Raw genomic sequence first — 57,541 nt, 5'->3', positions numbered from 1 at the left:
GGGGATACCCCAGGGTTGAAGCAGAAAACGCTCAGCTGACGATCACGGGTGGGTCAATTTTATTGACCGCTGGTGGGTCGCTTCTGATGGCCATTGACAGATGGACGCAAGCGGCGACGTGAAGATCTATTACGCGCCGTTCGAGTACATCAACCCCAGTGCGCGGATCGTTCTGGTCGGGATCACCCCGGGCCCCACCCAGATGGTCAATGCCAACAACGAGGCTCGGCGCGCGCTTCAAGCCGGCAAGTCCAGAACGGAGGCGATCCAGGCCGCCAAGAGCGTCGGCGCGTTCAGTGGCGAGCCGTTGCGGAGCAATCTTATCAACCAGCTCAACCATTGGGGCTTTCACAAGTGGCTCGGTCTGGGCGATTCGGCCGACCTGTTCTCCACGTCGCGCCACCTGGTGCAGACCACCTCCCTCCTGCGCTATCCGGTATTCGTCAAGGAAGACGATTACCGTGGCTCGCCCGACATGACCAAGCACCCCTTGCTGAGGAAGTACCTGCTGGAGAACTTCGCGGCGGAGGTCGAGGAACTGAGGGATGCCGTGTTCGTCGGGCTCGGGCCGCAGGTCCAGAAAGTGCTGGATCGTCTGATCCAGGAGCGGGTCCTGAATCCCGACCGGGTGATTGGCGGAATGCTGCACCCCTCCGGAAACTGCACCTACCGGATCAATTACCTCATCGGCGACAGAAGCGCGCCGGTCCCGCACGCCACCAACCCTGTGCCTTACGACCAGGGCCGACGAGCATTTCGGGATCGGTTCGTCACCGCCTGATCGAACGTCGGGTGAGTGCATGCGGACGCGGGTTCAATTCCGCAAATGGGAATCGAACTGGCGGCTGGTTTCGGGCGCGTTGCTGATGCCAACCGCAGGTGGGAGCTGGTACGATTGCCGGCAACAAGGGCTGGATTCCGCACCTTTCCGCAGGAGTTCGCAGCGGTTCTAAGGCGCTGAGTTACATAGGTTTGGCGCCGGCTGCCACCCCACCACCAGCAAAACGAAAAGCCCCTTCCGATTCAGCAGCTTACGGAAGGGGCTTTTTTCGTTCCCACACTCCCTCCCACAATCCTGAAAGTGCTTGTCCTGCCTGTTCACCTCACCAGAACAGGAGTGCCGACCGCGCACCACTGGGCGTGACCGGCCCGGTTTCTGGTAGACTCCTTCGTATGGCATCAATGAGCGTTACAAGGAGAAATGCTGCGACGGTGACGCCAAGGACTGGCTGGAGCAGCTTCGTATTCTGCGCGATGCCCACGGCATCACACCGGACGCCTCCCTTGCCACCGTTCAGCAACAGACCGCCAAATCACCGGTTGCCAACAGCAACTTCCTGAAACAGGCCTTCCTCGAAGGCTGCCAGCGGGTCGGTCTGTTTGATGCTATTGCAAAGGAGGGAGCCGCGCCATGACCTTTGCCTCCGCATTCACCATCACCAACCGCATGACCTCCGCGAGTTCCCGCATCGAAGAGGCAGCCAGGGAGGCAACATGAAATATCAGCCACCCTACACCATCACCCCCGAGATCCTGAACCGGGTCGCCGCGATCAGCGAGGCCATCGGGCGGCTGACCGTGCTCACCGATCAGGCGAGAGCCTTGCGGCTGCGGCGCATCAATCGCATCCGCACCATTCGCGGTTCGCTGGCCATCGAAGGCAACACCCTGAGCGAGGCGCAGATCACCGCGATTCTGGAGGGCAAGCGGGTCATCGCCCCGCCTCGCGAGGTGCAGGAGGTGAAAAACGCCCTGGCCGCCTACGACCGGTTCGACAGCTGGAAGCCAGTGTACGAAAAGGACCTGCTGGAGGCGCACAAGATTCTGATGTCCGGCTTGATCGACGAGACAGGGCTGTATCGGCACGGCGGTGTGGGAGTGATGGCAGGCCAGCAGGTGATTCACATGGCCCCGCCCGCCGACCGGGTTCCCCATCTGATGGACGATCTGTTTCGCTGGCTGGCCGCCACTGATGCCCACCCGCTCATCGCCAGTTCGGTTTTTCACTACGAGTTCGAATTCATCCACCCCTTTGCCGACGGCAACGGTCGCATGGGGCGGCTGTGGCAGAGCCTGATCCTGGCCCGCTGGAATCCCCTGTTCGCCGACATCCCGGTGGAAAGCCTGATCTTCGAGCACCAGGCCGAGTACTACCAGGCTATTCAGGAAAGCACCCAAAAGACCGATTCCGCTCCGTTTATCGCCTTCATGTTGCGGATGATCCTGGATACCGTGACCAGCTCGACCCCGGAAGTAACCCGGGAAGTTACCCCGGAAGTTCGACTGCTCTCAGTTCTTGCCGGAGAGATGACCCGGCAACAACTCAAAGAGGCGCTCGGGCTGAAAGATGATGAGCATTTCCGCAAAGCCTATCTGCTCCCGGCTCTGGATGGCGGTCTGATTGAAATGACCATCCCAGACAAGCCGCGCAGCAGCAAGCAGAAATACCGCCTGACCGACAAGGGTCGTCAGGTGGTGGCCCGGCACGGCGGCGGATAACTTGCGACAGACTCGTGACACGACTTATTGTCAGGACGATGTCCGGACACTTACAATGGGAAGCATCCAAATTCCGGAGGGGCACCATGAGCACCCCGAATCTTTCTAAGACCGAACGCATTGACGTTCGTGCAAGCGCGCCGGTCAAGCAGCTGCTGCAAGAGGCCGCGCGCGCCTGCCACAAGAACGTCAGCGAGTTCCTGCTCGATGCGGGCGTGACGGCTGCCGCACAGACGCTGGCGGATCGTCGCCAGTTCGCGCTGGACGAGGCGCAGTGGCAGGCGTTCCAGGAAGCGCTGGATCGTCCGGTGCAGAGCAAGCCGCGCCTGAAGAAACTGCTGCGTGAGCCCGGGGTTCTGGGTTGACCGGCGACGCAATGACGTCGCCCTATGCACCCGTTCGCAAGCTTGCAGCAACGGATCAGATCGATGCGTTCGACTGCGGTCAGGCCGCGCTGAACCAGTTCCTGCAGCGCTACGCGCTCGTCAGCCAGAAGGCCAACAGCGCGCAGACCTACGTCTGCTGCCAGGGTGACATGGTGCTCGGCTTCTACAGCCTCGCCGTCGGCGGCGTCGATCCGGAAGCCGCCCCAATGAGGGTGATGAAGGGGCTGGCGCATCATCCGGTGCCGGTCATGATCCTGGCCCGGCTCGCGGTGGACAAGGAACATCAGCGCAAAGGCCTGGGCCAGGCATTGCTCAAGGACGCGCTACTGCGCACGGCGCAGGCCGCCGACATCGCCGGTATCCGCTGCCTGCTGGTGCATGCCAAGGACGATGCGGCGCGGCGCTGGTACGAGTCCTGGGAATTCGAGCCCAGCCCGACCGATCCTTATCACCTGTTCCTGATGCTCAAGGATCTCAAGGGTATGTTGAGCTGAGGTGGTGCCTCCACCTCAGAGCCCGACTCTCGCGCGCTGCTCATCCCACAGTGCCGGCGGATCGACCGCCAGGTCGAATAGCTTGATGTGATTCGGCAGAGTGTCGTCGAGGATGGCGGCGACGATGTCGGGTGCCAGCGTGGTCAGGTTGACCTTCCTGGTGCCAGGCTTGGGATTGGCCGACGGCTTCAGGCAGAAGAACAGCGGACCGGACCACGCGCGGTTACTACGGGAGATCGTTCAGCTCGTAGCTGGTACTGCGCCCGCCCGCATTCGATTTCCGCAGCACGCCACGTGCGAGCAGGTCGTTGATGTCGCGCAGCGCCGTGTCCGGCGAACACTTGGCAATGGCCGCCCACTTGCTGCTGGTGAGTTTGCCCTCGAAGCCGTCGAGCGTCGACGTGCCGATCCACCGGGGCCAAGGCACCGATGTCCACGCCGAGCCTGCGGGCGATGAACGAGCGCACGGATTCGACGTTGAGCTGCTCACCCTCGATCTCGCTCGCAACCGCCGCCCCACTCCCGCAACTGCTCGACTATCAGCGGAATCGCCGGTGGTTCCTGATCGGTAAAGGGCATGCGCACCAGCAGGCCCCGATGGGATGCGGGCACGATCACCGGTGCCGGGGCACCCTCGAAGGGCAGCGAGACCACCGGCACGGCGCCGTCTCCCAGGGACTCCCCGGTGGAGGACCACCAATCCTCGACCCGGACCGGCAGGTCCTCGATACCCAGTTCCTCGGACAGGGCATCCAGACTGGCGCGCATCGCCGGGGTGGGTTCGGTCAGCTGGCCACCGATCACGCGCGCCGGGACTTCGGGGGGCCAGGGTCTGCGGTTGAGATCCCGCAGAAATTCACTGTCGGGTCGCAGGTCGATCTTGGCCGCGCCGGTGCCGTCACGCAGACCGGCCCAGAGGGAAAAGCGGCCTTCGGGGATATCCGCCAGCCATTCGCGCACTTCAAGCCAGACCCGCAGTCTGGCCCAGTCGGAGCCCTGGTTGGGTGTCCCCACCAGGATGGCGCCGCCCACGGGAGGACCCTGCATCTCCGCATCGGCCGTCGCCGGGTGTCGCCGGCGGGTCACGAAATCCCGGATGATCAGCCCCCCCATGCTATGCCCGATCAGGATGACCGCTCGCCCGTCGTCCAGCGTTTCCCAGTAATCGGCCAGCAGATCCGCACTATGATCAATGGCCTGATCGTTGGGATAACGGAATTCCCATACCGTCAGGCAGGCCGCCTCCAGCTCGGGCACCAGGTCATCCCAGATTCCACCCGGCTCGTCCAGACCGTGAATCAGGACGACGTCCGGAGCATTCGCCGCCCCACCGTTGCCGCGGGGGATGAACCCGATCAGTTCCGGCGGCAGGGACATGGCCTCCGGAAACCAGGTTTCTAGCCGTTCCTGGACCGTGATACGGAACTCCCGTTCCAGATCGGGATTACGTTCCGTCCAGAACACCCATCCAGTGAACGGTGTGAAGACGACCATCAGCAACAGCAGCAGGATGAACAGCGTTAATCGGCGCATTATCTCCGGCTCCCAAACACTCCTCGGACAGCACCATGTTCGGTATGAAGGTGCCGTGATGCAAGGGGCCGACCCGAACTCAAACCTCCTGGCCCAATAGACGGCGCAACCCTGCCCGATCCTTGAGCAGTAGTGTCTCACCGGATACCTCCACCAGTGCCTGGGCCCTCAGCCGGGCCAGAATCCGTGACAAGGTTTCGGGTTTCATGGACAGACGCGAGGCGATGATCTGCTTGGGGAGATCCAGTCGGACTTCCCCGGCGTCATCCCTGGGCTGCGACAGCAGATACGCCACCAGGCGGTAGGTGGCGTTGTGAAGCGTGAGTTCATCGATGTGGCAGAGCAGACCGTGGACCCGACGACTCAGACTGCCGAGCATCTTCAGGGCTAGATCGGGGGTCTCGGCGAGCAGGGACAGGAAGGTGTCATGATCGAAGATCACGAGCTCCGTGTCCGCCAGGGCCGTGGCATTCACCGGATAACGCCGCTGTTCCATGAACATCACCGCTTCGGCAAACAGCTGACCGGTCTGTATCACCTCCACGACCTTCTCATCCCCGTCGCGGGACAACAGGAACAGCTTGATGGCACCTTGACGCACCAGAAAGAAATGGCGGGCAGCATCGCCCTGTGAGAACAGGGGCTCGCCGGCCAGACAGCGCTTCTCCCGGGCGGCACCGCGGATACGCTCCAGTTGCGCGGTCGTCAACGGCTCGAACAGTGCCAGACGTTGCAGTTCAGCCTCTTGAATCATGGAATTCGCCCCCCCCGGCAGTGATTCACCGAATCCATGTTCAAACCTTCAATGTCTGATAGGCGCCGCGAAAATACAGCAACGGCGGTGCCTCCCTGGGCGTCGACAGCGCCAGCACCTCACCGATGAAAATGACATGGTCGCCGCCTTCATGGGTCGCCACGGTACGGCATTCAAAGCTGGCCAGCATCTCCGGCAGGATCGGCGCCCCCGTGGACCAGACGGCATGCTCGATGCCCGCCCAGCGATCAGGATCACTGGAGGCAAATCGGGCGGATACTTCCATCTGATCATGAGCCAGCACATTGACGGCAAAAGCGCCACTGCCGAGGAATGCCGGCAGGCACTGGGCCTCCCGGCGCAGGCTGAAGAGTACCAGCGGGGGGTCCAGGGATAACGAGCTGAAGGAGTTCGCGGTAAAGCCCTGGGGCTGTCCAGTGCCGGGATCACGACAGGTGATCACGGTAATGCCGGTGGCAAAACGCCCCAGGGCGTCACGAAAGAAGCGGTCATCGGTGACCGGCCTCGGCTCGGGAAAGATCATGCCGGAAGGCTTCATCAGCTTGGGCCTGCGGTGGGAATGTGTCATAAAGATTGCGCCAGAGCACCCGTAAGACGTGCTCAAGCATGGAGTAGCAGACCAAGCGCCTGGACTGATTATGAAGGAAACCCGGTCAGCGGTGAGTTATGATGCCACGGTCCATCCTGTGATGCAGCTCACAACCCTGATAGCCCAGCCAGCCGATGTCCAAAGACGAACGCACTTCGGAACACGCCAGACACATCCGAGAACAGGCCCAGGAGGCGCTGCGCCGGGGTGAGTTCGATCTGGCACAACAGATGCTGGAAAAAGGGGAAACCAACCTCGCCGAGATCACCGAGAAACTGCGGATCTATCAGGCGGAACTAGAGATCCAGAATACCGAACTCAGGGAGGCACAGCTCACCACCCAACGGGCACTGGAACGCTATACCGCCTTCTTTACGGGCATTCCCATCGCCGCAATCGTGGTGGATCGTCACGGCCTGATCCTGGACTCCAACGACCAGGCACACCAGCTGCTGGGTTTGCGAACCAGTCACCTGCGTCGCTATTTCCTGCGTCGCCTGATCCCCAAGGAGGAAGAAGGCCGACTCCATCAAGCCCTGCTTCAGGCTGAAGAAAAGGGCCGGTATATCGTCGAGCACATCAACTTCATCCGGTCCGATGGAGACGCCTTCATGGCCGAACTCCACCTTGCCCGACTCCCCGGCCGGGACGGCAATACCCATGAGTTCGTCTGCGCCGTGGTGGACCTGACGGAGCATATTCGTCACGAAATGGAAATCTCCCTGGCCCATGACGAACTCAGGGAAAGTGAAGCCCGCTACAAGATTCTGGCCGACTACTCTCCAGTGTGGGATTACTGGCTGGGAGCGAACGGCCAGTACCGATATGTGTCTCCGGGGTGTCTTGAGATCAGCGGCCATCAGCCCGAAGCCTTCATGGACAACCCCCGCATGATGGACCAGATCCTGCTCCCCGCCGATCTCTCCCGCTGGATTGCCCATCAGGAAAAACTCCGGCATTGCCGTGCCCAGGAACCCCACTGCAACATGGAATTGCGCATCCTTCATGCCAATGGTGAAGTGCGCTGGATCGAGCACGAATGCCAGCCCGTCATCGGCAAGAATGGTGAGTATCAGGGGCGAAGAGGGGTCAATCGAGACATCACCGAGCGCAAGCGGGCAGAAATGCAGGTGGCACAGATCAGCATGCTCTATGCCACTCTGAGCGCAGTCAATCAGGCCATCGTGCGCATCGAGGATGAACAGCTGCTGCTGGACAACCTGACGCGTATCGCCGTGGACTACGGCCGCTTCAACGCCTGTGTCATCAGCCTTTGCCCCGAACCGGGGATGGACCCAGAGCCCAAGTCATTCAACGGCCTCACGCCGCAGCAATGCCGCTCTATGCCTCTGATGGAAGCTTGGCAAACCATCAACCGCCAGCCGTATATCTATGCCCACCGTGACGCCCCGGATGCCCCGCCCCTGTGGCAGACCTGGGCAAGACGCAACGGCATTCATACCTTCGGGCATTACCCGCTCATGCGGGAATATCGCCTGGTGGGCATGGCCAGCTTCATGTCGGATACGGCGGAAAGCTTCACCCCGCAGATCGATCGCCTGGTACAGGACATCACGGAGGACTTTTCCTATGCCCTCCAGCACCTGGCACTGGAACAGAAGCGACGGGCCACCGAAACCGCCTTGCAGGAAAGCGAATCCCGCTATCGCAGCCTGTTCGAAAACAGTCACTCGGTGATGCTGCTGATCGACCCCGAAGACGGCAGTATCGTGGATGCCAACCCCGGTGCCTGCCAGTTCTACGGCTGGGAACGGATCGCACTGGCACAACGACATTTTTCAGATCTCACCACACACCCCTCCGCGGAAACGGGGATCCTCCCGGATCCGCTGTCCAGGGAAAGGCAGGACCCCATCAGGGACGTCCATCGGTTGGCCAATGGCGAATTGCGACAGGTCGAGATCTATACCGGCATGATCCAGGTCAGGGGCAAGGATCTGCTCCATGCCGTGGTGCATGACATTACCGAGAGAATCCGTGCCGAAGAGGGGCTGCGCCTGGCAGACCGGGTATTTCAGGCAGCGGCGGAAGGGATCATGGTCACGGACGTGCAACGACGCATCGTGGCGGTCAACCCGGCCTTCACCGAGATCACCGGATATTCAGCCCAGGAGGCCATCGGTCAGACACCCGCCCTGCTCAGGTCGGGTAAACACGACGAAAGTTTCTACGAAGTCCTGATGCAGCAACTCCATGACTCCGGCAACTGGCGTGGCGAGGTCTGGAACAAGCGCAAGGACGGCACCCTCTATCCCGAATGGCTGACCATCAGCGTGGTCAGGGATGACCAAGGCGAAATCACGCACTACGTGGGCGTATTCAGCGACATCGGCCAGGTCAAGGAAGCCCAGAGACAACTGGAGCTGATGGCCCATTTCGACCCTCTCACCGGCTTGGCCAACCGGGCTCTGTTCAAGGATCGCCTCAGCCACAGCCTGCGCAAGGTGAAACGGCAAGGTGATACCCTGGCCCTGCTGTTCATCGACCTGGACCGCTTCAAGACCATCAATGACACCCTGGGGCACAATCAGGGCGATCTGCTGTTGCAGACTGTTGCCAGGCGCATGGCGGACAATGTACGTGCCTCGGACACGCTGGCACGACTGGGCGGCGATGAATTCGTGTTACTGCTGGAAAACGATGCCTCCAGCAGTAACATTCAGACTCTGTGCCAGAAGATCCTCGCCGTGCTGTCGGATCCGATCAAACTTAATGAGCATGAAGTGGTGGTCACCGCCAGCATCGGCGTTGCTGTCTACCCGGAGGACGGGCGGGACGCCGAAACCCTGCTCAAGCACGCCGACCTGGCCATGTATCAGGCCAAGAATGACGGTCGCAACGACTATCACTTCTTCGCTCCCGATCTTTCCGCCGGCGTACTGGAAAGACTCAAGCTGGAAGCCGCCCTGTGCGGTGCCTGCTCCCGCAACGAACTGACACTCCATTATCAACCTCAGATCGACCTGAGTACCCGGCACCTTCAGGGAGTGGAAGCCCTGGTGCGGTGGATGCATCCTGACCTGGGTATGATCTCTCCCGCGGACTTCATCCCGCTGGCGGAAGACATCGGCATCATTGGTGAAATCGGCAACTGGGTTCTCAGGGAAGCCTGCCGACAAATGCATCAATGGCGTCGGGATGGTCTGCCTGTGCCGCAAGTGGCCGTCAACCTTTCAGTGCAGCAGTTGGAGCGTGGGAACCTGGTCATTCAGGTACGCCGGGCGCTGAGCGACTTCAACCTCCCCGCCCACTGCCTGGAACTGGAAGTGACGGAATCCCTGATCATGCGTGCCCCAGAAAAGACCCTGAGCACATTGCAGGAACTCAAGTCGCTCGGGGTGCGGCTGGCGGTGGATGACTTCGGCATTGGTTATTCATGCCTGTCCTATCTCAGACGTCTGCCCCTGGACCGGATCAAGGTCGACCAGTCCTTCGTTCGTGACGTGGGAGGGGGCACCAGTGACGAAACCATCGTCCGGGCCATCATCGGGCTGGGCAGAAGCCTGGGACTGGAGACCGTGGCGGAAGGCATCGAGGAGACACGGCAAGTCGAATTCCTGCTCCGGGAGGGGTGTCTGTCGGGCCAGGGCTACCTGTTCAGCAGACCCCTGCCCGCCGAGGATCTAACCGCGCAATGGGGAGAGCGGATCAAGGACCAGAAGCACCGGACACACTGAGCCGTTCCGCGGCTACGACTCCTGGGTTTGGGCTGGTCCCTGACCCTGACTGAGGATCCAGTCGGTAATCTCCAGATGACTGACGATAGCGCCGCCATCCGGATGACACAATTTCCCGGCATGCATCAGGAACCAGCGCTGGTTGTCTGCGGAATGGCAAGGATACTCGAAACTGAAGCCATCCAGATCCCCCTTGAGCAACCTATGCAAACCCTGTAATGCCTTGAGTGCATAGGGTGAATCCAGATTGTCCGGATCCCCCAACTTGCAGGCATCCAGATAGTTGGCACCGACTTCTGAGCCATTGAGCGTTCGGTCGCCGTTTCTTTCCGCAAAGGTGCGCCAGGCCTTGTTCACCATCAGGATGACACCGTCGTTGTCGATCACGGCCACATGGTGATCGAGGGAGTCCAGTACCGCCTGCAAAAGGGCCACATCCCGGATGGAGGTGATATCCACCAAGGTGATCACCGCGCCCCGGGTGGAAGCCCCCTGCAGGGTATAGGGCAGGATGCGTAGCAGATAGTGGCGTCCGGACTCCGAACTGACCTCATGCTCCTGCATCCGGCCTTCACGCAGACTGTGACGCAGATCATGCATGAGATCCGGGTAATCCAGGGAATGGGTGAAATCATCGATGGGACGCCCCACATCCCCATCCCGGATCTTGAAGATCTGCGTGGCCTCCGGCGTGAACCGGGTGATGCGCATCGACTCATCCAAAAACAGGGTGGCGATGGATGCCGCCTTGGCCATGCTGTCCAGGTCGGCATTGAGCCGATTGAGGATCTGGATCTTTTCCTGGTTTTCCGCGTTGACCGTATAGAGTTCCTCGTTGACGGACTGCAACTCCTCGTTGGAGCTTTGCAACTCCTCGTTGGCGGCCATCATTTCTTCGTTGGTGGCCTGAAGCTCCTCATTGGATGCTTCCAGTTCCTCGATGGTGGCCTGAAGACTTTCCCGGGTCGCCGCCAGTTCCTGCTCCAATGACTGGATGCGCTCCATCGCCTCCGCATTCACATCCAGTGGCGGGGCGCCATCCGTCACACCGGCATTGCCGACATCCTGGGGCTCGAAGGACAGCAGCATGAACACGACATTACGATCATCCCCCGCCAGCGGCTGGGCCGAGATGCACAACCGCTGCGAGGATCCGTCAGGCAACCGGAAGGTACTGGCTTCGGAACGGACCAGCTCACGGCTCTTGGCGGCACGCCGCAACAGCGCCTGCGCCACCGGCACGATGCCGTTCGGCAAGAGCTTGGATATCTCTAGCGAAATGCTCCCGGAGGGGAAGTGCAGATAGCGCTGGGCCTGGCCGAAGATATGAACCAGTTCCATGCCTTCCGACAGCAGGATGCTGGGGGGCGCATGGTCACGCAGCAGCAATTGCTGGGCGGCATCGATGGCGGAGGCATCCAGGCTGCGTCCCGGCTGTGCCCCCAGACGTCGTCCCCGACTTGACGCCGGCCCACGTGAACTCAAAAGCGCGGAGCCGGAATGTGGCTCCAGCGGCAGGGTGGTACTGCGCAGCATCTGGAACAGCTTGTGCTTGCTGCTCACCGGGGTGAAGTCCGGACTCAGTCCCGCCAGGGACTCGCTGCTGCCCAAAAAGAGATAGCCCCCCGGCGCCAGGGCATACTGGAGCCGACGCAGGGCTCGTTCCTGGGCGCCGGGCACGAAATAGATCAGGACATTGCGGCAGGTCACCATGTCCATGCGCGTGAACGGCGGATCTTCCAGCAAGTTGTGGCGCGCAAAGACCAGGGTCTGGCGCAGGTCCGGCTTGACCACGAAATGACTACCCCGCTTGATGAAGAAGCGCTCCAGCCGCTCGGGCGACACCTCGGCCATGATGGCCTCGGAAAAGGTGCCGGCGCTGGCGGCATCCACATTCTTCTGCTCCACATCCGTGGCGAAGATCTTGATGTCCGGCCAGCGCCTTGCGCGATCAAAGGCCTCGGCAAACAGGATGGCAATGGAATAGGCCTCCTCACCGGTGGACATGCCCGCCACCCAGACCCGGATGGGATGGGATCCGGAAGCCTGCTGGACGATCTGTTCCACCGCCTTGGAAGCCAGGGTGTCGAAGGCTTCCGGATCACGAAAGAAATTTGTTACCGGAATGAGGATCTCGCGGCGCAGCACCGACACCTCGCCGGCATCATTCTCCAGCAGTTCCAGGTAATGTTCGAAATCCCGCACATGACGCACCTGCATGCGGCGTTCGATACGTCTGAGCACCGTGGCCGACTTGTAGTCCCGGAAATTCACCCCACCGTGGTTGTGCAGCAAGTGAAAGATGCCCTCCAGGGCAGAGCCGATATCCAGGTCCGAGACAGTCCTTGGCGGCGGCCCCACCCGGGTTTCCGGTTTTTGCAGGATATGATCCTTGATCCGTCGCCCCAGGGTCTCCGCCGGCAGGATCTCGTCCACCAGACCGGTGGCGATGACACTGCGGGGCATGCCGTCGAACTTGGCATCCTCGGGATCCTGGGCCAGCAACAGACCACCGGCGTCATTGATGGCCACAGACCCTCGGGTGCCGTCCGATCCGGTACCGGACAGGATCACACCGATGCAACGATCCCGAAACTCCCGCGCCAGGGAAGAGAAGAACAGGTCGATGGGCAGGGAGAGCGCCTTGGGGTTCTTCGGACTCAGCCGTAGCTGGCCCTCGGAAATGGTCATCAGGTTGCCCGGTGGGATCAGGTAGATGGTTTCCGCCTCGATCTCCATGGCGTCGCGCACGGTCACCACCGGCATACTGGTATGGCGTGCCAGCAAGTTGGCCATCAGGCTCTTGTGGTCGGGAGACAGATGCTGGACCACCACGAAAGCGGCCCCCGAGCCTGAAGGCATGGCATCAAAGAGCTGTTCCAAGGCCTCCAGTCCACCGGCCGACGCACCGATACCCACCACATGACCGCAGAAATCGCTACGGATCATTTCCTGATCCATGGCCTCCGCCATACCCGCATCGTCGGCATCATTGTCCGTCCTGGTCGCGGTATCCGGGGCTGGGTCGGGAAAGGCATCTTTTTTTGGGGGCATGGGGTTCCTTTTCAGGATCTGAAGCACTCATCGAGGATTGTAGTGCATAGCAACACCGATTCAGAACCAACGGATGGGCGGAGGGCTAAAGCATGAGGCGCCACCCGGCAAGAGGAGCAAAAAAAACCCGGCAAGGTCGCGATACACGAAAACCTTGCCGGGTGATGGGACTGCTTGATTGATTGGCGGAGAGGGAGGGATTCGAACCCTCGGTACACTTGCGTGTACAACGGTTTTCGAGACCGCCCCGTTCGACCACTCCGGCACCTCTCCAATACGGTCGAAAAGCTACCCACAGGGCACGACCACATCCCGGTGCGGCCCGACGGTAAAGTGGGTTATGATAGCTGATTACAAATTTTTTTTAAGCCCTTGAAACGTCGCCGCCCCCGTTGGACGCTCAACCAGCGCCTGGAAGCGCTTGCCTTTGTGCTGCTGCTGACGCTGGTTCTGCTGTTTGCCTTCATACGGCCGATGACGGAACTGGAGCGGGTGCTCGCGCGCGGCGAGCTGGTGGTGGTCACTCGCATCGGCACCACCACCTACCAGCCGAACTCCGAAGGTTCCGATGGACTGGAATATGACCTGGCCACCGCCTTTGCCGACAGTCTGGGCGTCCGTCTCAGACTGCTCACTCCCGAGCGATTCGACGAGATCCTGCCCATGGTGGCCAACGGCCGGGCGGACATGGCGGCAGCCGGCATCACGGTGACACGCGCCCGTCTTGGCGAAGTCAGGTTCGGCCCTGCCTACCATCAGGTCACGGCACAGGTGGTCCATCGCAACGGCGAAGTTGCTCCCGAATCCCTGAGTGAACTGCAACAGCATCCAGTGGCAGTCATTGCCGGCAGCAGCCATGTAGAAATCCTTCGGACGCTCAGACAGCGATACCCGAACCTCCATTGGGAGGAAGTCACGGACATCACGCCGGCGGAACTGCTCAGGCAGGTCTGGGCAGGTGACAGGACACTGGCCGTCGCCGACTCCATCGAACTGACTTCCCTGCGCCGATTCTACCCGGAGCTGAGGGCGGCCATGGACCTGTCCGAGCCCCACTTCCTGGCCTGGGCCTTCCCCCGCCACAAAGACCAAACCCTGATCCGGGCTGCGGAGCACTTCTTCGAGACATACGCCGCCGATGGCCGGCTGGCCCAGTTGCTGGAGCGGCATTACGGCCACATGGAAGTGCTGGATTACCCCGGCATACTCACTTTCATGAGCCGTGTTCGCGAACGTCTGCCCCGCTACGAACCCCTGTTCCGGGAGGCCGCGGAGCAGTTTGACATGGACTGGCGACTGCTGGCCGCCATCAGCTATCAGGAGTCCCACTGGAACCCCAACGCCGTCTCCAGAACCGGGGTTCGCGGACTGATGATGCTGACCCTGGCGACCGCCGGCCAGCTCGGCGTCCAGGACCGGACCGACCCACGGGAGTCGGTATTCGGCGGTGCTGAATACTTCACCAACCTGCATGAACGACTGCCCGCGGGCATCGAGGAACCGGATCGCACCTGGATGGCCCTGGCGGCCTATAACGTCGGCATGGGCCATCTGCATGACGCCAGGCGCATCACCCGCTCACAGGGCAAGGATCCGGATCGGTGGATCGATGTCATGGAGCATCTGCCTCTGCTGAGTCAGCCCAGCTGGTATCGCAATACCCGCTACGGCTATGCCAGGGGTTGGGAACCGGTTCAGTATGTGCAGAACATCCGGGGCTTCTACGACATCCTCACCTGGTTCACCACCCCAGAGCAGGGCCGCGAGCAGATATCGCCACTGGAACCCGTGCCAATGCCCCAGCCGCCGGACCCACTGGAGATCTTACCCCTGGGATTGTGACTGTCCTGAACCAGTAGCGTCCCCGGACTTGCGGCGAGCGCGAAAGAAAGATCTGAGACGCTCACCGCAGACATCCGCCAACACCCCACCCGTTACCGTCAGGTCATGATTATAAAGCGGCAACTCCAATGCATCGGCGGCACCACCGAGCGCCCCAGTCTTGGGGTCATGGGCACCGAACACCACCCGCTCCACCCGCGCATGCACCATCGCCCCCAGACACATGATGCAGGGTTCCAGGGTCACATAAAGCGTCGTGCCGGGCAGACGGTAATTCCCCGTCGCCAGGGCCGCGGCCCGCAGGGCCTGGATCTCCGCATGAGCAGTGGGATCGCACTGGGTGATCGGACGATTCCGGCCCTCCCCCAGTACATGCCCGTCCCTGACCAGCACGGCACCAACGGGGACCTCTCCCTCGTCGCCGGACCGGTCGGCCAGTGCCAGCGCCCGTGTCATCCAGTATCGATCCTGTTCCTCGCCCATCGTCACCCCGTACGCGCCTGGAGCGCAGTTATGTCATACTGGAAACCCTTGTCACTCTCCCGCCCCTGCCCCACGTGAACAAGCGTCTCGACCCCAAAGAAATCGTTGACGAGTTCATCAGCGACCTGCGCCAGGACCTGCAGAACAACGGCATCCAGATTCCCACCCTGCCGGACATCTCCATCCAGGCACTGTTCACCATCAACCGGGATGACAGCTCCATCGACGAAATCACCGCCGTGGTGGCACGGGATACCGCCATGGCGGCGCGACTGATCCGCTATGCCAACAGCCCCATCTACCGGGGACTGAGTCGCTGCACCACCATCAAGTCGGCCATCACCCGGCTGGGCCTGGAGAAAACCAAGAACGTGGTACTGACCCTGGCCATGCGGGACGTCTTCAACACCGGGCATCGCGGCATTCGCAGCCGCATGGAAGCGCTCTGGAACCACAGCGTGGAAGTGGCCATCCTCAGTTCACTGCTGGCCTGGCAGTACCGGCACCTGGATCAGGAAGTGGCCCTGCTGGCCGGCCTGGTCCACGATGTCGGTGTCATCCCGATCCTGAACAAGGCCAAGAACATCGACGTGATCGTGGAAAACGAAAAGTACCTGGACATGATCATCGCCAGCCTGCACATGAGCGTGGGTCGCGCCATCCTCAAGGCCTGGAACTTTGATCAGCAGATGATCGACGTGGCGGCCGAGCACGACAACCTGAAACGGGACCCCGGCGACGACGCCCCCATCGACTACGTGGACATCGTCCAGGCCGCCAACATCGAAAGCTATCAGTCCACCGGCCATCGCCTGGCCAAGGTGGATCGCCTGAGTGTTCCATCACTCAGGCGCCTGGGCTGCACTCCCGAAGATCCTACCCTGCACTGGGATGCCGATCAGGCAGCCATGGAACAGGTGAGCCGGATCTTCATGTAGAGCCCGGCCCTTCCAGCGGAATCACTCCCACTCAATCGTCGCCGGCGGCTTGCCGGAGATGTCATAGACCACGCGGGAAATGCCCTTCACCTCGTTGATGATGCGCCGCGAGACCTTGTCCAGGAAGTCGTAGGGCAGGTGCGCCCAGCGGGCGGTCATGAAGTCGATGGTCTCGACGGCGCGCAGGGCCACCACATAGTCATAGCGACGACCGTCCCCCATCACGCCGACGGATTTCACCGGCAAAAAGACCGCAAAGGCCTGGGACACCTGGTCATACAGGCCGGCACCACGCAGTTCCTCGATGAAGATGTGATCCGCCTGGCGCAGCAGGTCCGCGTAGGGCTTGGTGACCTCGCCCAGGATGCGCACCCCCAGCCCCGGCCCCGGGAAGGGATGCCGGTAGACCATCTCCGACGGCAGCCCCAGTTCCACGCCGATGCGCCGCACCTCGTCCTTGAACAGTTCCCGCAACGGCTCCACCAGACCCATCTTCATGGTCTCCGGCAGACCGCCCACGTTGTGGTGGGACTTGATCACATGGGCCTTGCCGGTCTTGGAACCGGCGGACTCGATCACATCGGGATAGATGGTGCCCTGGGCCAGCCAGCGGGCATTCTTGAGCTTGGCGGCCTCTTCGTCAAAGACCTCAACGAACAGGCGACCGATGATCTTGCGCTTGGCCTCCGGGTCCGACTCCCTCGCCAGGGCCTCAAGGAAGCGGGCTTCTGCATCCACCCGGATCACCCGCACGCCCATGTGACGGGCAAAGGTGGCCATGACCTGGTCCCCTTCATGGAGACGCAAAAGGCCGGTATCGACGAACACGCAGGTGAGCTGGTCGCCGATGGCCTTGTGCAGCAGGGCACCCACCACGGAGGAATCCACGCCACCGGAGAGGCCCAGGATGACCTCATCGGTCCCCACCTGCTCCCGCACCCGGTGGATCATGTCATCGATGATGTTGCCGGCGGTCCAGAGATTCTCGCAACCGCAGATATCATGGACGAACCGGGACAGGATGCGCTGCCCCTGACGGGTATGGGTCACCTCGGGATGGAACTGGACGCCGTAGAAACGACGCGCCTCGTCGGCCATGCCGGCCATGGGGGCCGAGTCCGTGGAGGCCATCAGGGAGAAACCTTCCGGCAGGGCGCAGACCCGGTCACCATGGGACATCCAGACATCCAGCAGGCCATGGCCTTCGGGGCTGGTGTGGTCTTCGATGTCCGTCAGCAGGCGGGTATGACCGTGGGCCCGGACCTGGGCATAGCCAAACTCCCGATGATCGGAACTCTCGACCCGCCCGCCCAGTTGGGCCGCCATGGTCTGCATGCCGTAGCAGATGCCCAGCACCGGCACCCCCAGTTCGAACACGCACTGGGGAGCGCGGGGCGGATCGCTTTCAATCACGGACTCCGGACCGCCTGAGAGAATGATGCCGCTGGGGTTGAAGTCGCGCACGGCGGCGGCGTCCATATCCCAGGGGTGGATCTCGGAATAGACCCCGGACTCCCGCACCCGCCGGGCGATGAGTTGGGTGTACTGGGAGCCGAAATCGATGATGAGAATGCGATGGGCGTGAATATCCGGGGCAGACAGGGGCATGTTCTTCAATCCATCCGGTAGTTGGGGGCTTCCTTGGTGATGGTCACGTCATGGACGTGACTCTCACGCATCCCCGCCGAGGTGACCCGCACGAAACCGGGACGGGTCCGCATCTCGTCGATGTTGCTGCAGCCCACATAGCCCATGGAGGAACGCAGCCCCCCCACCAGCTGATGGATGATGGCCACGATGGTGCCCTTGTAGGGGACGCGACCCTCGATGCCTTCCGGCACCAGCTTGTCCACCACGCCGCTGCTTTCCTGGAAATAACGGTCCGAGGAGCCCTGCTGCATGGCGCCCAGGGAGCCCATGCCCCGGTAGGATTTGTAGGAACGGCCCTGATAGAGTTCCACTTCACCGGGCGCCTCTTCGGTCCCGGCAAACAGGCTGCCCAACATCACGCTGTGGGCGCCGCCAGCGATGGCCTTGGCAAAATCACCGGAAAAGCGCACGCCACCATCGGCGATCAGAGGCACCCCCGTGCCTTCCAGGGCCTGGCGCACATTGTCGATGGCGGTCATCTGGGGGACACCCACGCCGGCCACGATGCGAGTGGTGCAGATGGAGCCGGGGCCGATGCCCACCTTCACCGCATCCGCCCCCGCCGCCACCAGGGCACGGGCGGCCTCGGCGGTGGCGATGTTGCCGCCGATGACCTGGACCTCCGGATAGGTCTTTTTCACCCAGGCCACCCGGTCGAGCACGCCCTGGGAATGGCCGTGGGCGGTATCCACCACCACCACGTCCACCCCGGCTTCCACCAGCGCGGCGCAGCGTTCCTCGGTGCCGGCGCCCACGCCCAGGGCCGCCCCCACCCGCAGACGACCCCGATCGTCCTTGCAGGCACTGGGGAAGTCGGTGGACTTCTGGATGTCCTTGACGGTGATCATGCCCCGCAGGTGGAACGCATCGTTCACCACCAGTACCTTTTCGATGCGGTGCTTGTGCAGCAAATTCTGGACTTCTTCCTTGCCCGCCCCTTCACGGACGGTGACCAGACGATCCTTGGGCGTCATGATCTCGGACACCGGGGAGTCCATGCGGGTCTCGAAGCGCAGGTCACGACTGGTGACGATACCCACCAGATCGACACCCTTGACCACCGGAACGCCGGAGATGGAATTGGCGCGGGTAATGGCCAGTACGTCACGGATGCTGGTGTCCGGGGTGACGGTGATGGGATCGCTGATGACACCGCTCTCGTACTTCTTGACCAGGCGCACCTGCTGGGCCTGGGCCTCGATGCTCATGTTCTTGTGCACGATGCCGATGCCCCCCTCCTGGGCAATGGCGATGGCCAGACGGGCCTCGGTGACCGTGTCCATGGCAGCGGAGACCAGGGGAATGTTCAGGGTGATGTCGCGGGTGAGGCGAGTGGTGAGGTCCACGTCTCTGGGTAGCACCGCCGAATGGGCGGGGACCAGGAGGACGTCGTCGAAGGTGAGGGCTTCCTGGACGATGCGCATGATATGTCTCGGGGGGAGGTATTGGTGAATCGGACAATTATAGAGAGGCACCCGGACGGGGTAAACCCGACCAGGCCTGTGGGGACTAGATATGATGCCGGTTTACGTGGCATGGTTCCCGGTTATTTTCATCCACCACGGAGCGCCTGCCTTGCCCGAGCCGTCAACGGAAAAAGAGGTCTACAGCGTCTCCCGTCTGAATCAGGCAGTACAGGGGCGCCTGGAGAGTGGTTTCCCCCTGCTGTGGGTGGAAGGGGAACTGTCCAATCTGGCCCGGCCCGCCTCCGGCCACTGGTATTTCTCACTCAAGGACGCAGGGGCCCAGGTGCGCTGCGCCCTGTTCCGCAACCGGGCCCAGGGGGTGCGATTTCGCCCCCGGGACGGCATGCAGGTACTGGCCCGGGCCAGGGTCAGTCTCTATGTACCCCGAGGTGATTATCAGCTCATCATCGAACACCTGGAGGAAGCCGGTGACGGCGCCCTGCGACGGGCCTTTGAGGCCCTGCACCGCAAACTGGAGGCGGAAGGGCTGTTCGATCCCGCCCTCAAGCGCCCCTTGCCCCGGTTTCCCCGCCGCGTGGGGGTGATCACCTCCGCCACCGGCGCGGCGGTCAGGGATATCCTGGCGGTCCTCAAGCGCCGCTTCCCGGCGCTACCGGTGATGATCTACCCGGTGCCCGTGCAAGGGAGCGCGGCAGCGCCTCGCATCGCCGCGGCCCTGGCAGCCGCCTCGGACCGCGGCGACTGTGACGTAGTGATCCTGGCCCGGGGCGGCGGTTCCCTGGAGGACCTTTGGGCCTTCAACGAGGAGATCGTGGCCCGCGCCATCCGCGCCTGCGCCATCCCCGTGGTCAGCGGTATCGGCCATGAAACGGATATCACCATCGCCGATTTTGCCGCCGATCAGCGCGCACCCACCCCGTCGGTGGCGGCCGAACTGGTCAGTCCCGACGGCCGTGAACTGCTGCAGCGGGTGAATCAGCTGGAGCGGCTGCTCTGTGAACGCTTTTCCCGCCGACTGCAGGCACGCAGTCAGCGACTGCAGGCCCTGGAACAACGGTTGTGGCACCAACATCCCGAACGGCGCCTGCAGGCCCGCGCCCAGCGCCTGGATGAACTGGAATCCAGACTGCGCCAGGCCCTGGCCCGGCGGCTCCGGGAGCAACGCATCGAGTTGACCCATCTGTGGACCCGCCTGGGGCAGTGTTCTCCCCGGACCCGCCTGACCGGCATGGTGCATCGGCAACAGGATCTATCCCTGCGCCTGGAGCGGGCCATGGCCCTGCGCCTGGAACGCCTGCACGCCCGGGTATCCCTGCAGGCACGGACCCTGGATGCGGTGAGTCCCCTGGCCACCCTGGGCCGGGGTTACAGCATCCTGCTCAGTGCCGAGGGTCAGGCCATTCGCGCCCCGGAGCAGGTGAAGTCCGGTGAACGACTGGAAGCCCGCCTTGCCCAGGGACGGCTGTGGTGTCGGGTGGAATGATTGGTCAGGGAAGCAGGGCATCCAGATAACGGAGATCGACCACCCCGTTCCCGGGCCCCTGCCCCTGGATGACCCGCCCGGGCGTCTCCGGCTCCCCCAGATGCTCCAGCACCGCGGCGGCCCCGGAAAAATCATCCTCCACCGTATATCCGCTCACCGTGATTACCGTAGCAATCCCCGCTCCCCGCGAGGCCCGCAGCCCCTGGGCGGAATCCTCGATGGCCACACAGTCCCGGGCCGACAGACCCAGGCGCCCCAGCACGTGATGATAGATATCGGGCGCGGGCTTCTTCGCCGGCACCACGTCGCCGGCCCCGATCACCCGGAACCAGTCCAGCGATGCCTCTCCCAGGTTGGCCCGCAGCAGGGACTCCACGTTGGTCAGTGATGTGGTGGTGGCGATCGCCAGCAACAACCCCGCCGAGCGCGCCTCCTCGATCAGCCGCAAAACCCCTGGCCGCAGGGGGATGCCCCCCCGCTCCAGCATGGCCACGAAGTGCCGGGTCTTGCAGGCGTGCAGATCACCGACGAACCGGTCCAGGTCGGCGGGCGGCGTGAATTCGGGCGCGAATGCATCCAGGTAATGGCGGATCCGCTCCTTGCCGCCGGCCACCTGCAGCAGCCGCCCGTAGAGCGGCACGGTCCAGTCCCAGTCCAGTCCCATCTCCCGGAAGGCGGCATTGAAGGCGGGACGGTGGCCATCCCGCTCCGTATCCGCCAGGGTACCGTCCACATCGAATATCAGGGCCTTCAGATCAGACATGCTGCCTCCGGTGGTGATCATCGTTTTCATGGCTCGGCCGGGCAGGCCGTTCGGCCTTTTGCTTGCGCCCGGGACGATTCTCTGGTATCTAGACTCGCCTTTTGACACTCAGGAGTTTGCGAGCGATGGCCTCCAGCAAGAGTACGCCAAACGGTTCCGGCAGTCTTTCCCAGTCAGGTCAGGGTATCACCCCCTACCAGCCGGCCGAGGGCGAGGAGTACATGTGCAAGCCCCAGAAGGATCACTTCCGCACCATTTTGCTGGCCTGGAAGCAGGACCTGATGGAAGAAGTGGACCGCACCGTGGGCCACATGAAGGAAGACGCCGCCAACTTTGCCGACCCGGCGGACCGGGCCACCCAGGAGGAGGAATTCAGCCTGGAACTGCGCACCCGCGACCGGGAACGCAAGCTGATCCGCAAGATCGACGAGGCTCTCAAGGACATCGAAAGCGGCGACTACGGTTACTGTGAGGCCTGCGGCGTGGAAATCGGCATCCGCCGCCTGGAAGCCCGCCCCACCGCCACCCTGTGCATCGACTGCAAGACCCTGCAGGAGATCAAGGAAAAGCAGATGGCCTGATGACACAGCCGGTCAAGGCAACACGGCTGACAACACCCTCCCGTGAGCAGGTACATCCCTGCCATGGGAGGGTCTGATTCGCCGGTCATCCATGACCTACATCGGTCGTTTCGCCCCCTCCCCCACCGGCCCCCTGCATCAGGGTTCCCTGGTCGCCGCCGTTTTCTCCTTTCTGGATGCCCGCGCCCACCAGGGCATCTGGCGGGTCCGCATCGAAGACCTGGACCCACCTCGGGAACAGCCCGGCGCCGCCGATGCCATCCTGCGCACCCTGGAAGCCCATGCCCTGCTCTGGGACGAAGACATCCTCTATCAGAGTTCCCGCCTTGAGGCCTATGCCGAGGCCATGACGGCGCTGCGGCGCCAGGGACAGGCCTACGACTGCGGTTGCACCCGCCGGGAGATCGCCGCCGCCAACCTCACCGGACTGGAAGGTCCGGTCTATCCCGGCACCTGCCGTCGGGGACTCGCCCCCGGACGGGCTCCCCGTGCCCTGAGGGTACGCACCCACGATGATCCCATCGGCTTCCACGATCGCCACCACGGCCTCGTCAGCCAGCGCCTGAGCCGGGAAATCGGTGACTTCGTGATCCGCCGCGCCGACGGACTCACGGCCTATCAGCTGGCGGTGGTGGTGGATGATGCCTTTCAGGGCATCACCCATGTGGTCCGGGGCAGCGACCTGCTGGACTCCACCCCTCGTCAGCTCCACCTGCAGCGATTGCTGACACTGCCCACGCCGGTCTACCTGCACCATCCCCTGGTGCTGAACACCACCGGCGACAAGCTCTCCAAGCAGACCCACGCCCCGGCGGTGAACGACGCCGCACCCCTGGACAACCTGGCCGCCGTGATGGGCTTTCTCCACCTGCCCCTGCCCCGGGACTGGCGGGATGCCACCCCTGCCGCGCTGCTGGATCATGCCCTGGCGCACTGGCCCTTCCGGACCTGATGCTGGCCTGAACCGGCCGGATACTGCATCCTTGCGGGTTTGAAGGATCCACCCCAGGACCCCATCCATGTCATCCCAGGACAAGACACTGCTGCTGTTCCTGCTCGGCGTGCTGCTGTTCGCATCGCCGTTGGTGGCGTGGTGGACCCGTTCGGGTGCCCCCTGGTATCTGCCCTACCTGCTCTGGGGCGGGATCATCGCCCTCGCCTGGGTGGTGCAATGGCGACGGGGCCGCCATGATCTCTGAAATCGGTCTGCTCTACGGGGTCGGGGTCGCCTACCTGGCCCTGCTGTTCTTCATCGCCCATGCGGCGGAAAAGGGCTGGCTGCCCGCCCGGCTGGTGCATCACCCGCTGGTCTACACCCTGTCCCTGGGGGTCTACGCCACCTCCTGGAGCTTCTACGGCAGCGTGGGATTTGCCAACACCGAAGGCTATCAGTTCCTCACCATCTATCTCGGGGTCACCCTCGCCTTCCTGCTGGCACCGTTGCTGCTGGCGCCCCTGCTGCGTCTGGTGCGGGAGTATCAGCTCACATCCCTGGCCGACCTGTTTGCCTTCCGCTATCGCAGCCAGTGGACCGGGGTCATCGTCACCCTGTTCATGCTGGCGGGCATCCTTCCCTACATCGCCCTGCAGATCAAGGCGGTCACCGAATCCGTTTCCGTGCTGACCCGGCAGGACACGCCTCACCTGCTGGCCCTGGGTTTTTGCGCCACCCTGATGCTGTTCGCGATCCTGTTCGGCGCCCGCCACATCACCCCCCGGGAAAAACACGAGGGCCTGGTGGTGGCCATCGCCTTCGAGTCCGCCGTCAAGCTGCTGGCCCTGCTGGCCGTGGGCGGCTTTGCCCTGTTCGGGGTCTTCGGCGGTTTCGGTGAACTGGATGCGTGGCTGACCGCCCACCCGGAGGCCCTGGAGGCCCTCTATGAACCGGTGCGCGAAGGCCCCTGGATGACCCTCATGGTGCTGGCCTTCGCCGCCGCCTTCCTGCTGCCGCGGCAGTTCCACATGACTTTCGTGGAGAACATCAACCCCCGCTCCCTGCAGACGGCCACCTGGGCTTTCCCCCTGTTCCTGCTGCTGCTCAATCTGCCCATTCCCCTGATCCTCTGGGCCGGTCAGGCCACCGGCCTGCAGACCGCGCCGGACTATTACGTGCTGGGGCTGCCGGTGGCGGCGGACCAGGGCTGGCTGGCCCTGTTCACCTTCATCGGCGGGATTTCCGCCGCCAGCGCCATGATGATCGTCACCACCCTGGCCCTGGCCGCCATGTGCCTGAATCACCTGATCCTGCCGGCCCATTACCGCCAGCAGTCCCTGCCCCGGAACAATCTCTACGGCTGGCTGTTGTGGGGCCGGCGGGTCTTGATCCTGCTCATCATCGGCATGGGCTACGGCTTTTACTGGCTGCTGGAATTCAACCAGGGCCTGGCCCAGATCGGCCTCATCTCCTTCGTCGCCGTGGCCCAGTTCCTGCCCGGCATCCTGGGCCTGCTGTTCTGGCCGCGGGCCAACCGGGTGGGCTTCATCGCCGGCCTGATGGGCGGCATCCTGGTGTGGCTACTGGCCCTGATCGTCCCGCTGATTCACGACTCCGGCCTACTCATGGTGGACTTCAACCTGATGCGCTGGATGGGGGCCGAGGAGGAAAACCGCTGGGCTTTTGCCACCTTCTGGTCACTGACCCTCAACAGCCTGCTGTTCGTTGCCGGCTCCCTGCTCACCCGGCCCACCCGGGAGGAACTGGAGGCCTCCCAGAGCTGCCGTCGGGAACAACTCACCCCGAGCCGGTTGCTGGGGGACGGCGAGATTCGCAACGTGGAACAGCTGCGCACCAACCTGTCCCAGGTGATCGGTCCGCAGACCGCCGCCCTGGAGATCCAGCGCGCCCTGGGCGACCTGAAGCTGGACCCCCGGGAACAACGCCCCAACGAACTGCGCAAGCTGCGGGCACGGCTGGAACGCAACCTATCCGGTCTGATGGGGCCTCTACTGGCGCGCATGATCGTGGACAATCGCCTGGAAGTCCCGCCCCAGACCCAGGTCGCCCTGGCGGACAGCCTGCGCTTCGTGGAGGAGCAACTGGAACACTCCACCGTGCGTCTCAAGGGACTGGCGGCGGAGCTGGATACCCTGCGTCGCTATCACCGCCAGGTACTCCACGAGCTGCCGCTGGGAGTCTGTTCCATTGCCTCGGGGGGCGACATCCTGATCTGGAACAACACCATGGCCGCCATCTCCGGCATTTCCTCCTCCTATGCGGTGGGACAGACCCTGGACGGACTCAAGGACCCCTGGGACGGGGTGCTGCGCACCTTCATCAACGGCGATGACCGGCACCTGTACAAGCTGCAGCTCACCGTGGACGGCCGCCAGCGCCGGCTGAACCTGCACAAGGCCGCCATCGAGTCCGCCGGGCTGGGCAGTTCCGTGGCCCATGGCCTGGGGGGGATGGTGGTGCTGGTGGAGGATCTGACGGAACTGCACAATCTGGAAAGCGAGGTGGCCCACAACGACCGCCTGGCCTCCATCGGCCGTCTCGCCGCCGGGGTGGCCCATGAGATCGGCAACCCGCTCACCGGCATTGCCTCCCTGGCCCAGAACCTGCGTTATGAGAAGGACCCCGCGGAGGTGGATCTGACTTCCCGTCAGATCCTGGAACAGACCCGACGCATCAACGACATCGTTCAGTCCCTGATCACCTTCAGCCATAGCGGCGAGGTGCCCCGGATGCGGCCCGCACCGGTGAACATGCGGGCCTGCGTGGATGAGGCGATTCATCTGGTACAGTTGAGCGACAGCGGTCGGGACATGCGCTGTTTCAACGAAGTGCCCGACACCCTCATCGCCCGGGGCAACGCCCAGCGCCTGTTGCAGGTCTTCGTCAACCTGATCAACAACGCCCTGCAGGCCGGCCGTCCCGGCGACCGCATCGTCATTCGCGGCGAGTACGTCCTGGGCAGCGTGGAGATCCAGGTGGAGGACGAGGGCAGCGGCATTCCGGAATCCGTGCTCGACCGGATCTTTGAACCCTTCTTCACCACCAAGCCCCCGGGCGAAGGGACCGGTCTGGGGCTGTCGGTGGTATACAGCATCATTCAGGACCACGGCGGCATGGTCTACGCGGACAACCTGCCCGAGGGCGGAACCCGCTTCCATATCCGGCTGCCGGCCGTCGAAGAGGAGACCCTGGCTTGAACCGAATCCTGATCCTGGAAGACGAAGCGGTGATCCGCCGTGCCCTGCGGCGTCTCCTTGAACACGAAGGCTATCGCATCGAAGAGGCGGCCTGCATCGCCGACGCCCGCCGGCTGTGCGAGGCCTCCCGCTTCGACCTGCTGATCTGCGATCTGCGCCTGCCCGACGGCGAAGGCATCGAGATGCTCGGCCACTGCGGCGACACCCCGGTGCTCATCATGACCAGCTATGCCAGCGTCCGCTCCGCCGTCGACGCCATGAAACAGGGGGCCACGGACTATATTGCCAAGCCCTTCGACCATGACGAGATGCTGTTGTGCGTGGCCCGCATCCTCAAGCAGCGGCAGCTGGAGCGGGAAAATGCCCAGCTCCAGTCCCAGCTCGGCCAGGTCTATCCGGTGGAGGGCATGGTGGGCGAGTCGCCCGCCATGCAGCAGGTATGCAGGACCCTGGACAAAGTGGCGCCCACCGATGCCACGGTCCTGATCCGGGGTGAATCCGGCACCGGCAAGGAACTGGTGGCACGGGCCATTCACAAGAAGAGCCGCCGCGCCCAAGCCCCCCTGGTCTCGGTCAACTGCGCCGCCATTCCCGAAGGACTGCTGGAATCGGAGCTGTTCGGTCATGAAAAGGGGGCCTTCACCGGGGCCGCCCAAAGTCGCCAGGGACTGGCGGAAGCCGCCGACGGCGGCACTTTGTTCCTGGACGAGATCGGTGAACTCACCCCGGCGGCACAGTCCCGGCTGCTACGGGTGCTGCAGGACGGCGAGATTCGCCGGGTCGGTGCCAACAGCAGTCGCAAGGTGGACATTCGCCTGCTGGCGGCCACCCACCGGGATCTGGAGCTGATGGTGCGGGAAGGGGACTTTCGCGAGGACCTCTACTACCGGCTCAAGGTCATGGAAATCGGCCTGCCGCCTCTGCGTGAACGGCTGGAAGACCTGCCCCGGCTGGCGGATTTTCTGCTGGAAAAGGCCTGTCGACGTCTCAAGCAGGCGCCGGCACGACTGGCACCGTCGGCCCTGGCGGCCATGCAGGCCCACCGCTGGCCCGGCAACGTGCGGGAGTTGGAAAACGCCCTGGAACGGGCGGTGATCCTGGCCGACGGCGACTGCATCGCCGCCGAGCACCTGGGCCTGACTCCCGGACCGAGCCAGGAAGCGGCCCCGGACACCAGCCTGGAAGACTACTTCCGCCGCTTCGTGCTGGAAAACCAGGCCCGGATGACCGAAACGGAACTGGCCCGGCGGCTGGGCATCAGCCGCAAGGCCCTCTGGGAACGGCGCAACCGCATGGGCATCCCCCGTCCCAAAGCCTGAGCCTGCCTGTTACCTTGGGTAACATCTGTTACCCAAGGTAACAGGCAGGCCGCACACACTCGTCACAAGTCCTTGTTTCCACAGGGAACAAAAACCTGGCACGCCTTCTGCATTAGTAGCCGTCAAGACCACGGCCATCCATGGATACCATGCAGACAGATCCAGGCAACAGCGCAGACCGGCAACGGGGCGTCCTCATCCCCGTGATGGAATTCCTGGGGCGCCACGAGCCCTTTGCCCGAATGGATCCGGTCCATCTGGAATTCCTTGCCAAGCGCCTGCGTCTGGTCTTCTACACCCGTGACGAGCAGATCCTGAACCCCAAGTCCGGACCCGCAGACCGATTCTTCATCGTCAAGCAGGGTCGGGTACTGGGAGAGTCCCTGGACCCCAACGGCAATCCCGTCAGCACCGCCTGGGTGCTGGCGCCGGGGGAATGCTTTCCCATTGGTGCCCTGCTGGCCCGCCGGCCGGTGAAGACCCGCTACCGGGCCGCCGAGGACACCTTCTGCTTCGAGATGGACCGGGACGATTTCAATCATCTGCTCAAGATGTGCCCCGAGTTCCACGATTTCTGTACTCGCCGCCTGGCCAGCCTGCTGGACACGGTGCAACGTCACGTGCAGTTCAGCACCGCCTCGGGGCTGGGCGGGGACACCTCCCTCAACACCACCGTCGGCGAACGCCTCCAGCGCGAACCCGTCACCTTCCGGCCGGACGCCCCCATTCGCCGGGCCCTGCAGGCCATGCAGGATGAACGCATCGGCAGCGTCATCATCACCGATGACGAGCAAAGGCCCCTGGGCGTCTTCACCCTGCACGACCTGCTCAAGCGGGTGGCCTTGCCCGAGATCGGCCTGGATCAGCCCATCAGCGCGGTGATGACCCCCGATCCGGTCACCCTGCCTTCCAGCGCCTTCGCCTTCGAGGCCGCCATGCTGATGGCCAGCCACGGCTTCCATCACCTGTGCATCGTCGACCGGGGCCGGCTGCGGGGGGTGATCTCCGAGGGCGACCTATTCTCCCTGCAGCGGGTCAGCCTGGCCAACCTGAGCCGCTCCATGAGCCAGGCCGAGGACGTCAATGCCCTGGCCCGCCTGGGCACCGACGTGCACTTGCTGATCGGCCAGATGATTGCCCAGGGCGTTCGGGTGGACCAGATCACCCAGATCATCGCCATGCTCAATGATCAGCTCACCCGCCGCATCATCACTCTCTGCCTGCATGAAACCGGCGGCGACATCCCTGAGTTCGACTGGCTCTCCTTCGGCAGCGAGGGCCGTCAGGAACAGACCCTCAAGACCGACCAGGACAACGGCATGCTGTTCCTGCCCCAGGACGGCATGACTGCGGACCAGATCCGAGCCCGGCTGCTGCCTCTGGCGGAACGGATCAACGAGGCCCTGCGGATCTGCGGCTTCCCCCTGTGTCGGGGGCGGGTCATGGCCAACAACCCGGAATGCTGCCTGAGCCTGGAGGAATGGCGCACCCGTTTCTCCCGCTGGATCGACCAGGGCACGCCCGAGCACCTGCTCAAGGCCAATATCTATTTCGATTTCCGGGTGCTCTACGGCGGCGAGCAGCCGGGTGCCGAACTCAGGGCCTGGTTCCTGGAAAAGACCTCCAAGAACAGCCGCTTCCGCCGTCAGATGGCGGAAAACGCCCTGCGTCTGCGTCCCCCGCTGGGGCTGTTCGGCGACTTCAAGGTCAGTTCCAGCGGCGGACGTCATCCGCGCAGCCTGGATCTCAAGGTCAACGGCACCACGCCTTTCGTGGACGTGGCCCGGATCTTCGCCCTGGCGCTGGAGATGCCCGACAGCAATACCACCCGCCGTTTCGAGGCCTGTGCCGAGGCCGGGGTGATGAAGCGGGAAGACGTGGCGGCCTGGCTCAATGCCTACCACTACATCCTGCTGCTGCGCATGCGCAATCACCATGAGCAGGCCCAGGCCGGCCAGCCCCTGAGCAATTTCATCAACCCCGAGCGCCTGGACGAACTGGAGCAGCGGATCCTCAAGGAATCCTTCCGGCAGATCCGCAAGCTGCAGTCGCGTCTGGCGCTGGAATATCAGCTGTAAGGACATCAGGGCAGAACCTGGGCCCAAGGGAATACAGAGCCCATCACCCGCAACAGGACAAGGAACCCAACCCCTTGATTCACGCATTCAAGATGGAGGCAAGACCACATGCAGTCCGACCCTAACCCGGCATACCGAATGTATCGGAGGAGTCCATTATGAGTGAAAAAATGAGAGATCTTCTCAAAAAGATCCTGGCGGAAGAAACCAGCATCAGCGCCAAGACACGGGAGCAGATTCAACAGACCCTGGCTTCCGCCGGAAGCCTCACGGAGCAGAGAAGCGCCTACTGGAAGGCCAACCTGAACATCCTCGGCTGGTGCCTTGGGGTGTGGTTCATCGCCGGCTACCTGCTACCCATCTTCATGGTGGATGTGCTCAACACCATGTCCATCGGCGGCTACCCGCTGGGCTTCTGGATGGCGCAGCAAGGCTCCATCTACACCTTCCTGGTGCTGATCTTCTTCTATGCCTGGTGGATGAACCGCCTGGACAAGAAGTTCGACGTCCACGAAGAATGATAACGACTGGGGGATAATCCTATGGATCTTAAATTAATGATCTACCTGGTGGTCGGTGCCACCTTCGTGCTTTACATAGGCATCGCCATCTGGGCCCGGGCAGGCAGCACCGGGGAATTCTACGTGGCGGGCAAGGGCGTCAACCCGATTGCCAACGGCATGGCCACGGCGGCCGACTGGATGTCTGCGGCCTCGTTCATTTCCATGGCGGGCCTGATCGCCTTTTTGGGCTACAGCGGCTCGGTCTACCTGATGGGATGGACCGGTGGCTACGTGCTGATGGCCCTGCTGCTGGCACCGTACCTGCGCAAGTTCGGCAAGTTCACGGTGCCCCAGTTCGTGGGGGATCGCTTCTACTCCAACGGCGCGCGCATCGTGGCGGTGATCTGCCTGCTCATCATCTCCATCACCTACGTGATCGGGCAGATGCGCGGCGTGGGTATCGCCTTCTCGCGCTTCCTGGAAGTAGATATCCTCTGGGGTCTGATCGCCGGCATGAGCATCGTGTTCGTGTACGCCGTGCTCGGCGGCATGAAGGGCATCACCTACACCCAGATCGCCCAGTACGTGGTACTGATCTTTGCCTATACCGTGCCCGCGGTGTTCATCTCCATCCAGCTCACGGGTCACTTCCTGCCCCAGACCGGCCTGGGCGCCACCCTCTCCGGTGACGACAGCCGTTACCTGCTCGACGCCCTGGACGGCATGATGGTGGATCTGGGCTTTGCCGAGTACACCACCAACGCCAGCTTCAGTACCCTCAACATGTTCCTGCTGACCATGGCGCTGATGATCGGTACCGCCGGCCTGCCCCACGTCATCATCCGTTTCTTCACCGTCCCCCGCGTGCGTGACGCCCGCAAGTCCGCCGGCTGGGCCCTGATCTTCATCGCCCTGCTCTACACCACCGCTCCGGCCGTGGGTGCCATGGCCATGTACAACCTGGTGAACACCCTCTACCCCGGCGGTGTGGGCAACACCAGCGAAGCCATGGTCTACGACGAGCGTCCGGACTGGATGCGCACCTGGGAAAACACCGGCCTGCTGCAGTTTGAAGACAAGAACGAAGACGGCCGTATCCAGTACTACAACCAGAACAACCCGCCGGCCTTCGCGGTCGAGAACGACCTGCAGGGCAATGAACTGGTGCGTCTGGACCGCGACATCATGGTGCTTGCCAACCCGGAAATCGCCAGCCTGCCCAACTGGGTGATCGCGCTGGTGGCGGCCGGTGGTATCGCGGCGGCCCTGTCCACCGCGGCGGGTCTGTTGCTGGCCATCTCCTCGGCCATCTCCCATGACCTGCTCAAGGGGGTGTTCATGCCCAAGATCTCGGAAAAGAACGAGCTCATGGCAGGACGTATCTCCATGGCGGCGGCCATCCTCCTGGCCGGTTATCTGGGGCTCAATCCACCGGGCTTTGCGGCCGAGGTGGTGGCACTGGCATTCGGTCTGGCGGCATCCTCCCTGTTCCCCGTGCTGATGCTGGGCATCTTCTACAAGCGGATGAACAAGGAAGGCGCCATCGCCGGCATGCTCACCGGTCTGTTCACCACCCTGATCTACATCTTCCTGTACAAGGGCTGGTTCTTCATTCCGGGCACCAACCTGCTGGCCGACAACGCCAGCGGCTGGATCCTGGGCATCTCGCCCCAGGGCTTCGGTACCATCGGTGCAGTGCTCAACGTCACCGTGGCGCTGATCGTCTGCAAGCTGACGGCCCCGCCGCCGAAGGAAATCCAGGCCCTGGTGGAAAGCGTGCGCGTGCCGCGCGCCGACACCGCCTGATCTTCCACCCAACCGGGGGACCCGCGTCGCGGGTCCCCTTCCCACGAACCGGATCAAGATGTCTGTGCCGGCGCCATCCCCAAGAGCGTGACGCCCACACAGACTACTTGTTCAGAACCTGGTCGGAGCGATGGCCAGAATGACGTCGGATGGGCATGATATGGGGCTTCCCCGCACCAGCCCGGAAGACGAAACGGATGGATGTAAAGACGCTGATCAGTCAGGTGAAGGAGGCTGAGGCACGACACGACCTTGAGCAACTGGGGCACCGGCTCCCGGCACTGCAGATCCGGCTGATCCGCGACGGCGCGAACGCTGGCACACTGGGGCATGCCATCTCGGACCTGGCGGATGCCTTTACGGGACGCTTCATCCAACTGGCGGAAGCCTCCCTCGGCCCACCACCCATGCCCTACGCCTGGGTAGCCTGCGGATCACAGGGACGACGGGAGCAGACCGTGCACACAGATCAGGACAATGCCCTGATCCTGTCCGGGGCCGCGGATCGGGAGGCCTCAAGGTATTTCGGCGAACTGGCGGAACAGGTCGCCACGGGGCTGGATGCCTGCGGCTTCGTGCTCTGCTCGGGAGAAGTGATGGCCCGCAACCCGGAATGGCGTCAGCCACTGGAACGGTGGGAACGCAACTTCAGGGGATGGATCGAACAACCGGAGCGAAAATCAGTGATGTTGACGCAAAACTTCCTCGATCTTCACTGTATTCACGGAAAAACCGATCTTCTTGAGCAGTTGCGCCACCGCATCCTGACCATGATCCGGCACAACGCGGGATTCATGGCGGCGCTGGCCATGGAAGCCCTGCATGACCGGCCACCGAGATGGCTGCCCGGGGGGCGGATGTCTCGGCTGATCCGGCAATCGCCGGTGCTGAACATCAAGCGGGCCGGCATCATGCCCGTCGTCGGCCTGGCCCGTCTACTGGCCCTGGCGGACGGCGTGATGGTGCTGGAAACACGAGAACGTATCCGTGCGGCAGTCGCCACCGGGCGATTGAGCGAGTCCGGCGGAAGGGATCTGACAGCCGCCTGGGATTGCATCACCTTGATGCGCGCCCGACATCAGGTGCATCGCCTGGAACAGGGCGGGAAGGCGGACAACCGGCTTGATGCCGGCAACCTGTCGCAACCGGAGCGGCGACAGTTGCGGGAGGCGTTCAGGGTGGTGCGACTCATCCAGAACACGACGGGGCGACGCGTTGCCGGTTTTTTGCTCCAATAAGGTGCGGATTTGCACAGGAATGTGGCAGCAATAATAAGCCCGGGTTATTCTGGAATAAGTCCGGTCATTGCCGGCCATGACAGGAACCAGGCATCCAGGTCCAGCACACGGCGACAGGACACAGACAGCGTAGTCCGTAGAGATCCGGGAACAGGATTTCTGCCGACCCGTTGGTGGTTGGCCACGTTTCAAATGTCTTTTTGAGGAGGAACCCATGTCGGAAGTGAAGATTCACGAAGTACCGAAAGACTTTGCCGCCAATGCCCATGTCAACCTGGAGCAGTACGAGTCCATGTACCGGCAGTCGGTGCAGGCCCCCGATGCCTTCTGGGCCGAACAGGCCAAGACCTACCTGGACTGGTTCCAGCCCTGGGATTCCGTGCTGGAAGGCAACTTCGAGGGCGAAGCCCGGGTCACCTGGTTCAAGGGCGGCAAGCTGAACGTGGCCCACAACTGCCTGGACCGCCACCTGGATACCCGGGGTGACCAGGCCGCCATCATCTGGGAAGGCGACGACCCTTCCGAAGATCGCACCATCACCTACCGTGAACTGCATGCCGAGGTCTGCAAGTTCGCCAACGTGCTCAAGGCCAAGGGCGTGAGCAAGGGTGATCGAGTCTCCATCTACCTGCCCATGATCCCCGAAGCCGCCGTGGCCATGCTGGCCTGCGCCCGCATCGGTGCCGTGCACTCCATCGTCTTCGGTGGCTTCTCTCCGGATGCCCTGCGCGACCGGATCCAGGACGCCGAAGCCAAGGTGGTCATCACCTCCGACCAGAGCCTGCGCGGCGGCCGCAAGGTGCCCCTGAAGGCCAACGCAGACAAGGCCGTTGCCCAGTGCCCCAGTATCACCACCATGGTCGTGGTCAAGCGCGGCGGCGAACCGGTGGAATGGAAGGAAGGCCGTGACGTGTGGTACCACGAGGAAGTGGCCGCCGCCGCCGCCGACTGCCCCGCCGAGCCGATGGACGCCGAAGATCCGCTGTTCATCCTCTACACCTCCGGCTCCACCGGCAAGCCCAAGGGCGTCATGCACACCACCGGCGGCTATCTGCTGCAGGCGGCCATGACCCACAAGCTGGTGTTCGACTACAAGGACGGCGAAGTCTACTGGTGCACCGCCGACGTGGGCTGGGTCACCGGTCACAGCTACATCATCTACGGCCCGCTGGCCAACGGCGCCAAGAGCCTGATGTTCGAAGGCGTGCCCAACTATCCGGACAACGGCCGTTTCTGGCAGGTGTGCGACAAGCACAACGTCTCCACCTTCTACACCGCCCCCACCGCCATTCGCATGCTGATGGGTGCCGGCGACGAATTCGTCACCAAGCACAAGCGCTCCACCCTGCGCCTGCTGGGCACCGTGGGCGAGCCCATCAACCCGGAGGCCTGGGAGTGGTATCACCGGGTCGTGGGTGACGGTCGCTGCCCCATCGTCGATACCTGGTGGCAGACCGAGACCGGCGCCCACATGATCGTCAACCTGCCGGGTGCCGTGGACATGAAGCCCGGCTCCGCCACCAAGCCCTTCTTCGGCGTGGAGCCCCTGCTGGTGGACGACCAGGGCAACGAGATCACCGAGACCCCGGCGGAAGGCAACCTGTGCATCAGAAATCCCTGGCCGAGCATGATGCGCAGCCTGTGGGGTGATCACAAGCGTTTCGTCGAGACCTACTTCAAGATGTACCCGGGTCTGTACTTCACCGGTGACGGCGCCCGTCGTGACGAAGACGGTGACTACTGGATCACCGGTCGCGTGGACGATGTGCTCAACGTCTCCGGTCACCGCCTGGGCACCGCCGAGATCGAATCCGCCCTGGTGCTGCATCCCAAGGTGGCCGAGGCCGCGGTGGTGGGCTATCCCCACGACATCACCGGTCAGGGTATCTACGCCTACGTCACCCTGATGGCGGGCGAGGAAGGCGACAAGGCCCTGGCCGATGAACTGGTGAAGCTGGTGCGCACCGAGATCGGGCCGATTGCCAAGATCAACCTGATCCAGTTCGCTCCCAGCCTGCCCAAGACCCGTTCGGGCAAGATCATGCGCCGCATCCTGCGCAAGATCGCCGCCAACGAACTGGAGAACCTGGGTGATACCTCCACCCTGGCCGATCCGGAAGTGGTGAACGTCCTGATCGACAACCGCCTGAATAAGTAAGCCAGGTCGGGCACAACAAGGATGGTTGCGACGGGGGCACGGCATGCCGTGCCCCCGTTCAATTTATCCGCCCCACCGCTCCCTGAGGCCATCCCGATTCAAGCGCAGCCACTGCAGGGCAATGATGGTCATGGCCGTATCCACCTGCATCCGGTCCAGGCGGTCAAAGGCCTCCTCCGCGGGCAGCACATGCACCCGGATCTCTTCTCCCTCGTCGGCCAGGCCATGGATGCCTCCGGCCTCCCCCAGATCCGCGCGCGCCACGAACAGGGAAATCCGTTCCGAGGAACTGCCGGGCGTGGAATAGTAGTCATGGATGTGCACCAGTTCATCCAGCCGGCAGTCCGCCTCTTCCAGCGCCTCCCGGCGTGCCACGGATTCCGCCCGCTCTCCCGCGTCCATGAGGCCGGCGATGATCTCCATCAGCCAGGGACCGTGGGGCGACTCGATGGCGCCTACACGGAACTGCTCCACCAGTAGCACGACATCGCGTACCGGATCATAGGGCAGCACGCCGGCCGCATGACCACGGTCCAGGAGCTCCCGCTCAATGACCATCGGCTCTCCGCCTTCAAACCGGCCATGGGACAGACGCAACCGCCGCAGATGGAAGAACCCCCGGTACAGGTCTTCGAGCTTGAGTATTTCCCATTTCATGCAATCATCACCTATGAACGGCAAGGGTATCGGCACGCCCATCACACCATGACGCCGTGCTACCCCTCGGGCAAGCCCCAGACATCGAGTATACTGACAGCCATGAAAGACCTGCTCAAACTACTGGAATCCCTGATCGGCCGCGAGGCCACCGTGGACGGCATTCACTGCGAGGTGATCGAGATCCTGGAGGCCGGCCCCCGGGTGGTGGTGGGCCAGATGGATGGTGAACATGTGATCCAGCCGGACCAGCATGGCGAACCCCACCGGCGGGTACTGCAGACCTTCACCCTGCCGGTACTCAATGACGAGGCCACCGACATTCACCCCGTGATCATGACCATGGCGGGCGAACCCCTGTCGAGCCGGATCCGCGAGGCCCTGCTGGAACAGCATCGGCTACCCTGATCCATCAACCGCTACGGCTCCACCCTGCCCCGCAGGGCCTTGACCCTGCCCCGCTGAATCTTGCTCTCCAGACGCCGTTTTCGGGAAGCCAGGGTGGGACGGGTGGCCTTGCGCACCTTGACCGGCTTCATGGCCTCCAGGATCAGATCCTTCAGGCGGGCGAGCGCGTCCTCCCGGTTCTGTTCCAGGGTGCGAAAGCGTTGCGCCTTGATGATCACCACGCCCTCCTTGCTGATCCGCTGATCGGCCCGTTGCAGCAGTCGTTCCTTGTACACCCTCGGCAGGCTGGACCTGGGAATGTCAAAGCGAAGGTGTACTGCGGAAGACACCTTGTTCACGTTCTGCCCACCCGCCCCCTGGGCCCGGATCTGGGTCAGTTCGATTTCCCAGTCAGCCAGTGTCAAGCTATTGGAAATGATCAGCACGATGCCTTCCCGGGTCTTTTCCGATCGAGCCCTCAAGTCTGCGGCAAATCCGCCGATAGACTGATTGAGGGGCCTTGCAGGCGCCTCGGACACTCACGCAAAACCCAAAGGTTTTCATTATGGACGTCAACGCAATCGCCGCCCTGGCTACCCAGATGTCCCAGCAACAACTCGCGCAGGATGTCGGTACGGCGGTACTCAAGAAGGCCATCGACACCCAGGCCCAGGGTGCCCTGGCCCTGGTGGAGGCCCTGCCGGATGTGAGCAGTGCCGCACTCCCCCCCAACGTGGGCACCATCATCAATACCACGGCCTAAGCCGCATGTCAGGCCCCGCGGAGATCCGTCATGGGTCCCCGCGGGGTTAGCCACACACGCTTTCCCCCTATACCGAGAACATCGCCTCCAGGTCATGCCTGGAGTAGGCCTTGAAGGCCAGCAGGGTATTGGTCTTCTCCAGTCCCTCGATGGTCAGCAGATGGTGGGTCACCAGCTCGGCCAGATCATCGTTGCGCGGGACGCGGACGATGGCGATGAGGTCGTAATTGCCGCTCACCGAGAACACCTCGGATATCTCCTTCATGTCCGCCAGACGATCCGCGACCGCGTTGATCCGGCTGCGTTCCACATTCATGAGGATGATCGCTGTAACCATACTGACTGGCTCCTGCTGGCTTGTTTGGTCATCGGGAGCAGGCTAACCCGAACCGCCCCGCGGGTCCATGCCCCCGTGATGATTTAGGAGTAGCGGCTTCCGCTTATCCAGCTTGACGCCATGCGACTTCAGGACACAAGTTGGTTAACATGCGGCCATGTGTTGATAATCCCACCGAGGCGCGGATGTTCTTTCCCAAACTTCGCAGCATAGCCACCCCGCGGGTCATTACCTTGCCGGCCGACGCCACCCTGGCCCAGGCCGCGCAGCGTATGTATCACCACAACATCCGCGCCATCGTGGTCACCCATGGAAAGGGCTATCGACTCTTGCTCTCCAGTCTGCTGCTGCGGCTACAGATTCAAAATGTGCCCCTGACCACGCCCCTGAATCAACTGGATCTGCCGGAACCGGCCATCCTGCCTCCGGAGGAAAGTGTGCTGGAGGGCTTCAAGGCCATCCGCAACGAAGCCGAGCATATCTGCCTGGTCAACGGGGAAGGCAACCTGGAAGGCATCGTCAGCTACAGCGATCTGGCCGGCAGCCTGGACCCGGAACTGCTGGCCGAAAGTCAGAGCCTGGGACAACTGATTCAGGGCATGCAGCCCCTCACCGCGCCGGAAAACCAGTCCGTGCGGGAGGTGATGCAACGGATGGACCAGGGACGCTTCAGCGCCACCATCGTGCTCCGGGAAGACATCCCCGTGGGCATCCTCACCCAGCGGGATGTCATCCATCTGATCGATGCCAATGCCGATCTGAACCAGCCCGTCAGCCACTGCATGACGGCCCCCCTGAAAACCCTCGGCCAGGACACCACCATCTTCCAGGCCCTGCGCTTTTGCCGCCGGCATCGCATCAAGCGGGTGGTGGTGGTGGACGCCAACGATCGCTTCATCGGTCTGGTGGGACAACGGGACCTGGTCAGCCTGTATTACAACCGCTGGTTCAACCTGCTCAAGGAACATCAGCAACAACTGGATCGGCTCAATCAGGCACTGCGCCAGGCCAACCGAACCCTGTCCGGCCTCACCGATGAAGTGCCGGCAGGCCTGATGATCATCGACAATGACGGTATCGTCACCCGCATCAACCAGGCATTCACCGACATGCTCGGTTATACCCACACCGACGTGGTGGGGCATCAGGCACTGGACCTGTTCGGCTGTGCTCACGACCATGGTGGCCAGGATGGCCAACGCCACTGTGACCATGAACGACGCTGGATTCCGACGGCACATTGCCATGTACTCAAGGCCCTGAAGGAAGGTCAGCCCCATGAGGGGCGTGAGGTCATGATCCATCGGGAGGGCGGGCCGGTGGTGGTGGACCTCAAGGCCAAGCCCCTGGCGTCACAGGGTGGTTTTTTTCTGTTCCTGCAGACCGTCAACGAGACGGACCTCCATGTCCACCAGTTAAAGCAGGAACTGGATCTGTTCACCCAAGGGCCGGTCATGGCCTGTATCTGGTTACCAGAACCCCATTGGCCACTCCGGTACATCTCCCCCAATGTGACCGACATTCTGGGATATACCCCGCAAGAACTGCTGGCCGACCCATCCGGTTTCAAGGCACTGACCCATCCCGAAGATGTCGACCGGCTTGATCGGGAAGTCAAGGACTACCTGGCCCACCGGGCCACGGTGCTGGAACACCAGTATCGTTTGAAGAAGAAGGATGGTGAATACCGGCGCTTCTATGACTACAGCTTTGCCGATTATGACGCCCAGGGTCACCTCACGAGTCTGCGGGGCTATCTGGTGGACCAGACGGAGCAGCTGGAAATCCGCCACGCCCTGGAACAACAGGAAAAGCGGTTCCGGACCCTGTTCGAACTCTACCCCGATGCCACGCTCCTGATTGATCCGGACGACGGTAGCACACTGGCGTTCAACGCCATGGCGCACCGGCAATTGGGCTATACCGCCGAGGAATTCGCCCGGCTGCGCATCATCGACTACGAGGCACAGGAAACCCCCGCCGAGGTGGCCCGGCATGTGGAAAAAATCATGAGCCAGGGACGGGATGATTTTGAAACCCGACATCGACGCAAGGATGGTACCCTCATCGACGTCCAGGTCAGCGTCACCCTGCTCTCCTTTGCCGAGCAACCCTGCATGCTGGCGGTGTTTCGTGACGTCACCCGGCAAAAACTGGCGGAAAGCCGTCTGCAGGACAATCAATATCGTTTGCAACTGGCCACGGAAGCCGCCGGACTGGGTATCTGGGATTACGACATCAAGCACGACTGCCTGCTCTGGGATCCGCGCATGTACCACCTCTACGGCGTCGATCCTGAGACATTCAAGGGTAGGTTTGCCGACTGGGAGACCCTGGTCCTGCCCGAGGCCCTGCCGACGATCCAGACCGCCTTCCAGGATCTGGTCCAACGGGACACCCCGTTTGATGCACAGGTACAGATCCGCCGCCCGTCCGACGGTGCGATTCGCACCCTACGGGGCATGGCCCGGGTGATCCGTGACGCCCAGGGCCGGGCCGTGCGCGTGGTGGGCGTCAATGAGGACATCACCGACCGCATTCTGGCCCAACGCAAGCTTGCCGCAGAAGAAATCAAGTTCCGCACCCTGTTTGAACTGTCACCGGTGGGGATTGCCATGAACGACTTCCACACCGGGGAATTTCTGGAATTCAATCGGGCCGTCAATGAACCGGCCCACTATACCCCCGAAGAATTTCGCCAGCTCAGTTACTGGGAACTGACACCGGAGAAATATCTGCCCGACGAGCAGCGGATGCTGGAGTCCATGAACACGACCGGGCGCTACGGCCCCTTCGAAAAGGAATACATCCGCAAGGACGGCAGTCGCTATCCGGTGCTGCTCAACGGTTTCAAGACCACCACACCCGAGGGCAGGGAGGTCATCTGGTCCATCATCCAGGACATCTCACCCATCAAGCAGGCCCAGCAGGAGATCAGGGATCGGGAGGAACGTCTTCGGCAACTGGCCGCCCAGAGCCGCAGCGTCACCTGGGAAGTGGATGCGCAAGGCCTGTACGTCTATGTGAGCCCGGTGGCAGAGACCGTCTGGGGCTATGCCCCGGAAGAACTGATGGGACGGGTCTACTTTTACGACCTGCATCCGGAACCGGTCCGGGAAGCTTTCAAGGCGGAATCGTTTCAAGCCCTCAGCCGCCGTGAAATATTCCGAGGATACCTCAATCCCGTGGTCCACAAGCAGGGACATACCCTGTGGATGTCCACCCATGCATTCCCCCTCGTGGATGAAAACGGCGCCCTTCTGGGTTACCGGGGCAGTGACATGGACGTCACCGAGGCCACCCATGCCAGACAGGCCCTGGAACACGAGCGGGAGCGCTTCAGGGGCATCTTCGAACAAACCGGCAATGGCGTCGCCGTGTTTGAGCCGACCGATAATGGACAGGATTTCATCTTCACCGATTACAATCCCACCGCCGAGCGAATGGATCAGACCCGGCGGGAAGATGTCATCGGTCGCCGGGTCACGGCATGTTTTCCCGGTGTTGAAGACATGGGATTGCTGGAAGCCCTGCGCCAGGTGGCCCGCACCGGAGACAGCGCCTACCTGCCGATTTCCTTCTATAGCGACGGCGAACTCACGGCCTGGCGCGAGAACACCCTGTTCAAGCTCTCCTCCGGCGAAGTGGTCGCCGTCTACAACGATCTTACCCACATCAAACAGGCCCAGGAAACCGCCGAGCGGGCCAATCAGGCCAAGAGCCAGTTCCTGGCCAACATGAGCCACGAGATTCGCACCCCCATGAATGCGGTGATCGGCCTGAGTGAACTGCTGCTGGACACCCCTCTGAGCGAAAAGCAACGGGATTATCTGGGCAAGATCCGGGACTCCTCCCGCATGCTCCTTGGCATCATCAACGACATTCTGGATTTTTCCAAGATCGAGGCCGACAAGCTGGAACTGGAGCGCCATGGCTTTCGCATCGAGGATCTGCTGGAGCAGATGCGGACCCTGTTTGCGTCGGTGGCCGACAACGCGGGCATCGAACTGGTATTCGAGCTGGAGATCCGGGAACCGGTCACGGTTGAGGGAGACGCCCTGCGTCTGGGACAGATACTCACCAATCTGCTCAGCAATGCCATCAAGTTTACGGAGCAGGGTCAGGTAGTGCTGTCCATCCGCCAACTGGGCTGCACCGACGACCATCTGCGCCTGCACTTCCAGGTGAGTGACACGGGCATCGGGATCACTGCCGAACAACAGTCCCGACTGTTCCAGCCCTTCTCCCAGGCCGATACCTCCACCACTCGCAAATATGGCGGTACCGGGCTGGGGCTGGTCATCTGCCGCAAGCTGCTGGAGAAAATGGGCGCCGATCTGAAGCTGGAATCCATACCCGACACCGGTAGCACCTTCCATTTCGAGTTGACCCTGCCCCTGGCGCCGGATCAGCACCCGTCAGCTGTCCATGACCTCCTCCAGCCCGGCGCCCGGGTCCTGGTGGTGGATGATCATGAAGCGGCCCGCACCGTGCTCGTCAACATGCTCGAAAACCACGGCTTCCAGACCCGGCAGGCCGATAGCGGCGAGGCAGCCATCGATGCGGTCAAGGCCGCGGAACAGGCCGGCACCCCCTTTGAGCTGGTCCTGATGGACTGGAAGATGCCTGGTGGTCTGGATGGGGTGGAAGCCCTGGACCAGATGGACAGGCTGCGCAAGCAGGGGGCACTGAACCCCATGCCGGTGCCGGCACTGATCGTCAGCGCCTATAGCCAGGAGGATCTGGCCCCCCATGCGGATCGCTTCAGCGCCTTTTTGAGCAAGCCGGTCACGCCGAGAACCCTGCTTGAGGCCATGGGACGGGCCGTGGCGGAACAGGCGGACACGGCGCCGGCAAAAAATACCACCCACCACACGCTCCCCTGCTTTGAGGGGCGCACCGTCCTGCTGGTGGAGGACAATGCCCTGAATCAGGAAGTGGCCAGGGGCATCCTCAACAAGACCGGGATTCGGGTGCTCCTGGCCAATGATGGCCGTGAGGCATTGGCACAGGTGACCCAATATCCGGTGGATCTGGTGCTGATGGACCTGCAGATGCCGGTCATGGACGGGTTCGAGGCAGCCAGCCGGATGCGCCAGCAGTTTCCTGACCTGCCCATCATTGCCCTGTCGGCGGCGGTGATGGAAGACGACCGGCATCGGGCCAGGGCCGCCGGCATGAACGATCACCTGGCCAAGCCCATCGACAGCCGGGCGCTGCTGAGTACAATGGAACGGTGGCTGCAAAGCGACGGCGGCCGCACCGAAACCCGGGCAGAGGAAGCACCGGACTGGCCGGTGCGGCTGGATGGCTTCGACATGATCACGGGGCTCAAGCGGTTCGATGGGGACAAGGCCCTGTATCTGCGTACCCTGGGCCGCTTTGCCGGACAGCTTGATACGGAACTGGCCGAACTGAGCCAGGTGGACCGGTCGCAAGATCCTGCATTGGGGCGTATGCTGCATACCCTCAAGGGGCTGGCGGCCATGGTCGGCGCCCATGCACTGGCCGGAGAAACCGAACAGCTGGAACAGATTCTCAAAGCCGGCCAGCCCTTTTCCCAGGCCAATACCCGGCGTTTCCTCGGGGTGCTCAGGCAGGTTCGGGAACAGCTGGCCACCCTGCCCAAAGAGGAACAGACGCCGGTCACCTGCCCCGCGGCCGATCCACAGACCTCAGACCCACAGACCCTGGCCAACGACGTACAATCCCTGCGTCAATCCCTGGCCTCGGGTGAACTGGTGGATGAGGACCAACTGGCCCGGGTTGTCCGGTACCTGGGACAGCACATTGCCCCCCAGGCGGCCCAGGAACTGCTAGAGCGGGTGGATCGTTTCGACCATGATGGTGCGATGGAATGGCTTGAAAGGCTGGCCAGGCAGGCCGGCATCGAATTTTCATGAGGTTTGGCTGTGCCGGAAAAAAAAGCAACCGTGCTGATCGTGGACGATCAGCCCACCAACATCCACACCCTGGCTTCCCTGCTCAAGGCGGATTACCGCATCCTGACCGCCACCAGTGGCAAGAAGGCACTGGCAATGGCCCAGGGTGACGCGCCCCCGGACCTCATCCTGCTGGATATCGTCATGCCCGACATGGATGGCTACGACACCTGCCGCCAACTCAAGGACAACGAGGCTACCCGGTCCATTCCGGTGATTTTCGTCAGCGCCCTGGACCATGTGGATGACGAGGAACGGGGGTTGAATCTGGGCGCCGCGGATTACATTTCCAAGCCCTTCAGTCCGGCCATCGTGCGCGCCAGAGTCCGCAATCAGGTGGCCCTCAAGCTCAAGACCGACATGCTGGAGAAAATCTCTCTTCAGGATGGTCTGACGGAAATCCCCAATCGGCGCAGTTTTGATCAGAAATTCGCCGAGGAATGGGGTCGGGCACGGCGGGATGGTCAGCCCCTGTCATTGCTGATGATCGATATCGACCAGTTCAAGCCCTATAACGACCATTACGGCCACGGCGCCGGAGATGACTGCCTCAAGCGGGTGGCCCAGGCGATGACCGGAGCATTGTCCAGAACCCCCGACCTGCTGGCTCGCTATGGGGGCGAGGAATTCGTGGCCCTGTTACCGGGCACCGATGAAATGGGTTGCCGGCATGTGGCCAAACATCTGCTTGAGGCAGCAAGATCCCTGAACATTCCCCACGCACATTCCGATGCAGCCCCTCACGTCACCATCAGCATCGGCGGCGCCACCCATGGGGGGCAGACCGCCAAACCCGACCCGGAAACCCTGAAAAAAGCCGCCGACGACGCCCTTTACCGGGCCAAGCAGGCCGGACGCAATCGGTATCAATGGGAATGCGAAGACCACTCGCCTATTGACTGATCCCATGCTCCCGGGTGGCGCTGAAGGTGATCTCCGGCCACTTCTCCATGGCCATCTGCAGATTCACCCGGGTCGGTGCGATGTACACCAGATCACCCCCGTGGTCGATGGCCAGATTGCTCGCCGCCTTGTCCTTGAACTGTTCCAGCTTGCGTTCATCGTCACAGGTCACCCAGCGGGCGGTCTGCACCGACACATTCTCGAAGGCCGCATCCACGTTGTACTCGGACTTCAGCCGGTGGGCCACCACGTCGAACTGCAATACCCCGACCGCTCCCAGGATCAGGTCATTGTTGGTGATCGGCCGATACAGCTGGGTCGCCCCTTCCTCGCAAAGCTGCTGCAACCCCTTGGCCAGCTGCTTCATCTTCAACGGATCCCGCAGCTGGGCACGGCGAAACAGTTCCGGTGCGAAGTTGGGAATCCCGGTGAAGGACAAGGCTTCTCCCTGGGTGAAGGTATCCCCGATGCGGATGGTGCCGTGGTTGTGCAGACCGATGATGTCCCCCGGATAAGCCTCTTCCAGATGTTCCCGATCCGAGGCCAGGAACGTCAGGGCATCGGAGATGCGCACATCCCGCTTGATCCGGACATGATTGAGCTTCATGCCCTTGGTGAAGGTACCGGAACAGATGCGCATGAAGGCAATGCGATCCCGGTGCTGGGGGTCCATGTTCGCCTGGATCTTGAAGACAAAACCGGAAAATGTTTCTTCCTCGGGTGACACTTTCCGCACATCGGTGGGGCGAGGCTGAGGGGCGGGGGCGAATGCCACGAAGTCGTCCAACAGCTCCTGAATACCGAAATTATTGATGGCAGAACCAAAAAACACGGGGGTCTGACGCCCGGCCAGGTATTCATCCTTGTCGAACTCATGGGAAGCGCCCATGACCAGTTCCAGCTCCTCCCGCAGCTCCGTCGCCTGGCTGCCCAGTACCTCGTCCAGACGCGGGTTGTCCAGGCCCTGAATGATCTCGCCCTGCTGGATCTTGCCGCCGTGGGTGGGCGAAAAAAGGTGCACGGCATCCCGCTTGAGGTGGTAGACCCCCTTGAAGCGCTTGCCCATGCCGATGGGCCAGGTCACCGGAGCACACTGAATCTTCAGCACATCTTCCACTTCATCCAGCAGTTCGATGGGGTCGCGCCCTTCCCGGTCCAGCTTGTTGATGAAGGTCATGATGGGGGTATCCCGCAGACGACAGACCTCCATCAGCTTGATGGTGCGCTCCTCCACCCCCTTGGCCACATCGATGACCATCAGGGCCGAGTCCACCGCGGTGAGGGTGCGATAGGTGTCCTCGGAGAAGTCCTGGTGGCCGGGGGTATCCAGCAGGTTGACGATGCGGTCCTTGTAAGGGAACTGCATCACCGAGGATGTCACGGAAATACCGCGCTGCTTTTCCAGTTCCATCCAGTCGGAGGTGGCGTGTCGGGCGGCCTTGCGGCCTTTCACGGTCCCTGCCTGCTGGATCGCACCGCCGAACAACAACAGCTTTTCGGTCACCGTGGTCTTGCCGGCGTCCGGGTGCGAAATGATGGCGAAGGTGCGGCGACGGGCGGTTTCAGTAGTGTAGCTGGAGGGCATGAGCGGCACGGCCTGTGGGTAAAACCGGGTATTTTACGCCAGATAGGGGGATGGCCCAAGGATTGCGGGGCAGATTCAGTCCTCGGACACTCGGCCCCGCTCCCGGATCGCCCGCCGCTCCTCCGGACTCATCTGCAACCAGCGCTCCCGCAGGTGCTCACGCTCCTCCGGCGACAGGCGTTGGAAGTGTTCCAGCCGCTCCCGATGCAATCGACGCTCATCCTCGGGCAGGGCCTCAAGCCGATGACGCTGGTCACGCAGTTGCCGGCGCTCCTCGGGCGACAAAGACTCAAGGCGCCGCAGATCACTACTGAAACGGTCCCGCTGTTCCGGGTTCATGTCCTGCCAGCGATCGGCGACACGCAGCAGGTGCAGGCGCCGTCGCGGGGGCAGATCATCCCATCGCTCCGCCAACGGCGCCAATACGGCGCGTTCGGCGCGGCTCAGTGCCGACCACTCCGGCGCGGATTCGGCCACCGGCACCATCATGCGCTCGCCGCGCCCGGGATCTCCCGGCCCCCGTTCAGGAAAAGGCCCCTGGCCTCGCTCGGGCGGCGCCCCCGGGGCCACGCCCGGCAGACACAACAACAACACCACCATCAATCCAGGCAGATACCGACTCATCCCGTCTCCTCCATCACCCATTGCAGAAACGCCGGATCATTCATCCAGAAACCCTCATCCAGCTCCAGCACCCATTCGATGTCATCCAACTCTGCCAGGACCACCGGCAAGAGCGGGTGCTGCATGGTCTCCAGATTGAACACCACCACCACCGCCAGCATCACCGAAGCCGCCGCCGCAAGGCCTCCCAACGGCATCCACCCGGGCCTCTTTCCACGCCCCGACACCGGCCGGGGCGGTGCCGCGGCGCCCGCCTTTGCAAAGGCTTCCCGGCGGGCACTTTGCAGACGCATCGCCTCCTGCAGGGACAGGCCGGTCTGCCGGTCAAGGGTCCGGCGGGCCTGGGCCAACCACGGTTCCATCTCGCGATCTTCGGGACTCATCGGTAGGCCTCCAGGTGCTGTCGAAGGGTTTGCAGGGCGCGGTGCAGATGGGTCTTCACACTGCCCTCGCTGACGCCCAGTGCCGCCGCCGTGGCGGCGGTATCCAGCCCCTCCCAGTGACGCAACAAAAAGGCCTGCTGCTGTCGAAGGGGCAGTTGTCTCAGAGCCGACTCCAGATCCACGGCAAAACGGCCATCCTCCAGGGACTGGTCCGGGCCGGGGGTGAAGGTGTCCGGCAGCGTCAGCATGGGATCTTCCTGGGCGTCATCCCCCAGCCCCAGCACGGCCATCACCCGCTACCGCACCCGGCGACGCCGGTAAACATCCCGGATGCGGGTCTGCAGGATGCGCCAGAACAGGGGTTCCCAAGCCTCCGGGGGCCGGTCGCGATAACGAACGATCAGCGCGGTCATGGCGTCCTGCACCACGTCCAATGCCGCCTCCCGGTCCCCCAGGGCCAGGGCCGCCATCCGGACCCCGCGACCCTGAACCTGCTCCAGGAACCGGTCCAGGGTCGCTGGCGATACCCTTTCGGCAGGCGTGTCGACATGCACACCGGCATCATCCACGGACACCTCCGTCTCCAGGGCGAGACCATGCATCACAGTGACTCCGGATCGGCATCAAGGCTCCTCATCATCGGCTTCAGTTGCGCATCTTTTCACGCATGCCTTGCATATTATCCCGCATCGACCGGCGTTCTTCCGGGCTCATGGCCTCCCAGGCCGCGCGCCTCTCCTCATGCCGGGCACGCAGCGCCTGCCGCTCCTCATCGGTCATCCGGGGGCGCTCCCCCCTGTCCTTCATGCGGTCGGACCTACGCTCATCGCGCCAGGTGCGCTCCATGGGACGACCCTCGGCCTCGGCCAGGCGCTGTTCACGCCGCTCGGCACGGGTGGCCTGCATGCCTTCACGACAGGCGCTCCAGGCCTCACCGCTCAGATCCCGACATACCTACCGGGGCATATCCCGATCCGCGGCACCGGGACCACCGGGAGCGGCCACCGCGCCCAGGGACAGGCTCAGGGCCATGGCGCCCACCGCCATAGCGGCACCGAGGGCACGACGGGGAAAAATCTTCGGGGATGGTTTCATGACGGCTCTCCTGTTGGTTGTGTCGGCCCGATCTCCGGCCTTCAACCAGCAATACGCATGGGCCCGGCATCGGTTGACCGGACCGATGCCCATGCCGGGACAATTCCATCAGCACGGCACGGCCTGTGTTGATAGAATCCAATCTCGTTTCCCGCTGGTTTCACCCCTGAAGAAGGCGCCATGCCTGAAGACAACTCCCCTCAATCAGATGCACGCACGCACGCGACCAGGGCCATCAGGGAGGGAGACATCGATCAGTTACGCAGGCTCATGGAGGCAGGCCATCTTGATCTGACCGAACTGCTGGAAACCCTGCGGATCTGTCAGAGCGAACTGGAACTGCAGAACCGGGAACTTGATGAGGCAAGGCGCATCGCCTACGCCCGGCTGCGTGAACAGGAAACCTGCTACCGCATTGCCGCCGACCATTCTCCGGACTGGGATTACTGGTACCACCCGGAAGGCCGGTATGTCTATGTCTCCCCTGGATGTCAGGATATCAGCGGATTTCCACCCCAGGCCTTCAAGGATGACCCGCAGCTGATGGAACGCCTGCTCATCCCCGAGCATGTCGAACGCTGGCAACGGCACCTGAAGGAAGTCCATGAAGGCTGCGAAAGCCCCCATGTATCCATGGAGTTCAGCATCCGCCGTGCCGATGGAGAACTGCGACACATCGAGCATCAGTGTCAGGGCATCGTGGACAAGGACGGCACCTACCTGGGCCGGCGCGGGGTCAACCGCGACATCACCGCCCGCAAGAAGGCCGAGGCCCAGGTCACCCAGCTGACTCGGCTCTACAGCACCCGCGCAGCCGTCAATCAGGCCATCACCCGACTGGAAGACGAAATCCGTCTGCTCAAGACCACCGCCCGCATCGCCGTGGAACAGGGCGGCTTCAGTGCCTGCGTCTTCACCGCTCGCGCACGACCGGGGCAAACACCCAGGATCTGGGCCTCCCACGGCCTGACGGCGACGCAGCTGGCGGACATTCCCCTGGAAACCCTATGGGAGTCGATCCGAAAGCAGCCCTGGCATTTCATCAACGAACAGCCCCTGATCTGCAGCGATTGTAAGGAACATGCTCCCCATGTTCCCGACCGCTGGCGGTCGTGGGCGATTGGGCGGCGGATTCACAGCTGCGGGCACTTTCCCGTCTTTGTCGGTGACGAGTTGCTCGCCGTGGCCAGTTTCCTCGCCGGTGAACCCGAACATTTCACCCCCCAGATCACCGACCTGCTCAAGGGCGTGGTGGAAGATCTGTCCCATGCCCTGCGGCAAATGGCCCGGGAGCGGCAACGCAAGGCCAAGGAGGCGGAATTCCAGAAGCAGGAGAGCGAGGCCCGGGCCTTTGCCCAGGGTATCATCGACTCACTCAGCGCCAATATCTGCGTACTGGACATGTCGGGAACCATCGTCGCGGTCAATCGTTCCTGGCGCGAATACGGGCGCAAGGGGCAGGCACCGGAAGAGCGGATCTCCCAGGGCATCAACTATCTTGACGTGTGTGACCGGGCCGCCGCCCGGGGCATTGCGGATGCGGCCCGTATCGCGGCGGGCATCCGCGGCGTCATCGCCGGGGATCTTGAGGTCTACGAAGATGAATATCGCATTGATCCGCAGACTCACAGGATTCGGGTGACCCCCCCTGAAAGCCTTCGCGGAGCAACAAAGGCGGCACCTGGTGATCAGCCATTTGGATATCACCGATATCAAGCGCAACGAGACCGCCCTGGTGGAAGCCAAGGAGGAAGCCGAACGGGCCAGTCGGGCCAAGTCCGAATTCCTGTCCAGCATGAGTCACGAGCTGCGCACGCCCATGAATGCGGTGCTGGGATTTGCCCAACTCCTGGAAATCGATCCCGGACTCAACCTCGAACAGCAGGAACAGGTGCAGGAAATACTTCGGGGCGGACGGCACCTGCTGCAACTGATCAACCAGGTACTGGATCTGGCCATCGTGGAGGCCGGTCGCATCGAACTGTCGCTGGAAAATGTCCCCCTGCGGGAACTGATGGACGAATGCATCATGCTGGTAGGCCCCCTGGCCCAGGAACATCAGATCCGCATCCAGAGCCGTTGCCCATCCCATTGCGTTGCCTTCGCCGACCGGATGCGTTTCAAGCAGATCCTGATCAACCTGCTCTCCAACGGCATCAAGTACAACCGCCATGCCGGGTTGCTGGAAATTTGCGGCGAGGAACACCCGCGGGACGGCACCATCATCGTCAGTGTCACGGATACCGGTCGCGGCATCCCGCCGGATCGTCTGGCGGAATTGTTTGAACCCTTCAACCGGCTGGACGCGAACGCGCTGGAAACCGAAGGGACGGGCATCGGACTGGCCATTTCCCGACGTCTGGCCGAAGTGATGGGCGGCAATATCGAGGTGGACAGCCGACCGGACAAGGGCAGCACTTTTCGGGTGCGCCTGCCACGGGGGGAATGGAACGATGACGGCGACGGGTCATCACCGGACACGCGGCCGCGCCAGATTCCGGATCGACAGCATGCACCGCGCACCATCCTGCATATCGACGACAATCCGGCCAATATCCGGCTGGTCGCACAGATCCTGCGTCGTCATGGTCATCTGCGGCTACTCAACTCGCCCAACCCCAGATTCGGCCTGGAGTTGGCCGGCGCTCACCAGCCGGACCTGATCCTGCTGGACATCAACATGCCCGACCTGGACGGCTACCAGGTTCTCCGGAGGCTGCGAAATACCCCTGCCACGGCCGGCATCCCGGTCATGGCATTGACCGCCTTTGCCACCCCAAGAGACGTGGAACGGGGACACTCGGAAGGCTTTGATGCCTATCTCACCAAACCGTTGGACGTACCCCGATTCCTGCAGACCCTGGAAAGACTGCTGGATCAGTCAGAGGACGGAGGCACCTTCCCGCCACTACCCCGGCACTGACCGAAAGCCGACAGCACCTCATCCAGAACCTCCAATCTGAAAGGTTTCTCGATATAGGTGCAAAATCCCCGCTCGAGAGCCTCCGTGACCCGCAATTCCCCGGCATCGGCGCTAACGGCCACCACGGGAATGCCCGCCGTGGCCCTGTCCGCCCGCAATTGCCGCAATACCTCGAAGCCATGGATATCGGGCAGCCCCAGATCCAGCAGGATCAGGGCCGGCAGTTCGGCGCGCGCCAGCGCCAGACCGGACTGCCCATCCCCGGCCTCCAGCAATTGCACCCCGGGGCGGTGGGCCAACATGCGCCGAACCAGGCGCATATTGGCCCGATTGTCCTCCACGTAGAGTACTTTGAGTGCCCGCATACAGCCGGCGGCAACCGGTTTTTCCCGCAGACCTGTCTGCCTCTCATCCGTCGCGGCTTCGGAAGCGGCTTCCTCCGACTCGGAACCGGTGGTCACCCACTGCAGATCCAGGGTGAAGACGCTGCCTTGGTCCGGCACGCTCTCCACACGGATGTCCCCCCCCATCATCTGCATCAGCCGCTGGGACAGGGACAGCCCGATGCCGATACCGTCCTCGGAGCAGATCTCACGGCTCATGCGCACGAACGGCCGGAACAGGTTGGCGATCTGTTCCGGGGTCATGCCGAGGCCATCGTCCTCGACCCGGATCCATGCACGATCCCCGTGCCGGGTGGCGGACACCTTCACCGTGCCGTTCGGGTGGTTGTACTTGATGGCATTGGACAGCAGATTGATCAGTACCTGACGCAACCGGGTCGGGTCGGCGCGCACCAGCAACGCCTCACCCGGAACGACCGTCACCGTGATTTCCTTGGCCTGCGCGGCCTGCCGCAGGGTTGCCACGCACTCCTGAACGATGGCATCCGCGCTGACGGAATCCGCCTGCACATGCAGGCGCCCACTTTCCAGCATGGAGAGGTCAAGAATGTCGTTGATCAAGGCCAGCAGATGCCAGCCCGCCCGGAGGATCTCACGGATCGGCTCGCTCAGGGCGGGCTCTTCGGCATACTCATGTTCCAGGATCTGGCTGAACCCCAGAATGGCATTGAGCGGGGTTCGCAACTCATGGCTCATGTGGGACAAGAATTCATTCTTGGCCCGGTTGGCCCGCTCCGCCTCGTCCCGCGCCCTGGCAAGACGGTATTCATCCCGCTTGCGCTGGGTGATATCCAGTGCCTGCATGCAGGCCGCATAGGCCAGTCCCTTTTCATCCCGCAGGGCAAAATGCTGCGCCAGCAGGATCACCTCCCCCGTCTCCAGATGCAGATGGTGCTCCCGTTCCAGCACATCATCCCGGCACATGGCCTCATGATCCGCTTGCCGGAACAATCGGGCCACCGCCTCGGGCAGGCATTGTTCGTCCACGTGCCCGACCACCTGTTTCAGCGTCACGCCCAGACCGGCCAGAAAGCAATGGTTGACCATCTGATAGGAACCGGCTCGATCCTTGACGTAGGCCCACAGGGGGGATTTGTCCATGATCTGCCGTAACCGGGACTCGCTCTCCCGCAGGGCCCGATGGGCGCTGAGCATGTCGGCGTTATCCCAAAAGGTCACCACGGCACCGCTGTGCCGGCCGCTCCTGTCCGTGAAGGGCTGAACCCGTACCAGATGCTCCGAAGGCAGACTGATCTGGGCCTGTGCCGGTGCCCCGGTTTCCATGACCTGCTGTACCAGGGTCACCAGTTCCGGCAGGCGCCGAAGGCGTTCCACCGCCGTGAAGGGGCGGGTCAGATCCGCCTCCGTCACGCCAAAGAGTTCCGTGGCCCTGGGATTCACCAGAGCAATGCAGAGATTGCGATCCACCACCAGAAGAGCGTAGGGCAGGCTGTCCTTGACGTTGCGCAGGGTGGTGTTCAGGGCGGCCAGTTCCTCGGTCTTGCCCTGCAATTCCTGGTTGACCGTGAACAGCTCCTCATTGGTGGCCTGCAACTCTTCGTTGGAGGTTTCCAGCTCCTCGTTGGCCGACTGCAATTCCTCGTTGGTGGACTGCAGCTCCTCATTGGCCGACTGCAGCTCCTCGTTGGTGGTTTCCAGTTCCTCCACCACGGTCTGCAGATGTTCGCGGGTGGCCGTGAGTTCATGTTCCAGGGCATTCACCGCGTCCGTTTCCGGTGGGCCGCCCGGCATCATTTCCTCGGCTCCTGTCTGCCCATCCCTGCCGATGCGCTCGAACATCACCAGGTAGAGGTCTTCATCATCGTCGGCCAACAGGGGGCGCACCACCAGCCGCAAGGGCTCGGACTCGTTGTCCCCCGGCAAACGCATCCGATGCCCGGGAGCCACGACACCGGTACGCTTGGCCCGGGACACCAGGGCACGCAGATCCAGCGCCAGGGGCCGGGGCAACAGTTCCTGGGCGTTGAGACTGGTCTGGCCGGCGCCATGACTCAGAAAGTCGCCCGCGTTGCCGAAGACCCGCCGGATATCGAGCTGCACATCCACCAACAGGCCCGGCGGCACGTAGGCTTCCAGCAGTGCGTCCAGAATGCGCTGGATCTCGCGGCCGGAGCCGGCTCCGCGGCCACGGCCCGACGGGACGGCGCCATCGCCGATACCGCTGCGCCCGGTGGCGATATAACGGGAGGTCCCGGGTTCACGCTGATACAGACGCGCCGGCTTGGATACCGGACTGAACAGATGTGAACGACCGCCAGGGGTCTCGGAACGCCCCAGGAACAGCAGACCGCCCACTTTCAAGGCATAGTGAAAACTTTCGAAGACCCGATCCTGCATGGGGCTCTTGAGATAGATGAGCAGATTACGGCAACTGATCAGGTCCAGGTGCAGAAAGGGCGGATCCTTCATCAGGTCGTGACGGGCGAACACGATGGAGTCACGCAGCACCTGACTGACGCGAAACTGCTCCCGACTGCGGGTGAAATAGCGTTGCAGCCAGACCGGCTCCAGCACCTCCAGGGCACCGGCGGAGTAAAGCCCCCGGCGCGCCTGGGCCAGGGCATCCAGATCCACGTCGGTGGCATAGATCTGCAGCTTGAGATCACGGCCGCTGTTGCGCAGGGCCTCGTGCATCAGGATGCCGATGGAATAGGCCTCCTCGCCGGTGGCGCAGCCCGGGATCCAGACCCGCAGGGCCTCTCCGGCGTTTTTCTTCTTCATCAGTGCATCGATGGCCCGCTGCAAGCCCTTGAATGCCGATTCATCCCGGAAAAAGCTGGTGACCAGGATATGCAACTCCCGCACCAGAGCCTCGGGTTCATCCGGATGATCATGCAGGTACTCCAGATACTGGAACAGGGAGTTGGCCCCGGTACTGGCCAGGCGACGCTGCAGACGACGCAGCATGGTGGCTTCCTTGTACTGGCCGATATCCACGCCGGTACGACTCCTGACCAGTCGCAGGATACGTTCGAGTTCGCCGGGATCCCCCAGATCCTCGGGACGGGGAGCATGTCCCGCGGGAAGCTGGCATGCCGTCCGTGACAGGGCATCGGCGATCTCTTCCGGTGTCAGGACGGCATCCGCCATTCCGGTGGCTACCGCCGCCTGGGGCATCCCGGGATATTTGGCGGTCTGTTCGTCCTGCACGAATACCCTGCCGCCGGCCTGCTTGATGGCGGTGACGCCATCGGCCCCATCGGAACCGGTGCCGGATAGGATGACCCCCACAGCATGATCGCCCAGTTCGATGGCCAGGGAGCGGAACAGCAGATCCACGGAAGGCTTCGGGATGCCGCGGGTACTGGTTTCACGCAACCGCAATCGACCATCCTGAAACAATACATTGGAAGCCGCCGGGGTGATGTACAGAGTATCGGGACGAGGCGCCGTGCCATCAGACAGGGACAGCACCTTCAGGCGGGTCTCCCGGCCCAGTATCTCCGTCAGCATGCTCTGATAATCCGGCGACAGATGCTGGGCCACCACGTAGGACAGCCCGGAATGCTCCGGCAAGGTCCGTACCAGACGGCTGAGTGCCTCGATCCCGCCGGCCGAGGCACCGATTCCCACCAGGGTCAGCACGGACGGGGCGTCATCACCCTTCCCCCCGGAGGAATCGGACGCCGTTTCCACGGCCGGCCCGGTCACACCCGCGGGGACGGGCTCGGGCGGCGCCGACATCACTGGATGATCATCACTTTCCATGGAAGATGGAGAAACCCTTTCAACAGTGAACGCTGATGCTATCGGCTTGAGTCCGGGTTTCCAAGCCGCCTGCACGGATATTGGATGGCATCAAAGCTGCAGCGCCAGGACCAGGGCATCCTCCCGTCCCCGGTCAGCAGGATAGTAGCGCTTGCGAAGGCCCACTTCATTGAATCCCAGGGAACGATACAGACCGACTGCCGGTGCATTGGACGGACGCACCTCCAGAAAGACCGTTTCCGCATGGCGATCACGGGCGATATCCAGCAACGTCCCGAGCAGATAGCGCCCGAACCCCTGCCCCTGGCGTTCCGGACGAACGGTGAGATTGAGCACATGACACTCACCCACCGCCAGGGACATGACCCCGTAACCGATCAGTTCACCCGTGGAGCGACTGGTCAGGACCCAGCAGGAATAGCCCACCCGCAGGCAATCCCGGAAGATCCCTTCCGACCAGTAATAGGTGTACGCCCTGGGCTCTATCTCCATGATGGCCCGAAGATCACCGGCACGCATGGGGCGAAGCTGCAATGGGGTCACGGTCACGGCATTCATGGAGATGATGATCGGTGCGGGGGGGCGGCCTGGTCGGCGGCACGGGTCATCAAGCGCCGCGCCAGGCACAGATCATCCCAGGCCTTGCGCTTGTCCAGGGGTCTTCTCAGCAGATAAGCGGGATGGTAGGTGACCACCACGGGAATGCCCTGGTAATTCAGCGGCTGCCCGCGCAGGGCGCCCAGGGCCGCGTCCGTCGCCAGCAGGTTCTGCGCCGCAACCCGCCCCAGGGCAACGATGACCCGGGGTCGGATCAGGGCAACCTGACCATCCAGAAAGGCCCGACAGGCATCGGCCTCTTCCGGCTTCGGGTCACGGTTGCCGGGCGGACGACACTTGAGGATGTTGGCAATGTAGACGCCCTCCCCCCGGGCCAGACCCAGGGCGGCCAGCATGCTGTCCAGCAGCTTGCCGGCCCGACCCACGAAGGGCTCGCCACGGCGGTCTTCTTCCGCCCCCGGGGCCTCGCCGATGAACAACCAGGGGGCCTGTCGATCACCCACCCCGAACACGGTCCGGGTGCGGCTTGACGCCAGTTCTGCGCAGCGGGTGCAGGTTTCGACCTGTCGTGACAGGGTTTCCCAGTCAGGCACCCTGTCGCCGGGAGAATCGGCCTGCCGGGGAACAGGTACTGGTTCCGCTACCGAGGGCTGCTCCCACGAGGGTGCTTCCACACAGGGGGCACGGGGCACCCATTGCTGGATGCCCATGACCTCAAGATAACGACGCCGAAGCCCCCCTTCCATGTCGAATCACACGTCGCCGCGCTGGGGATGGGCACGGCGATCCGGCATCACCAGACGGTTCAGGGCATTGAGATAGGCCTTGGCCGAGGCAATCACGATATCCGTGTCCGCGCCCTGGCCGTTGACGATGCGCCCCGCCTTTTCCAGCCGGACCGTCACCTCGCCCTGGGCATCGGTACCGCTGGTGATGTTGTTCACCGAGTAGAGCAGCAACTGGGTGCCGCTGGGCACGATGGTCTCGATGGCCTTGAAGGCCGCATCCACCGGACCGCTGCCCTCGGCCTGGCCGCTGCGCTCGGCGCCGTCCACGCTGAGGGTGACATTGGCCAGCGGCGTCTCCCCCGTCTCGGAACAGACCCGCATGGACACCAGCTTGAGCTGTTCGCTGTCCATGGCCATGGTCGCCTCCGACACCAGGGCCTGAAGGTCCTCGTCGAAGATCTCGTGCTTCTTGTCCGCCAGTTCCTTGAAGCGGGAAAAGGCCTCGTTCAGTTCCTCCTCGGCGGTGAACTCGATGCCCAGGTCCTTGAGGCGGGTGCGGAAGGCATTGCGACCGGAGTGCTTGCCCAGCACGATGCGGTTTTCCGACCAGCCCACGTCCTGGGCCCGCATGATCTCGTAGGTATCCCGATGCTTGAGCACCCCGTCCTGATGGATGCCGGATTCATGGGCAAAGGCATTGGCACCCACGATCGCCTTGTTGGGCTGCACCGGAAAGCCGGTGATGCTGGACACCAGGCGGGAACAGGGCACGATCTGGGTGGTGTCCAGGGTGGTGTCGCAGGGGAAGACATCCTGCCGAGTCCGCACCGCCATGACGATCTCTTCCAGGGCGGCGTTACCGGCCCGCTCCCCCAGACCGTTGATGGTGCACTCCACCTGACGGGCACCGTGGAGCACGGCGGCCAGGGAATTGGCCACGGCCACGCCCAGGTCGTTGTGGCAATGGACCGAGAATACGGCCTTGTCCGAGTTGGGTACCCGTTCGATCAGGTTCCTCATCAGCTCGCCGAACTGCTGGGGGATGTTGTAACCCACGGTGTCGGGGATGTTGAT

General features: G+C 62.8%; 43 protein-coding genes, 1 tRNA gene and 3 pseudogenes (1 of these 47 running past the window's edge). 24 read left to right on the top strand and 23 right to left on the bottom strand.

Features of this window, described 5'->3' with window-relative positions; all coding sequences use genetic code 11:
* Window positions 1–100 precede the first annotated feature (100 nt).
* The 4 genes from ECTPHS_RS00765 (at window position 101) to ECTPHS_RS00750 (ending at window position 3,379) form a co-directional block, all read left to right on the top strand.
* On the top strand, window positions 101–781 hold the full coding sequence (locus ECTPHS_RS00765) for a hypothetical protein (RefSeq protein ID WP_008930754.1): 681 nt from the start codon (window positions 101–103) through the stop codon (window positions 779–781).
* A gap of 713 nt (window positions 782–1,494) precedes the next feature.
* Complete coding sequence (locus tag ECTPHS_RS00760) at window positions 1,495–2,499, top strand: Fic family protein (RefSeq protein ID WP_008930753.1); 1,005 nt, start codon at window positions 1,495–1,497, stop codon at window positions 2,497–2,499.
* A gap of 86 nt (window positions 2,500–2,585) precedes the next feature.
* On the top strand, window positions 2,586–2,864 hold the full coding sequence (locus ECTPHS_RS00755) for a DUF1778 domain-containing protein (RefSeq protein WP_008930752.1): 279 nt from the start codon (window positions 2,586–2,588) through the stop codon (window positions 2,862–2,864).
* Between the two features lie 11 nt (window positions 2,865–2,875).
* Window positions 2,876–3,379, top strand: coding sequence for a GNAT family N-acetyltransferase (locus ECTPHS_RS00750; protein WP_008930751.1), 504 nt, complete (start codon window positions 2,876–2,878; stop codon window positions 3,377–3,379).
* A 226-nt stretch (window positions 3,380–3,605) separates the two neighbouring features.
* On the opposite strand, the pseudogene ECTPHS_RS14915 reads toward ECTPHS_RS00750, so the two are convergent.
* The 4 genes and pseudogenes from ECTPHS_RS14915 to ECTPHS_RS00730 all read right to left on the bottom strand — a co-directional run.
* Window positions 3,606–3,773, bottom strand: a pseudogene (locus ECTPHS_RS14915) (cell filamentation protein Fic); the annotation flags it as partial.
* Window positions 3,774–3,865: 92 nt separating this feature from the next.
* A complete protein-coding gene (locus tag ECTPHS_RS00740; RefSeq protein ID WP_008930749.1) occupies window positions 3,866–4,912 on the bottom strand; it encodes a triacylglycerol lipase in 1,047 nt (348 codons plus the stop codon).
* Between the two features lie 79 nt (window positions 4,913–4,991).
* A complete protein-coding gene (locus tag ECTPHS_RS00735; RefSeq protein WP_008930748.1) occupies window positions 4,992–5,666 on the bottom strand; it encodes a Crp/Fnr family transcriptional regulator in 675 nt (224 codons plus the stop codon).
* A gap of 40 nt (window positions 5,667–5,706) precedes the next feature.
* Complete coding sequence (locus tag ECTPHS_RS00730) at window positions 5,707–6,255, bottom strand: flavin reductase family protein (protein WP_210386875.1); 549 nt, start codon at window positions 6,253–6,255, stop codon at window positions 5,707–5,709.
* Window positions 6,256–6,410: 155 nt separating this feature from the next.
* Here ECTPHS_RS00730 and ECTPHS_RS13820 point away from each other — a divergent pair, with 155 nt between their 5' ends.
* The gene (locus ECTPHS_RS13820; RefSeq protein ID WP_008930746.1) at window positions 6,411–9,974 is read left to right on the top strand and encodes an EAL domain-containing protein; all 3,564 of its coding nucleotides are present in this window, start codon (window positions 6,411–6,413) and stop codon (window positions 9,972–9,974) included.
* A 12-nt stretch (window positions 9,975–9,986) separates the two neighbouring features.
* Here ECTPHS_RS13820 and ECTPHS_RS00720 read toward each other — a convergent pair whose 3' ends face one another.
* A complete protein-coding gene (locus ECTPHS_RS00720; protein ID WP_008930745.1) occupies window positions 9,987–13,028 on the bottom strand; it encodes a chemotaxis protein CheB in 3,042 nt (1,013 codons plus the stop codon).
* 183 nt (window positions 13,029–13,211) lie between these two features.
* Window positions 13,212–13,301, bottom strand: a tRNA-Ser gene (locus ECTPHS_RS00715).
* 99 nt (window positions 13,302–13,400) lie between these two features.
* Between ECTPHS_RS00715 and mltF the strand changes: the two genes are divergently transcribed.
* The gene (gene mltF / locus ECTPHS_RS00710) at window positions 13,401–14,870 is read left to right on the top strand and encodes a membrane-bound lytic murein transglycosylase MltF (protein ID WP_246828284.1); all 1,470 of its coding nucleotides are present in this window, start codon (window positions 13,401–13,403) and stop codon (window positions 14,868–14,870) included.
* Here the strand turns inward: mltF and tadA are convergent.
* On the bottom strand, window positions 14,853–15,353 hold the full coding sequence (gene tadA, locus ECTPHS_RS00705) for a tRNA adenosine(34) deaminase TadA (protein ID WP_050814176.1): 501 nt from the start codon (window positions 15,351–15,353) through the stop codon (window positions 14,853–14,855). The two genes, mltF and tadA, sit on opposite strands and share 18 nt — an antisense overlap.
* 74 nt (window positions 15,354–15,427) lie before the next feature.
* On the opposite strand from tadA, the gene ECTPHS_RS00700 reads away from it, so the two are divergent.
* Window positions 15,428–16,291: an HDOD domain-containing protein gene (locus ECTPHS_RS00700; protein ID WP_008930742.1), complete on the top strand. Its 864-nt coding sequence runs from the start codon at window positions 15,428–15,430 to the stop codon at window positions 16,289–16,291.
* A gap of 21 nt (window positions 16,292–16,312) precedes the next feature.
* On the opposite strand, the gene guaA is transcribed toward ECTPHS_RS00700, so the two are convergent.
* Window positions 16,313–17,899, bottom strand: a complete 1,587-nt coding sequence (gene guaA, locus ECTPHS_RS00695) for a glutamine-hydrolyzing GMP synthase (RefSeq protein ID WP_040404658.1) — start codon at window positions 17,897–17,899, stop codon at window positions 16,313–16,315.
* 5 nt (window positions 17,900–17,904) lie between these two features.
* The gene (gene guaB, locus ECTPHS_RS00690; RefSeq protein WP_008930740.1) at window positions 17,905–19,365 is read right to left on the bottom strand and encodes an IMP dehydrogenase; all 1,461 of its coding nucleotides are present in this window, start codon (window positions 19,363–19,365) and stop codon (window positions 17,905–17,907) included.
* Window positions 19,366–19,516: 151 nt separating this feature from the next.
* Between guaB and xseA the strand changes: the two genes are divergently transcribed.
* Window positions 19,517–20,851 (top strand): exodeoxyribonuclease VII large subunit, encoded by a 1,335-nt coding sequence (gene xseA, locus ECTPHS_RS00685; RefSeq protein ID WP_008930739.1) that lies wholly within the window; start codon window positions 19,517–19,519, stop codon window positions 20,849–20,851.
* Window positions 20,852–20,855: 4 nt separating this feature from the next.
* On the opposite strand, the gene ECTPHS_RS00680 is transcribed toward xseA, so the two are convergent.
* A complete protein-coding gene (locus ECTPHS_RS00680; protein WP_141565207.1) occupies window positions 20,856–21,614 on the bottom strand; it encodes an HAD family hydrolase in 759 nt (252 codons plus the stop codon).
* A 125-nt stretch (window positions 21,615–21,739) separates the two neighbouring features.
* Between ECTPHS_RS00680 and dksA the strand changes: the two genes are divergently transcribed.
* The 10 genes from dksA to acs all read left to right on the top strand — a co-directional run bounded on the left by dksA (window position 21,740) and on the right by acs (window position 35,449).
* Entirely contained in the window at window positions 21,740–22,195 is a 456-nt protein-coding gene (gene dksA, locus ECTPHS_RS00675; protein ID WP_008930737.1) for an RNA polymerase-binding protein DksA, read from the top strand.
* Between the two features lie 91 nt (window positions 22,196–22,286).
* Complete coding sequence (gluQRS, locus tag ECTPHS_RS00670; protein WP_008930736.1) at window positions 22,287–23,147, top strand: tRNA glutamyl-Q(34) synthetase GluQRS; 861 nt, start codon at window positions 22,287–22,289, stop codon at window positions 23,145–23,147.
* A 67-nt stretch (window positions 23,148–23,214) separates the two neighbouring features.
* Entirely contained in the window at window positions 23,215–23,394 is a 180-nt protein-coding gene (locus tag ECTPHS_RS00665; RefSeq protein WP_008930735.1) for a hypothetical protein, read from the top strand.
* On the top strand, window positions 23,384–26,347 hold the full coding sequence (locus tag ECTPHS_RS00660; RefSeq protein ID WP_008930734.1) for a sensor histidine kinase: 2,964 nt from the start codon (window positions 23,384–23,386) through the stop codon (window positions 26,345–26,347). The genes ECTPHS_RS00665 and ECTPHS_RS00660 overlap by 11 nt, the downstream gene beginning before the upstream one ends.
* Window positions 26,344–27,666: a sigma-54 dependent transcriptional regulator gene (locus ECTPHS_RS00655; protein ID WP_008930733.1), complete on the top strand. Its 1,323-nt coding sequence runs from the start codon at window positions 26,344–26,346 to the stop codon at window positions 27,664–27,666. Before ECTPHS_RS00660 ends, ECTPHS_RS00655 begins: the two co-directional genes overlap by 4 nt.
* A 149-nt stretch (window positions 27,667–27,815) precedes the next feature.
* The gene (locus ECTPHS_RS00650; protein WP_210386874.1) at window positions 27,816–29,744 is read left to right on the top strand and encodes a putative nucleotidyltransferase substrate binding domain-containing protein; all 1,929 of its coding nucleotides are present in this window, start codon (window positions 27,816–27,818) and stop codon (window positions 29,742–29,744) included.
* 248 nt (window positions 29,745–29,992) lie between these two features.
* Window positions 29,993–30,265 (top strand): DUF4212 domain-containing protein, encoded by a 273-nt coding sequence (locus ECTPHS_RS00645; RefSeq protein ID WP_040404655.1) that lies wholly within the window; start codon window positions 29,993–29,995, stop codon window positions 30,263–30,265.
* 21 nt (window positions 30,266–30,286) lie between these two features.
* Window positions 30,287–32,053 carry a sodium:solute symporter family protein gene (locus tag ECTPHS_RS00640; protein WP_040404610.1) on the top strand — a complete coding sequence of 589 codons (1,767 nt, stop codon included), beginning with the start codon at window positions 30,287–30,289 and terminating at the stop codon, window positions 32,051–32,053.
* 197 nt (window positions 32,054–32,250) lie between these two features.
* A complete protein-coding gene (locus ECTPHS_RS00635; protein ID WP_008930729.1) occupies window positions 32,251–33,291 on the top strand; it encodes a DUF294 nucleotidyltransferase-like domain-containing protein in 1,041 nt (346 codons plus the stop codon).
* A gap of 214 nt (window positions 33,292–33,505) precedes the next feature.
* The gene (gene acs, locus ECTPHS_RS00630) at window positions 33,506–35,449 is read left to right on the top strand and encodes an acetate--CoA ligase (protein WP_008930728.1); all 1,944 of its coding nucleotides are present in this window, start codon (window positions 33,506–33,508) and stop codon (window positions 35,447–35,449) included.
* Between the two features lie 63 nt (window positions 35,450–35,512).
* Here acs and ECTPHS_RS00625 read toward each other — a convergent pair whose 3' ends face one another.
* The gene (locus ECTPHS_RS00625; protein WP_008930727.1) at window positions 35,513–36,106 is read right to left on the bottom strand and encodes an NUDIX domain-containing protein; all 594 of its coding nucleotides are present in this window, start codon (window positions 36,104–36,106) and stop codon (window positions 35,513–35,515) included.
* Window positions 36,107–36,208: 102 nt separating this feature from the next.
* Between ECTPHS_RS00625 and ECTPHS_RS00620 the strand changes: the two genes are divergently transcribed.
* On the top strand, window positions 36,209–36,514 hold the full coding sequence (locus tag ECTPHS_RS00620; protein WP_008930726.1) for a hypothetical protein: 306 nt from the start codon (window positions 36,209–36,211) through the stop codon (window positions 36,512–36,514).
* Window positions 36,515–36,525: 11 nt separating this feature from the next.
* On the opposite strand, the gene arfB is transcribed toward ECTPHS_RS00620, so the two are convergent.
* Complete coding sequence (gene arfB / locus ECTPHS_RS00615) at window positions 36,526–36,942, bottom strand: alternative ribosome rescue aminoacyl-tRNA hydrolase ArfB (RefSeq protein ID WP_040404651.1); 417 nt, start codon at window positions 36,940–36,942, stop codon at window positions 36,526–36,528.
* Between the two features lie 116 nt (window positions 36,943–37,058).
* Here arfB and ECTPHS_RS00610 point away from each other — a divergent pair, with 116 nt between their 5' ends.
* Window positions 37,059–37,256: a YjfB family protein gene (locus ECTPHS_RS00610; protein ID WP_008930724.1), complete on the top strand. Its 198-nt coding sequence runs from the start codon at window positions 37,059–37,061 to the stop codon at window positions 37,254–37,256.
* A 67-nt stretch (window positions 37,257–37,323) separates the two neighbouring features.
* Here ECTPHS_RS00610 and ECTPHS_RS00605 read toward each other — a convergent pair whose 3' ends face one another.
* Window positions 37,324–37,593, bottom strand: coding sequence for an Lrp/AsnC family transcriptional regulator (locus ECTPHS_RS00605; protein ID WP_008930723.1), 270 nt, complete (start codon window positions 37,591–37,593; stop codon window positions 37,324–37,326).
* 185 nt (window positions 37,594–37,778) lie between these two features.
* Between ECTPHS_RS00605 and ECTPHS_RS00600 the strand changes: the two genes are divergently transcribed.
* Both ECTPHS_RS00600 and ECTPHS_RS00595 read left to right on the top strand, forming a co-directional pair.
* Complete coding sequence (locus tag ECTPHS_RS00600; RefSeq protein ID WP_008930722.1) at window positions 37,779–43,496, top strand: PAS domain S-box protein; 5,718 nt, start codon at window positions 37,779–37,781, stop codon at window positions 43,494–43,496.
* A 9-nt stretch (window positions 43,497–43,505) separates the two neighbouring features.
* Window positions 43,506–44,438 (top strand): diguanylate cyclase, encoded by a 933-nt coding sequence (locus tag ECTPHS_RS00595; RefSeq protein ID WP_008930721.1) that lies wholly within the window; start codon window positions 43,506–43,508, stop codon window positions 44,436–44,438.
* On the opposite strand, the gene ECTPHS_RS00590 is transcribed toward ECTPHS_RS00595, so the two are convergent.
* The 6 genes and pseudogenes from ECTPHS_RS00590 to ECTPHS_RS14735 all read right to left on the bottom strand — a co-directional run bounded on the left by ECTPHS_RS00590 (window position 44,428) and on the right by ECTPHS_RS14735 (window position 48,125).
* Window positions 44,428–46,023: a peptide chain release factor 3 gene (locus ECTPHS_RS00590; RefSeq protein ID WP_008930720.1), complete on the bottom strand. Its 1,596-nt coding sequence runs from the start codon at window positions 46,021–46,023 to the stop codon at window positions 44,428–44,430. The genes ECTPHS_RS00595 and ECTPHS_RS00590 overlap by 11 nt on opposite strands.
* A 75-nt stretch (window positions 46,024–46,098) precedes the next feature.
* Window positions 46,099–46,647, bottom strand: a complete 549-nt coding sequence (locus tag ECTPHS_RS00585; RefSeq protein ID WP_141565206.1) for a DUF3106 domain-containing protein — start codon at window positions 46,645–46,647, stop codon at window positions 46,099–46,101.
* Complete coding sequence (locus tag ECTPHS_RS00580; RefSeq protein WP_008930718.1) at window positions 46,644–47,030, bottom strand: hypothetical protein; 387 nt, start codon at window positions 47,028–47,030, stop codon at window positions 46,644–46,646. Before ECTPHS_RS00580 ends, ECTPHS_RS00585 begins: the two co-directional genes overlap by 4 nt.
* A pseudogene (locus tag ECTPHS_RS15390) lies at window positions 47,027–47,500 on the bottom strand (RNA polymerase sigma factor). Before ECTPHS_RS15390 ends, ECTPHS_RS00580 begins: the two are co-directional and overlap by 4 nt.
* 175 nt (window positions 47,501–47,675) lie before the next feature.
* Window positions 47,676–47,936 carry a hypothetical protein gene (locus ECTPHS_RS00570; protein ID WP_008930715.1) on the bottom strand — a complete coding sequence of 87 codons (261 nt, stop codon included), beginning with the start codon at window positions 47,934–47,936 and terminating at the stop codon, window positions 47,676–47,678.
* Between the two features lie 48 nt (window positions 47,937–47,984).
* Window positions 47,985–48,125, bottom strand: coding sequence for a hypothetical protein (locus ECTPHS_RS14735; protein ID WP_008930714.1), 141 nt, complete (start codon window positions 48,123–48,125; stop codon window positions 47,985–47,987).
* Between the two features lie 180 nt (window positions 48,126–48,305).
* Between ECTPHS_RS14735 and ECTPHS_RS15385 the strand changes: the two are divergent.
* A pseudogene (locus ECTPHS_RS15385) lies at window positions 48,306–49,340 on the top strand (PAS domain S-box protein); the annotation flags it as partial.
* A 469-nt stretch (window positions 49,341–49,809) separates the two neighbouring features.
* Window positions 49,810–51,048 (top strand): ATP-binding protein, encoded by a 1,239-nt coding sequence (locus tag ECTPHS_RS00545; RefSeq protein WP_008930712.1) that lies wholly within the window; start codon window positions 49,810–49,812, stop codon window positions 51,046–51,048.
* Here ECTPHS_RS00545 and ECTPHS_RS00540 read toward each other — a convergent pair.
* The 4 genes from ECTPHS_RS00540 to ECTPHS_RS00525 all read right to left on the bottom strand — a co-directional run.
* Window positions 51,003–55,181 carry a chemotaxis protein CheB gene (locus ECTPHS_RS00540; RefSeq protein WP_083838724.1) on the bottom strand — a complete coding sequence of 1,393 codons (4,179 nt, stop codon included), beginning with the start codon at window positions 55,179–55,181 and terminating at the stop codon, window positions 51,003–51,005. The two genes, ECTPHS_RS00545 and ECTPHS_RS00540, sit on opposite strands and share 46 nt — an antisense overlap.
* Window positions 55,182–55,271: 90 nt before the next feature.
* Complete coding sequence (gene rimI / locus ECTPHS_RS00535; protein WP_008930710.1) at window positions 55,272–55,739, bottom strand: ribosomal protein S18-alanine N-acetyltransferase; 468 nt, start codon at window positions 55,737–55,739, stop codon at window positions 55,272–55,274.
* Complete coding sequence (locus tag ECTPHS_RS00530; protein ID WP_050814175.1) at window positions 55,736–56,485, bottom strand: uracil-DNA glycosylase family protein; 750 nt, start codon at window positions 56,483–56,485, stop codon at window positions 55,736–55,738. The genes rimI and ECTPHS_RS00530 overlap by 4 nt, the downstream gene beginning before the upstream one ends.
* Before the next feature lie 6 nt (window positions 56,486–56,491).
* Window positions 56,492–57,541, bottom strand: partial view of a 2-isopropylmalate synthase gene (locus tag ECTPHS_RS00525; RefSeq protein ID WP_008930708.1) — the 3' portion only. Its footprint extends 501 nt past the window's final position; 1,050 of the gene's 1,551 nt are visible here — the last part of the coding sequence; its start codon lies off the right edge, out of view; its stop codon occupies window positions 56,492–56,494.

This window comes from Ectothiorhodospira sp. PHS-1, assembly GCF_000225005.1.
GTDB lineage: Bacteria > Pseudomonadota > Gammaproteobacteria > Ectothiorhodospirales > Ectothiorhodospiraceae > Ectothiorhodospira.
The sequence above is the reverse complement of the archived record's forward strand: the minus strand, read 5'-3'. Positions and strand labels throughout refer to the sequence as shown.

Coding starts and splice junctions, on each gene's coding strand:
- ECTPHS_RS00765 (WP_008930754.1), top strand. CDS start 101: ATGGACGCAAGCGGCGACGTGAAGATCTATTACGCGCCGTTCGAGTAC.
- ECTPHS_RS00760 (WP_008930753.1), top strand. CDS start 1,495: ATGAAATATCAGCCACCCTACACCATCACCCCCGAGATCCTGAACCGG.
- ECTPHS_RS00755 (WP_008930752.1), top strand. CDS start 2,586: ATGAGCACCCCGAATCTTTCTAAGACCGAACGCATTGACGTTCGTGCA.
- ECTPHS_RS00750 (WP_008930751.1), top strand. CDS start 2,876: ATGACGTCGCCCTATGCACCCGTTCGCAAGCTTGCAGCAACGGATCAG.
- ECTPHS_RS00740 (WP_008930749.1), bottom strand. CDS start 4,912: ATGCGCCGATTAACGCTGTTCATCCTGCTGCTGTTGCTGATGGTCGTC.
- ECTPHS_RS00735 (WP_008930748.1), bottom strand. CDS start 5,666: ATGATTCAAGAGGCTGAACTGCAACGTCTGGCACTGTTCGAGCCGTTG.
- ECTPHS_RS00730 (WP_210386875.1), bottom strand. CDS start 6,255: ATGACACATTCCCACCGCAGGCCCAAGCTGATGAAGCCTTCCGGCATG.
- ECTPHS_RS13820 (WP_008930746.1), top strand. CDS start 6,411: ATGTCCAAAGACGAACGCACTTCGGAACACGCCAGACACATCCGAGAA.
- ECTPHS_RS00720 (WP_008930745.1), bottom strand. CDS start 13,028: ATGCCCCCAAAAAAAGATGCCTTTCCCGACCCAGCCCCGGATACCGCG.
- tadA (WP_050814176.1), bottom strand. CDS start 15,353: ATGGGCGAGGAACAGGATCGATACTGGATGACACGGGCGCTGGCACTG.
- guaA (WP_040404658.1), bottom strand. CDS start 17,899: ATGCCCCTGTCTGCCCCGGATATTCACGCCCATCGCATTCTCATCATC.
- guaB (WP_008930740.1), bottom strand. CDS start 19,365: ATGCGCATCGTCCAGGAAGCCCTCACCTTCGACGACGTCCTCCTGGTC.
- ECTPHS_RS00680 (WP_141565207.1), bottom strand. CDS start 21,614: ATGTCTGATCTGAAGGCCCTGATATTCGATGTGGACGGTACCCTGGCG.
- dksA (WP_008930737.1), top strand. CDS start 21,740: ATGGCCTCCAGCAAGAGTACGCCAAACGGTTCCGGCAGTCTTTCCCAG.
- gluQRS (WP_008930736.1), top strand. CDS start 22,287: ATGACCTACATCGGTCGTTTCGCCCCCTCCCCCACCGGCCCCCTGCAT.
- ECTPHS_RS00665 (WP_008930735.1), top strand. CDS start 23,215: ATGTCATCCCAGGACAAGACACTGCTGCTGTTCCTGCTCGGCGTGCTG.
- ECTPHS_RS00660 (WP_008930734.1), top strand. CDS start 23,384: ATGATCTCTGAAATCGGTCTGCTCTACGGGGTCGGGGTCGCCTACCTG.
- ECTPHS_RS00650 (WP_210386874.1), top strand. CDS start 27,816: ATGCAGACAGATCCAGGCAACAGCGCAGACCGGCAACGGGGCGTCCTC.
- ECTPHS_RS00640 (WP_040404610.1), top strand. CDS start 30,287: ATGGATCTTAAATTAATGATCTACCTGGTGGTCGGTGCCACCTTCGTG.
- ECTPHS_RS00635 (WP_008930729.1), top strand. CDS start 32,251: ATGGATGTAAAGACGCTGATCAGTCAGGTGAAGGAGGCTGAGGCACGA.
- acs (WP_008930728.1), top strand. CDS start 33,506: ATGTCGGAAGTGAAGATTCACGAAGTACCGAAAGACTTTGCCGCCAAT.
- ECTPHS_RS00625 (WP_008930727.1), bottom strand. CDS start 36,106: ATGAAATGGGAAATACTCAAGCTCGAAGACCTGTACCGGGGGTTCTTC.
- ECTPHS_RS00620 (WP_008930726.1), top strand. CDS start 36,209: ATGAAAGACCTGCTCAAACTACTGGAATCCCTGATCGGCCGCGAGGCC.
- ECTPHS_RS00610 (WP_008930724.1), top strand. CDS start 37,059: ATGGACGTCAACGCAATCGCCGCCCTGGCTACCCAGATGTCCCAGCAA.
- ECTPHS_RS00605 (WP_008930723.1), bottom strand. CDS start 37,593: ATGGTTACAGCGATCATCCTCATGAATGTGGAACGCAGCCGGATCAAC.
- ECTPHS_RS00600 (WP_008930722.1), top strand. CDS start 37,779: ATGTTCTTTCCCAAACTTCGCAGCATAGCCACCCCGCGGGTCATTACC.
- ECTPHS_RS00590 (WP_008930720.1), bottom strand. CDS start 46,023: ATGCCCTCCAGCTACACTACTGAAACCGCCCGTCGCCGCACCTTCGCC.
- ECTPHS_RS00585 (WP_141565206.1), bottom strand. CDS start 46,647: ATGAGTCGGTATCTGCCTGGATTGATGGTGGTGTTGTTGTTGTGTCTG.
- ECTPHS_RS00580 (WP_008930718.1), bottom strand. CDS start 47,030: ATGAGTCCCGAAGATCGCGAGATGGAACCGTGGTTGGCCCAGGCCCGC.
- ECTPHS_RS00570 (WP_008930715.1), bottom strand. CDS start 47,936: ATGCAGGCCACCCGTGCCGAGCGGCGTGAACAGCGCCTGGCCGAGGCC.
- ECTPHS_RS14735 (WP_008930714.1), bottom strand. CDS start 48,125: ATGAAACCATCCCCGAAGATTTTTCCCCGTCGTGCCCTCGGTGCCGCT.
- ECTPHS_RS00540 (WP_083838724.1), bottom strand. CDS start 55,181: ATGGAAAGTGATGATCATCCAGTGATGTCGGCGCCGCCCGAGCCCGTC.
- rimI (WP_008930710.1), bottom strand. CDS start 55,739: ATGAATGCCGTGACCGTGACCCCATTGCAGCTTCGCCCCATGCGTGCC.
- ECTPHS_RS00530 (WP_050814175.1), bottom strand. CDS start 56,485: ATGGAAGGGGGGCTTCGGCGTCGTTATCTTGAGGTCATGGGCATCCAG.